Annotated in this window: 49 protein-coding genes and 2 tRNA genes (2 of these 51 only partly in view); 37 read left to right on the plus strand and 14 right to left on the minus strand. The window is 62.1% G+C overall.

Going from position 1 to position 57,671, the window contains the following annotated elements; genetic code table 11:
• Window positions 1-2,423: the 5' portion of a phosphoenolpyruvate carboxylase gene (ppc, locus tag LSO07_RS10285; RefSeq protein WP_151093726.1), read on the minus strand. Its footprint begins 418 nt before the window's first position; the window shows 2,423 of its 2,841 coding nt (coding positions 1-2,423); the start codon lies at window positions 2,421-2,423; the stop codon falls past the left edge of the window.
• Window positions 2,424-2,768: 345 nt separating this feature from the next.
• On the opposite strand from ppc, the gene hemC reads away from it, so the two are divergent.
• Genes hemC through LSO07_RS10305 form a run of 4 tightly spaced genes read left to right on the plus strand, consistent with a single transcriptional unit; the run spans window position 2,769 to window position 6,813 of the window.
• Window positions 2,769-3,692, plus strand: coding sequence for a hydroxymethylbilane synthase (gene hemC, locus LSO07_RS10290; protein WP_231773015.1), 924 nt, complete (start codon window positions 2,769-2,771; stop codon window positions 3,690-3,692).
• Window positions 3,685-4,467 (plus strand): uroporphyrinogen-III synthase, encoded by a 783-nt coding sequence (locus LSO07_RS10295; protein WP_151093728.1) that lies wholly within the window; start codon window positions 3,685-3,687, stop codon window positions 4,465-4,467. The genes hemC and LSO07_RS10295 overlap by 8 nt, the downstream gene beginning before the upstream one ends.
• A complete protein-coding gene (locus tag LSO07_RS10300) occupies window positions 4,464-5,612 on the plus strand; it encodes a uroporphyrinogen-III C-methyltransferase (protein WP_034786161.1) in 1,149 nt (382 codons plus the stop codon). The genes LSO07_RS10295 and LSO07_RS10300 overlap by 4 nt, the downstream gene beginning before the upstream one ends.
• A gap of 34 nt (window positions 5,613-5,646) precedes the next feature.
• The gene (locus LSO07_RS10305) at window positions 5,647-6,813 is read left to right on the plus strand and encodes a heme biosynthesis protein HemY (protein ID WP_034786160.1); all 1,167 of its coding nucleotides are present in this window, start codon (window positions 5,647-5,649) and stop codon (window positions 6,811-6,813) included.
• Window positions 6,814-6,918: 105 nt separating this feature from the next.
• Here LSO07_RS10305 and LSO07_RS10310 read toward each other — a convergent pair whose 3' ends face one another.
• A complete protein-coding gene (locus tag LSO07_RS10310; RefSeq protein WP_225317241.1) occupies window positions 6,919-9,345 on the minus strand; it encodes a membrane-bound PQQ-dependent dehydrogenase, glucose/quinate/shikimate family in 2,427 nt (808 codons plus the stop codon).
• A gap of 626 nt (window positions 9,346-9,971) precedes the next feature.
• On the opposite strand from LSO07_RS10310, the gene ppa reads away from it, so the two are divergent.
• On the plus strand, window positions 9,972-10,514 hold the full coding sequence (gene ppa / locus LSO07_RS10315; RefSeq protein WP_034786159.1) for an inorganic diphosphatase: 543 nt from the start codon (window positions 9,972-9,974) through the stop codon (window positions 10,512-10,514).
• Between the two features lie 50 nt (window positions 10,515-10,564).
• On the opposite strand, the gene LSO07_RS10320 is transcribed toward ppa, so the two are convergent.
• Window positions 10,565-11,698: a GNAT family N-acetyltransferase gene (locus tag LSO07_RS10320; RefSeq protein ID WP_070254947.1), complete on the minus strand. Its 1,134-nt coding sequence runs from the start codon at window positions 11,696-11,698 to the stop codon at window positions 10,565-10,567.
• A gap of 91 nt (window positions 11,699-11,789) precedes the next feature.
• On the opposite strand from LSO07_RS10320, the gene LSO07_RS10325 reads away from it, so the two are divergent.
• On the plus strand, window positions 11,790-13,406 hold the full coding sequence (locus LSO07_RS10325; RefSeq protein ID WP_151093731.1) for an NAD+ synthase: 1,617 nt from the start codon (window positions 11,790-11,792) through the stop codon (window positions 13,404-13,406).
• Window positions 13,407-13,447: 41 nt separating this feature from the next.
• Window positions 13,448-13,786, plus strand: a complete 339-nt coding sequence (locus tag LSO07_RS10330) for a P-II family nitrogen regulator (RefSeq protein WP_034758685.1) — start codon at window positions 13,448-13,450, stop codon at window positions 13,784-13,786.
• A gap of 79 nt (window positions 13,787-13,865) precedes the next feature.
• Here the strand turns inward: LSO07_RS10330 and LSO07_RS10335 are convergent, their stop codons facing one another.
• The 3 genes from LSO07_RS10335 to trxB form a co-directional block, all read right to left on the minus strand.
• Window positions 13,866-14,495, minus strand: a complete 630-nt coding sequence (locus LSO07_RS10335) for a trimeric intracellular cation channel family protein (protein ID WP_034786156.1) — start codon at window positions 14,493-14,495, stop codon at window positions 13,866-13,868.
• Window positions 14,496-14,615: 120 nt separating this feature from the next.
• Window positions 14,616-15,290, minus strand: a complete 675-nt coding sequence (locus tag LSO07_RS10340) for a Smr/MutS family protein (protein ID WP_034786154.1) — start codon at window positions 15,288-15,290, stop codon at window positions 14,616-14,618.
• 7 nt (window positions 15,291-15,297) lie between these two features.
• Entirely contained in the window at window positions 15,298-16,251 is a 954-nt protein-coding gene (trxB, locus tag LSO07_RS10345) for a thioredoxin-disulfide reductase (protein ID WP_034786153.1), read from the minus strand.
• A gap of 216 nt (window positions 16,252-16,467) precedes the next feature.
• On the opposite strand from trxB, the gene LSO07_RS10350 reads away from it, so the two are divergent.
• The 3 genes from LSO07_RS10350 to LSO07_RS10360 all read left to right on the plus strand — a co-directional run bounded on the left by LSO07_RS10350 (window position 16,468) and on the right by LSO07_RS10360 (window position 20,883).
• Window positions 16,468-18,828 carry a DNA translocase FtsK gene (locus LSO07_RS10350; RefSeq protein WP_034786152.1) on the plus strand — a complete coding sequence of 787 codons (2,361 nt, stop codon included), beginning with the start codon at window positions 16,468-16,470 and terminating at the stop codon, window positions 18,826-18,828.
• A gap of 5 nt (window positions 18,829-18,833) precedes the next feature.
• Window positions 18,834-19,490 carry an outer membrane lipoprotein chaperone LolA gene (lolA, locus tag LSO07_RS10355; protein ID WP_034786149.1) on the plus strand — a complete coding sequence of 219 codons (657 nt, stop codon included), beginning with the start codon at window positions 18,834-18,836 and terminating at the stop codon, window positions 19,488-19,490.
• Between the two features lie 73 nt (window positions 19,491-19,563).
• The gene (locus LSO07_RS10360) at window positions 19,564-20,883 is read left to right on the plus strand and encodes a replication-associated recombination protein A (protein WP_151093734.1); all 1,320 of its coding nucleotides are present in this window, start codon (window positions 19,564-19,566) and stop codon (window positions 20,881-20,883) included.
• A 2-nt stretch (window positions 20,884-20,885) separates the two neighbouring features.
• On the opposite strand, the gene LSO07_RS10365 is transcribed toward LSO07_RS10360, so the two are convergent.
• Entirely contained in the window at window positions 20,886-21,638 is a 753-nt protein-coding gene (locus LSO07_RS10365) for an NAD-dependent epimerase/dehydratase family protein (RefSeq protein ID WP_151093736.1), read from the minus strand.
• Window positions 21,635-21,925: a DUF2917 domain-containing protein gene (locus tag LSO07_RS10370; protein ID WP_191909615.1), complete on the minus strand. Its 291-nt coding sequence runs from the start codon at window positions 21,923-21,925 to the stop codon at window positions 21,635-21,637. Before LSO07_RS10370 ends, LSO07_RS10365 begins: the two co-directional genes overlap by 4 nt.
• A gap of 180 nt (window positions 21,926-22,105) precedes the next feature.
• Between LSO07_RS10370 and LSO07_RS10375 the strand changes: the two genes are divergently transcribed.
• The 5 genes from LSO07_RS10375 (at window position 22,106) to LSO07_RS10395 (ending at window position 25,843) form a co-directional block, all read left to right on the plus strand.
• The gene (locus LSO07_RS10375; protein ID WP_151093742.1) at window positions 22,106-23,527 is read left to right on the plus strand and encodes an aminotransferase-like domain-containing protein; all 1,422 of its coding nucleotides are present in this window, start codon (window positions 22,106-22,108) and stop codon (window positions 23,525-23,527) included.
• Between the two features lie 149 nt (window positions 23,528-23,676).
• Complete coding sequence (locus LSO07_RS10380) at window positions 23,677-23,880, plus strand: hypothetical protein (protein WP_151093744.1); 204 nt, start codon at window positions 23,677-23,679, stop codon at window positions 23,878-23,880.
• A 147-nt stretch (window positions 23,881-24,027) separates the two neighbouring features.
• The gene (gene serS / locus LSO07_RS10385; protein ID WP_070254932.1) at window positions 24,028-25,317 is read left to right on the plus strand and encodes a serine--tRNA ligase; all 1,290 of its coding nucleotides are present in this window, start codon (window positions 24,028-24,030) and stop codon (window positions 25,315-25,317) included.
• A 76-nt stretch (window positions 25,318-25,393) separates the two neighbouring features.
• Window positions 25,394-25,483, plus strand: a tRNA-Ser gene (locus tag LSO07_RS10390).
• 270 nt (window positions 25,484-25,753) lie between these two features.
• A tRNA-Ser gene (locus LSO07_RS10395) sits at window positions 25,754-25,843 on the plus strand.
• 168 nt (window positions 25,844-26,011) lie between these two features.
• Here the strand turns inward: LSO07_RS10395 and LSO07_RS10400 are convergent.
• The gene (locus tag LSO07_RS10400) at window positions 26,012-26,674 is read right to left on the minus strand and encodes a hypothetical protein (RefSeq protein WP_151093747.1); all 663 of its coding nucleotides are present in this window, start codon (window positions 26,672-26,674) and stop codon (window positions 26,012-26,014) included.
• 123 nt (window positions 26,675-26,797) lie between these two features.
• Between LSO07_RS10400 and hisC the strand changes: the two genes are divergently transcribed.
• Window positions 26,798-27,856, plus strand: coding sequence for a histidinol-phosphate transaminase (gene hisC, locus LSO07_RS10405; protein ID WP_151093750.1), 1,059 nt, complete (start codon window positions 26,798-26,800; stop codon window positions 27,854-27,856).
• Window positions 27,857-27,904: 48 nt separating this feature from the next.
• Here hisC and LSO07_RS10410 read toward each other — a convergent pair whose 3' ends face one another.
• A complete protein-coding gene (locus LSO07_RS10410; protein ID WP_225317242.1) occupies window positions 27,905-28,558 on the minus strand; it encodes a PEP-CTERM sorting domain-containing protein in 654 nt (217 codons plus the stop codon).
• Window positions 28,559-28,817: 259 nt separating this feature from the next.
• Between LSO07_RS10410 and LSO07_RS10415 the strand changes: the two genes are divergently transcribed.
• From LSO07_RS10415 to LSO07_RS10450, 8 genes are all read left to right on the plus strand, one after another.
• Window positions 28,818-29,687, plus strand: coding sequence for an NAD(P)-dependent oxidoreductase (locus LSO07_RS10415; protein WP_070278732.1), 870 nt, complete (start codon window positions 28,818-28,820; stop codon window positions 29,685-29,687).
• 204 nt (window positions 29,688-29,891) lie between these two features.
• The gene (locus tag LSO07_RS10420) at window positions 29,892-30,956 is read left to right on the plus strand and encodes a YeiH family protein (protein ID WP_151093753.1); all 1,065 of its coding nucleotides are present in this window, start codon (window positions 29,892-29,894) and stop codon (window positions 30,954-30,956) included.
• Between the two features lie 16 nt (window positions 30,957-30,972).
• Complete coding sequence (locus LSO07_RS10425; protein WP_151093756.1) at window positions 30,973-32,277, plus strand: D-amino acid dehydrogenase; 1,305 nt, start codon at window positions 30,973-30,975, stop codon at window positions 32,275-32,277.
• The gene (locus LSO07_RS10430; RefSeq protein WP_151093759.1) at window positions 32,274-33,098 is read left to right on the plus strand and encodes a thiazole synthase; all 825 of its coding nucleotides are present in this window, start codon (window positions 32,274-32,276) and stop codon (window positions 33,096-33,098) included. Before LSO07_RS10425 ends, LSO07_RS10430 begins: the two co-directional genes overlap by 4 nt.
• Before the next feature lie 70 nt (window positions 33,099-33,168).
• Complete coding sequence (locus LSO07_RS10435; RefSeq protein ID WP_151093762.1) at window positions 33,169-34,179, plus strand: porin; 1,011 nt, start codon at window positions 33,169-33,171, stop codon at window positions 34,177-34,179.
• A gap of 226 nt (window positions 34,180-34,405) precedes the next feature.
• On the plus strand, window positions 34,406-36,220 hold the full coding sequence (xsc, locus tag LSO07_RS10440; RefSeq protein ID WP_099393039.1) for a sulfoacetaldehyde acetyltransferase: 1,815 nt from the start codon (window positions 34,406-34,408) through the stop codon (window positions 36,218-36,220).
• A gap of 224 nt (window positions 36,221-36,444) precedes the next feature.
• On the plus strand, window positions 36,445-37,446 hold the full coding sequence (pta, locus tag LSO07_RS10445; protein ID WP_151093764.1) for a phosphate acetyltransferase: 1,002 nt from the start codon (window positions 36,445-36,447) through the stop codon (window positions 37,444-37,446).
• Window positions 37,436-38,215: a sulfite exporter TauE/SafE family protein gene (locus tag LSO07_RS10450; protein ID WP_151093767.1), complete on the plus strand. Its 780-nt coding sequence runs from the start codon at window positions 37,436-37,438 to the stop codon at window positions 38,213-38,215. Before pta ends, LSO07_RS10450 begins: the two co-directional genes overlap by 11 nt.
• Here the strand turns inward: LSO07_RS10450 and LSO07_RS10455 are convergent.
• Window positions 38,205-39,602, minus strand: a complete 1,398-nt coding sequence (locus tag LSO07_RS10455) for an RtcB family protein (protein WP_191909616.1) — start codon at window positions 39,600-39,602, stop codon at window positions 38,205-38,207. The genes LSO07_RS10450 and LSO07_RS10455 overlap by 11 nt on opposite strands.
• Before the next feature lie 437 nt (window positions 39,603-40,039).
• On the opposite strand from LSO07_RS10455, the gene LSO07_RS10460 reads away from it, so the two are divergent.
• The 3 genes from LSO07_RS10460 (at window position 40,040) to LSO07_RS10470 (ending at window position 42,999) form a co-directional block, all read left to right on the plus strand.
• The gene (locus LSO07_RS10460) at window positions 40,040-40,927 is read left to right on the plus strand and encodes an RNA ligase family protein (RefSeq protein ID WP_151093773.1); all 888 of its coding nucleotides are present in this window, start codon (window positions 40,040-40,042) and stop codon (window positions 40,925-40,927) included.
• Window positions 40,924-42,063 (plus strand): AAA family ATPase, encoded by a 1,140-nt coding sequence (locus tag LSO07_RS10465; protein ID WP_151093775.1) that lies wholly within the window; start codon window positions 40,924-40,926, stop codon window positions 42,061-42,063. The genes LSO07_RS10460 and LSO07_RS10465 overlap by 4 nt, the downstream gene beginning before the upstream one ends.
• A 243-nt stretch (window positions 42,064-42,306) precedes the next feature.
• The gene (locus tag LSO07_RS10470) at window positions 42,307-42,999 is read left to right on the plus strand and encodes a choice-of-anchor E domain-containing protein (RefSeq protein WP_151093777.1); all 693 of its coding nucleotides are present in this window, start codon (window positions 42,307-42,309) and stop codon (window positions 42,997-42,999) included.
• On the opposite strand, the gene LSO07_RS10475 is transcribed toward LSO07_RS10470, so the two are convergent.
• From LSO07_RS10475 to LSO07_RS10485, 3 genes are read right to left on the minus strand one after another with little or no spacing between them, the layout of a single operon-like run.
• Window positions 43,000-44,733, minus strand: coding sequence for a cobaltochelatase CobT-related protein (locus LSO07_RS10475; protein WP_151093779.1), 1,734 nt, complete (start codon window positions 44,731-44,733; stop codon window positions 43,000-43,002). It abuts the gene before it with no gap.
• Window positions 44,730-45,704, minus strand: a complete 975-nt coding sequence (locus tag LSO07_RS10480; RefSeq protein WP_225317243.1) for an AAA family ATPase — start codon at window positions 45,702-45,704, stop codon at window positions 44,730-44,732. The genes LSO07_RS10475 and LSO07_RS10480 overlap by 4 nt, the downstream gene beginning before the upstream one ends.
• Window positions 45,705-45,744: 40 nt before the next feature.
• Entirely contained in the window at window positions 45,745-46,581 is an 837-nt protein-coding gene (locus LSO07_RS10485; protein ID WP_370452797.1) for an IclR family transcriptional regulator, read from the minus strand.
• A 225-nt stretch (window positions 46,582-46,806) separates the two neighbouring features.
• Between LSO07_RS10485 and xsc (LSO07_RS10490) the strand changes: the two genes are divergently transcribed.
• The 10 genes from xsc (LSO07_RS10490) to LSO07_RS10535 all read left to right on the plus strand — a co-directional run.
• Window positions 46,807-48,615, plus strand: a complete 1,809-nt coding sequence (xsc, locus tag LSO07_RS10490) for a sulfoacetaldehyde acetyltransferase (protein WP_151094161.1) — start codon at window positions 46,807-46,809, stop codon at window positions 48,613-48,615.
• A 292-nt stretch (window positions 48,616-48,907) separates the two neighbouring features.
• Window positions 48,908-49,315 carry a nuclear transport factor 2 family protein gene (locus LSO07_RS10495; RefSeq protein ID WP_151093781.1) on the plus strand — a complete coding sequence of 136 codons (408 nt, stop codon included), beginning with the start codon at window positions 48,908-48,910 and terminating at the stop codon, window positions 49,313-49,315.
• Between the two features lie 58 nt (window positions 49,316-49,373).
• Entirely contained in the window at window positions 49,374-50,783 is a 1,410-nt protein-coding gene (locus LSO07_RS10500) for an NAD(P)/FAD-dependent oxidoreductase (protein WP_208672492.1), read from the plus strand.
• Between the two features lie 115 nt (window positions 50,784-50,898).
• Window positions 50,899-51,951: a taurine ABC transporter substrate-binding protein gene (tauA, locus tag LSO07_RS10505; RefSeq protein WP_404811483.1), complete on the plus strand. Its 1,053-nt coding sequence runs from the start codon at window positions 50,899-50,901 to the stop codon at window positions 51,949-51,951.
• Window positions 51,952-52,035: 84 nt separating this feature from the next.
• A complete protein-coding gene (locus LSO07_RS10510) occupies window positions 52,036-52,851 on the plus strand; it encodes a taurine ABC transporter ATP-binding protein (protein WP_034788398.1) in 816 nt (271 codons plus the stop codon).
• Between the two features lie 79 nt (window positions 52,852-52,930).
• Window positions 52,931-53,725 (plus strand): ABC transporter permease subunit, encoded by a 795-nt coding sequence (locus LSO07_RS10515; protein ID WP_051959683.1) that lies wholly within the window; start codon window positions 52,931-52,933, stop codon window positions 53,723-53,725.
• A 291-nt stretch (window positions 53,726-54,016) separates the two neighbouring features.
• A complete protein-coding gene (locus tag LSO07_RS10520; RefSeq protein ID WP_070254562.1) occupies window positions 54,017-55,444 on the plus strand; it encodes an amino acid permease in 1,428 nt (475 codons plus the stop codon).
• Entirely contained in the window at window positions 55,437-56,657 is a 1,221-nt protein-coding gene (sorA, locus tag LSO07_RS10525; protein WP_151093787.1) for a SorA family sulfite dehydrogenase catalytic subunit, read from the plus strand. The genes LSO07_RS10520 and sorA overlap by 8 nt, the downstream gene beginning before the upstream one ends.
• Window positions 56,658-56,667: 10 nt before the next feature.
• Window positions 56,668-57,288: a SorB family sulfite dehydrogenase c-type cytochrome subunit gene (gene sorB, locus LSO07_RS10530; RefSeq protein WP_034788391.1), complete on the plus strand. Its 621-nt coding sequence runs from the start codon at window positions 56,668-56,670 to the stop codon at window positions 57,286-57,288.
• A gap of 299 nt (window positions 57,289-57,587) precedes the next feature.
• Window positions 57,588-57,671 carry the 5' end (the start) of a glycoside hydrolase family 19 protein gene (locus tag LSO07_RS10535; protein ID WP_225317244.1) on the plus strand. The gene runs 1,374 nt beyond the window's last position, so only the first 84 of its 1,458 coding nucleotides appear in the window; it begins with the start codon at window positions 57,588-57,590; its stop codon lies off the right edge, out of view.

A 57,671-nucleotide genomic window follows, 5' to 3' on the forward strand; every position in this document is an offset into this window, starting at 1 on the left:
TCATCCTGCGCGGCGCCGTCGGCCTGCCTGATCCAGGCTTCGATGGCGCTGCCAAAGCCGAACCAGCCCGGCAGCAGCAGGCGGCACTGGCCCCAGGAAAAGCCCCAGGGAATGGCGCGCAAGTCTTCGATACGCTGGTTGGCCTTGCGCGAGGCGGGGCGCGAACCGAGGTTCAGTTCGGCAATTTCCGCAATCGGCGTAGCCGAGAAGAAATACTCCGTAAAACCCGGCGTTTCATACACGAGGTGGCGGTAGGCGTGGTAGGCGAGGTCCGACAGTTCCGCCATCACGGCTTCGAACTGCGCCAGCTGGCTGTTGCGGGCCGGATTGGCTTCCTGCGGCGCCAGGCTCGCTTCCAGGGTGGCGGCGACCAGCAATTCCAGGTTGCGCCGGCCGATTTCCGCGTTGGAGAATTTCGAGGCGATGATCTCGCCTTGCTCCGTCAGGCGGATCTGGCCGTTGACGGTGCCCGGCGGCTGAGCCAGGATGGCTTCGTAGCTGGGGCCGCCGCCCCGGCCCACCGTGCCGCCGCGGCCATGGAACAGGCGCAGCTTGACGCCGGCCTTCCGGAAATCGGCCACCAATGCCAGTTCCGCCTTGTACAGTTCCCAGTTGGAGGTGAGGAAACCGCCATCCTTGTTCGAATCGGAATAGCCGAGCATGACTTCCTGCAACTGGCCCTGCTTGGCGATCAATTGCTTGACCAAGGGCAAGGCCATGACCTGGCTCATGATGCCGGCCGCGCGCTGCAGGTCGGGTATCGTTTCGAACAGGGGGATGACCATCAGCTCGCAGCTGCTGTCGCCAGTTTGCCAGTCGGTACGCAGCAAGCCGGTTTCCTTTTGCAGCAGCAATACTTCCAGCAAGTCGGACACGGTTTCCGTGTGCGAGATGATGTAGTTGCGGATGGCCCGCGCGCCGTAGCGCTGGCGGATGTCGCGCGCCGCGCGCAGAATCGCCAGCTCGGAATCCGTTTCCGTGGCGTAGCTGATGTAGGGCGAGTACAGCAAACGCGGCTGGGCCAGTTCATTCAGCAGCAGCGCTTGCTTATCTTCTTCGGACAGGGCCGTGTAGTCGGCGGCTACGCCGCTTTTCGCGAACAGGTCGGCCAGTACGCGTTCGTGCACGTCCGAGGTCTGGCGCATGTCGAGCGAGGCCAGGTGGAAACCGAAGATGTCGGCCGCGCGCGCCAGGGTGGCCAGGCGCGGGCGCACGAGGGCGGCGCCGTGGTGCGATTCGAGCGAGGCGACGATGGTGCGCAAGTCGGCCACAAAGGCGGCCGCGTCAGGGTAGGCGGCTGCGGCGCCCACTTCCTTGCGCAGGATGTTGGTGGCGCCCAGGGCGCGGGCCGTGGCGGCCAGGCGCGCATAGATGCCGATCAGGGCGCGGCGGTACGGTTCGTCGCTGCGGTGCGGCGAGGCGTCCGGAGACTGGTCGGCCAGCGCCTGCAGCTCGCCGCTCACGCCCACCATCAGGGTCGAAACGGACAATTCCGCGCCCAGCGCGTGCACTTCGTCGAGGTAAAAGTCGAGGATGGTGGTGGCGTGGCGCGCCAGCGCGTGCTGCATGGTGCCCGCGTTGACGTTCGGATTTCCGTCGCGGTCGCCGCCGATCCAGCTGCCCATCTGCACGTAGGCGGCATTGATCGGTTCGATGGTGCCATTGCCGTTCGGGTACTCGGCGGCGATGTCGTCCTCGATATCGTCATACAGGCCCGGCAGTTCGCGCAGGAAGGTGATGCGGTAGTAGGACAGGGCGTTTTCGATTTCGTCGGCCACCGTCAGCTTCGAGTAGCGCAGCATGCGCGTCTGCCACAAGGTGGCCACGCGCGAGCGCAGCAGCTGCATGTTGGCGTGCCGCTCTTTCGGCGTCTGCGGCAAGTCGCGCTCGGCCAGCAGGCGGGCGATGTCGTGCTCGGCGTCGAGGATGCTCTTGCGCTGCACTTCCGTCGGGTGGGCCGTCAGCACGGGGGCGATCAGGGCGTCCTGGAAGAAGGTGTCGACGGTCTTGCGCGGCACGCCGGCGGCGCGCAGTTTTTTCAGCGCGAAGCTGACGCTGCCCTTTTGCGCCGGCGAGCCGGCCAGCAAATGGGCGCGGCGGCGGCGGATGTGGTGCTGATCTTCCGCAATGTTGGCCAGGTGCGAAAAGTAGGAAAAGGCACGCACGACGGAAATCGTCTGTTCGCGGCTCAGTTTCTTGAGCATGGCGTCGAGCTCCAGCGCGGCGCCCGCGTCCGCTTCGCGGCGAAAGCGCACGGACGTCTGGCGTATGGTTTCCACCACATTGAAGACGGCGTCGCCTTCCTGTTCGCGCAGCACGTCGCCCAGCAGGCGGCCCAGCAGGCGGATGTCTTCTTTCAGTGGCGCGTCCTTGTCGGAGCCGGCCGCTGGAACTATTTCTGGTGCTACTGCGTCATTGAGCATAATAAAGAACCAAAGTAAGTGTAAAAGCAAGGGAATGTGGATCGCACCGGGCGTTTGGCCGCAGAGGGGAGGGGGCGCATGATAAAATTTGTGGTCTTCAACATGGACGCTAGCCTGACTTGGCCTTCTAGGCCAAGGGATAACGATTATAGCGACGCCAAGCGCCTTTTCGATACAAATTGATATCGGACGGGCCAAATGGCAACGATAATGACAACGACAGCCACAGCGAAAGAACTTGTTTTGAAAGCATCCGAATTGACCCCGAATGAATTGCCCGTGAACGAATTGACGCCGAAAATTCCCGCCCGCCTGGTGATCGCCACGCGCGAGAGCCGTCTTGCCATGTGGCAAGCTGAACACGTGCGCGCGCGCCTGGCCGCCCTGTATCCGCAGTGTAGCGTTGAAATTCTCGGCATGACCACACGCGGCGACCAGATTCTGGACCGCGCCCTGTTCAAGGTAGGCGGCAAGGGCCTGTTCGTCAAGGAGCTGGAAGTGGCGATGGAAGAAGGCCGCGCCGACCTGGCCGTGCATTCGCTGAAAGACGTGCCGATGGAATTGCCGGAAGGCTTTGCCCTGGCTGCCATCCTCGAACGCGAAGACCCGCGCGATGCGTTCGTGTCGAACGACTACGCCAGCCTGGCCGAGCTGCCGCATGGCGCCGTCGTCGGCACCAGCAGCCTGCGCCGCCAGTCGCTGATCGCCGCACGCTATCCGCACCTGACGATTCTGCCCCTGCGCGGCAACCTCGATACGCGTTTGGGCAAGCTGGACCGTGGCGACTACGCCGCCATCATCCTGGCCGCCGCCGGCTTGAAACGCCTGGGCCTGGCGTCGCGCATCCGCGCCGTGCTGGCGCCGGAAGACAGCCTGCCGGCCGCCGGCCAGGGCGCCATGGCGATCGAAATCCGCAGCGGGCGCGCCGACGGCGCCGACCTGGTGCGCCTGCTGGCGCCGCTGAACCACACCGATACGGCGCAAGCCGTCACGGCCGAGCGCAAGGTGTCGAAGATCTTCGGCGGCAGCTGCCAGATTCCGCTGGCCGCGTTCGCGACAGTCGACGGTGGCAACATGCGCTTGCGCGCCATGGTCGCCACGCCGGACGGCGCGCGCATGGCCAGCGCCGACGTCAGTGGCCCGGCCGGTGCGCCGGAACAGCTGGGCGAGCAGGTGGCCGAACTGCTGCGCGGGCAAGATGCCGCCGGCATCCTCGCCTCGTGCGCCGTCACACCCGACAACCATGAAGGCCTGGCGCCGCATGCCTGACACCGTGGTGATCACGCGGCCCGCGGCGCAAGCGGGGCCGCTGGCCGCCAAAATCGCGGCGCTGGGTTTGCCCGTGCAACTGCTGCCGCTGCTGGAAATCCACGCGCTTGACGGCGCAGAGGAATGCGCGCAGCTGCAAGCCGTGCTGGCGCGCCTGGCCGAATATGACCTGGTGGCGTTCGTCTCGCCCAACGCCATCGACTGCGTCTTTGCGCACTTGCCCGCCTGGCCGCCCGGCCTGCCGCTGGCCGTGGTGGGCGAGGGCAGCAGGATGGCATTGGGGGCGCATGGCGTCACGGATGCGAATGCCAGCATCACGAGTCCGCTCGATACGGCGCGCAGCGATTCCGAACATCTGTTGCTGGCGCTGGACTTGCCGGCCCTGCGCGGCAAGCGCGTGCTGATCGTGCGCGGCGATGGCGGACGCGATTATCTGGCCGACGGCTTGCGCGCCGCGGGCGCCGCAGTCGAGTTCGTCACGGCCTACCGCCGCAAGGTGCCAAGGCTGACGCCGGCCTTGCGGGCGACCCTGGAAAATCTGTTGCAGCATAATAATGACTGGATCATCACCAGCTCGGAAGCGCTGCGCGGTCTGCTGGCGCTGCTGGGCGAAATGGATGCTGAAAAGACAGTTGTTGTGAAAATGCAACAGCAGCATCTGATCGTACCGCACGCCCGCATTGCACAAACGGCGGCGGCCCTGGGTTTTGCCCGTGTCACCTTGACAGGATCAGGCGACGCAGGAGTGCTCGCCGCGTTACAATCACGACCATGAACGAAATGCCTACACTCTCCGAACCGAATGCAACGCCTGGCAGCGCCGTGAAGACGGCGCCGCAGGCGGCCGACCAACCTGCCGGCCGCGCGCCGACCCTGCTCGAACAGCTGCAAAAGCCCATGAGCATCGCCGTCATCGTGCTGGCCGTGCTGCTGGCTGCGCAAAGCTGGTCGACCAGCAAGCAGATCCGCAACCTGCGCGAAGAAGTGGCCAAGCGCCTGCAAAAGGGCGATGTCAGCAACGCCGAGACGGGCGTGCTGGCGCGCAACGTGCAAGAAGGCACGAAAGAGCTGGAAATCAAGGTGGGCGCGCTGGAAAACCGCCAGAGCGAAACGCAAAGCCAGCAGCTGGCCCTGGAACAACTGTACAACGACTTGTCGAAGAACCGCGACGAGTGGGCGCTGACGGAAATCGAGCAAGTGCTGTCGACGGCCAGCCAGCAGCTGCAGCTGGCCGGCAACGTGCCTGGCGCGCTGATCGCCCTGCAAAACGCGGACCGCAGCCTGTCGCGTTCCGACAAGCCGCAATTCATCACCATCCGCCGCGCCATCGGGCGCGACATGGAAAAACTCAAGGCCCTACCCAGCGTCGATTCGACGGGCGTGGCCCTGCGCCTCGATGCCGTGATCGCCCAGGTCGACTCCTTGCCGATGCTGTCCGACGAAACGCCGGCCTTGCCGGCCGCGCCGGAAAAACCGGGCAAGGCCAAGCCCGTGCGCGATGCGAGCGGCAAGCTGATGGGACCGCCTGCGCCGGAACCGCTGCTGCAAAAAGTGCGCGACGGCTGGAATACCTGGAGCGGCGACATGTGGGCCGACGTGCGTCAATTGATCCGCATCCGCCGCGTCGATACGCCGGAAGCGCTGATGCTGTCGCCGACGCAATCGTATTTCTTGCGTGAAAACGTCAAGCTGCGCCTGCTCAATGCCCGCATGGCCTTGTTGTCGCGCAATGAAACGGCCTTCCGCAACGACTTGATCGCGGCGCAGGATGCGCTGGCCAAGTATTTCGACACCCGCGCCAAGAGCACGCAGACGGCGCAAGCCCTGCTGCGCCAGGTGCAGGGCAGCAACCTGGCCATCGAGATGCCAACCTTGTCCGACAGCCTGACGGCTGTGCGCAACTACAAAGCGAAGTCCTGAGCCCATGCGTCTATTTCTCTGGTTACTCGCCCTGATGGCCGCGGCGATCGGTATCGCCGTGACGGCCCGTTTCAATCCCGGCAACGTGGTGCTGTTCTATCCGCCGTACCGCATCGACTTGTCGCTGAACTTCTTCCTGCTGCTGCAGGTCGTGCTGTTCGTGCTGCTGTACCTGCTGGTGCGCGCCGTGCGCGCCACCGTGCGCATGCCGGCGCAAGTGGCGGCCTACCGCCAGCGCAAGCGTGAGCGCGACGGCAACAAGGGCTTGCGCGAAGCCTTGAAAGCCCTGTTCGAAGGCCGTTTCGGCCATGCCGAGAAGGCTGCCTTGCGCGCCGCCGAGCTGGAAGAAAACGCCGGCCTGGCCGCGCTGATCGGCGCGCGCGCCGCGCACCGCATGCGCCAGTCCGAACGCCGCGACAGCTGGCTGTCCCGCGTCGAAGGCGATGCCAGCCTGAAGACAGCGCGGCTGATGACGGTGACGGAATTGCTGGTCGACGACCACCAGCCGGAAGCGGCCTTGGCCGCCGTGCGCGAACTCAATGCCAGCGGCACGCGCCATATCCACGCGCTGCAATGGTCGCTCAAGGCCGAGCAGCAGGCGAAGAACTGGCCGGAAGTGCTGCGCCTCGTGCGTTCGCTCGACAAGCACCGCGCCCTGCATCCGGCCCTGTCGTCGCGCCTGCGCGAACTGGCCTACGACCATTTGCTGTCCGACCCGTCGCATGACGCCGAATCGTTGATGCGCGTGTGGTCCACCGTGCCGAGCGCGGACCGGGTCAAGCCGTATATCGCCTGCCGCGCCGCCACGGCCCTGAATGCGCGCGGCCTGCACGACGAAGCGCGCCTCGTGTGCGAAGAGTCGCTGGCTGCCGACTGGGACGAGCGCGTCGTGCGCGCCTACCGCGAAGCGGCGGCGCCAAGCGGCACGCCGGCCCTGCTGCTGCAGATCGAGCATTGCGAGCAATGGATGAAACAGCGTCCGCTGGATGCGGAACTGGCGCTGACCCTGGGCACCTTGTGCCTCAAGCAAAAACTGTGGGGCAAGGCCCAGCGCCACCTGGAGCAGGCTTTGTCCGACGCGAACGAGCCGCAGATGGTGCGCGACGCGCACCTGAAGCTGGCGCAGATGCACGACGCCTTGCAGCAGACGGAGCAGGCTGCAGCGCATTACCGGCAGTGCGCGCTGGCGACCATCCTGTAAGCCTTGCAGACCATTTCCTCGGACGTAAAAAAGCCGTTCAGTGCAGACTGAACGGCTTTTTCTTTGTGCGCACCCCATGGCGGAGTGCGCTGCTACCTGGCTAACTTACTTCTTCGGTACCGCAGTGCCTTCCGGCAAGGCATATGCGACCAGGGAGTCGCTCATCTTCGTGCCCAGCGAACCGTGGCCGCCGGCCATGACGACGACGAACTGGCGTCCCGACTTGTTCGACACGTAGCTCATCGGCGTAGCCTGGCCGCCGGCCGGCAGGCGGGCTTTCCAGATCACTTTGCCGTTGCTGACGTCGTAGCCGCGGATGTAGTAGTCGAGCGTGCTGCTGAGGAAGGTCACGCCGCCACCGGTGGTGACCATGCCGCCCAGGCTGGGCACGCCCAGTGGCAAGGGAATCGGCACGGGGCCGCTGTCGCGCGTGGTGCCGTTCTTGTGCATCCACACTTTTTTCATAGTGCGCAGGTCGACGGCGGCCACATAGCCCCACGGCGGTGCCTGGCATGGGAAGCCCAGCGGCGACAGGAATGCCTTGATTTCCACGGCGAACGGGACGCCCGTCTGCGGCTGCAAGCCCATTTCGCCGCCCGTGCCGCCCTTGGCCGTCGTTTCCGCGCGCGGCACGAGTTTTTCCAGGAAGCCCATGTAGTCAGGGTTGACGATCAACAACTGGCGCACGGGGTCGATGGCCGCGCCACCCCATTCGAAGATACCGAGCGGACCCGGCGAGATGACGGCGCCCTTGCCGGCCGTTTGCGGCGTGAACGGGCCCTCATAGCGGCGTTCCTTGAAGATGATGCGGCAAGCGAGCTGGTCGAACGGCGTCGTGCCCCACATGTCCGCTTCGCTGATATTGCGCTCAGGCAAGAAGGTCAGGGCCGAGAACGGCTGCGTGGGCGACAGGGTGTCGCCAGCGGCTGGATTGCTCGTTGGCACGGGTTTTTCCGGCGCTGGCACGACCAGGCTGCCGTCGCGGCGGTCGATCACATAGATGTCACCCCGTTTTGTCGTGGCAACAACAGATGGTACTTTGCCTTTGGGCGTGTCGATGTCGACCAGCGACGGTTGGCCGCCGATATCCATGTCCCAGATATCGTGGTGGACGGTCTGGTAGACCCAGCGCACTTTACCCGTCGCCAGGTCCAGCGCGACGATGGCGCTGTTGAATTTCTCGCCATTCTTGTTGCGGTTGCCGCCCCAGGTGTCGGGCGTTTCATTGCCCATCGGGATGTACACCATGCCCAGCTTTTCATCGATGCTGGCCACGCCCCACGAATTGGGCGAGTTGTTGGTGTAGTTCTTGCCTTCAGGGAAGGGCGCCGTATCTTCCGGCGTGGCCGGGTCCCAGTTCCACATCAGCTTGCCGGTAACGGGATCGTAGCCGCGGATCACGCCCGATGGCTCTTCCGTTGAATGGTTATCCGTCACGCTGGCGGCGATCACGGCCATTTTCTGCGAGACGGCCGGCGGCGACGTTGGCATCAGGAAACCGCGCTTGATCATGGCCATGTTTTTATACAGGTTGACGACGCCGTTGTTGCCAAAGCTCTTGCACGACTCGCCCGTATCGGCATTGACGGCGATCATGGTGCCGTCCATGGTCGGCGCCAGGATGCGGCGCGGGCATTCCATGCTGGCAGCTTCGGGTGCCGGATTGTTCTTCGCGCGGCCCGCGTTGACGTCCCAGTACGCCACGCCGCGGCAGATCATGTGCTGGTAGCTGGCCGCATCGCGGTTGATCTTCGGATCGTGGCGCCAGATTTCCTTGCCCGTGTCCGGGTTCAGGGCGATGACGATATTGTGCGGCGTGCACAGGTACAGCATGTCATTGACCTTCAGCGGCGTGACTTCGTTGGCGATCTCGCCCGGGTCGCTCAAGCCCTTGAAGTCGCCCGTGTGGTAGGTCCAGGCTTCTTTCAAGCCGGAAATATTGGCCGGCGTAATCTGCGCGGCCGGGGCATAGCGGTCGCCATAGCCGGAGCGGCCATACGCGGACCAGTCGTTGTGCTCGACGCCAGGGGCCAGGTCGCCGGTGGCGGTGGCGGCCATGTTTTCCGCCGGCACGTCGCCATGCAGGTCATGGTAGTCCTGGAACAGGGCGATGACGCCGGCGATGACGGTCAGGGCCACGGCGGCGCAGAGCGCCGTCTTGCCCGTCTGCCCCTGTTTTGCTGCGGCCGGTGGCGCCAGGCGGCGGCTGACGAAGGGCAGCAGCAGCCAGACGGCGGCGGCAAACCAGATATCGAGGCGCGGCAGCAATTGCCACCAGTCGAATTCCACTTCAATGACGGACCAGATGAGGGTGGCGGTCAGCAGCAGCGCCATGAACGGTTGCGCGCTGCGCTTGCCTTTGAAGACGAGCACGCCCGCGACCAGCATGCCTATGCCGGCCAGCAAGTAGTACCAGGAGCCGCCAAGCGTGGCCAGCCAGATGCCGCCGCCCAGCAGGGCGAGGCCAAACAGAATGAAAATAACGCCGGTGACCTTTAATAAAGGACCGGGCCGGAAAGAGGGAATCATCATATTCCTTTTTGCAAGGATTTATCGGTGGCGCGTTGCTGCGCCATATTGATTTCAGGGAAGGCGTCGATTGCAGAATATACAAAGTTTGGAATCACCAGAATGTGACAGTTTATCAGAATTGATGATTGTCTTCCGGTCGTGCCATTTTTTGGCGGGGCTCTTGTTTGAATCAAATAAACACTTCAAATAAGAACAAATATTATGCTGGATAACGGTTTTGCGGGGCTGGCAGGCCGCCTGGAGGGGAAAGGGCGGGGTGGTCGCGCAATAATGCAGGGGTGCCGCGGAATGAATGAAAATAAAACTGTTGTTATAAGTGGCTGCAAAAAATGCAATGCGGATTATAATAACTATGCCTGGTGTGTGGCGATATTCAAATGAAAATATGCGGATATTCCATCGGCATTAATTCAAGGCGTCGGTAGTATTGCTTAGGTGTTTGTACTTATTATTGCCGATGGCTTATTTATTCTCTCGATGGCCAGTTGCGCGCGCCGGCGGGCCATGCACGCCACTGTTGCTGGCGGGACGCGCAAAACGCCGGCGGGGCGCTGCTGCATCGCACAAGGTGCCTGTACTTCGCTATAATTACGCGGTTAAAACACCATCCGCTAATGAGGAACCCCATGAGTTTGAATAACGTCTCTTCCGGCCGCGACCTGCCGAACGATTTCAACGTCGTCATCGAAATCCCGATGAACGCCGATCCGATCAAGTACGAAGTCGACAAGGAAAGCGGCGCGATTTTCGTCGATCGCTTCATGGGTACCGCCATGCATTACCCGTGCAACTACGGCTATGTGCCGAACACCCTGTCGCCGGACGGCGACCCGGTTGACGTGCTGGTCATCACCCCATTCCCGCTGATTCCGGGCGTGGTCGTGCGCTGCCGTCCTATCGGCGTGCTGAAAATGACCGACGAGTCGGGCGAAGACGCGAAAGTGCTGGCCGTGCCAGTCGACAAGGTCCTGTCGATCTACAGCCACTGGCAAAAGCCGGAAGACTTGAACGAACTGCGTTTGCGCCAGATCCAGCATTTCTTTGAGCACTACAAAGATCTGGAAAAAGGCAAATGGGTCAAGATCGACGGCTGGTATGGTCCTGAAGTGGCCAAGGAAGAAATCCTGAACGGCGTTGCCGCTTTCAAGACTGACGCCGCCAAAGCCTAAGAATACCCAGTAAAAAACGCTCCCCGCCAGTCATGGCCGGGAGCGTTTTTTTATGCGCGAAACGGACTGTGCTCGTTCAATTCATCGAGGTAGGCGTCGATGCCGCCCCGTTCGCGCTCGAGGAAGCGCTGTACGGCGTCCGCAAAGGCCGGGTGCGCCAGCCAGTGGGCGGACCAGGTCTTTTGCGGCAGGAAGCCGCGCGCCATCTTGTGCTCGCCCTGGGCGCCCCCTTCGAAGGTGGCGATGCCGTTGGCGATGCAAAACTCCAGCGGCTGGTAATACGCCGTCTCGAAATGCAGGCAGGGCACGTGCTCGAGCGCGCCCCAGTAGCGGCCGTACAGGGTGTCGGCCGTGTGGATCACCAGCGAGGCGGCAATGGCCCGGCCTTCGCGCTCGGCAATGACCAATAGAATGTTTTGCGGCATGCTGGCGCCGATGCGCCGGAAGAAGTCCAGGCTCAGATAAGGCGACGAGCGGTGTTCCGCATAGGTATTGCTGTAGCAGCGGTGGAACAGCTTCCAGTCGGCCTCGACAGCATCCACGCCCCGCACCTGGCGCATGGTGACGCCCGCTTCCCGCACCTTGCGCCGCTCGGCGCGGATATTCTTGCGCTTCTTGTGTTCCAGCGTGGCGAGGAATTGCTCGAAATCCGTGTAGCCGGGATTGAGCCAGTGAAACTGCACGCCACTACGCATCAGATAGCCAGCTTGCGCCAGCTGGCGCGCTTCGCTTTCCGGCGGGAACAGGATGTGGCAGGACGACACCTCGCTAGCTTGCTGCTGCGCTTGCAGGAAGGCCAGCAGGGCCGCGCGCGCCTCGCCATCGCGGGCCAGCAAGCGCGTGCCGCTCACGGGCGTAAACGGTATCGCGGACAACAGTTTCGGGTAATATTCGAGACCATGTTGCTGATAGGCCTCGGCCCAGGCCCAGTCGAACACGTACTCGCCATACGAGTGCATTTTCAGGTACAGGGGCAGGGCGGCAGCCAGCACATCGCCTTGCCACAGCACCAGGTAATTCGGCTGCCAGCCCGTGTCCGCGCTGGCGCAGCCGGACTCGTGCAGCGCGTGCAAAAAGGCGTAGGAAAGGAAGGGAGTGGCGTCCGCCTGGCTTGCCAGTAGTTCAGACCAGGCTGCTTCGCCAATTTCAGCCAGGGTAGTGACGATAGCCGTGCGATAATTCATTGTTGTAGTGTGCATTCATCACTCTCGGGGCGCCGCCATCGGCCCGCGCGCCCCTGTCTTGTTTAATAGAACGAAAATATCCATCATCATCATGACAGTCAAAGTCGCAATTGCTCAAATGAATAGTACGGTCGGCGATCTGGCCGGCAACCGTGCCAAGATCTTCGATCTTTCCCGCCGCGCCTTTGAGGCGGGCGCCGATATCGTGCTCACGCCGGAACTGTCGCTGGTCGGCTATCCACCCGAGGACCTGTTGCTGCGCAATGCATTCTACGCAAAAACGCAGGAAGCGTTTGCCGGACTGGCCGCTGACCTGGTCCAGTTCAAGGATTTGCACGTGGTGGTGGGCTTGCCCCTGCAAGACGAGAAGGGCGTGCGCCACAATGCCGCCTCCGTGCTGCTGAACGGCGAAGTGCTGGGCACCTACCGCAAGCACGATTTGCCGAACACGACCGTGTTTGATGAAAAGCGTTACTTTACGTCGTCCGACCAGGCTTTCGTGTTTGGCGTGAAGGGCGTGCGTTTCGGCATCAATATTTGCGAAGACACGTGGTTCGAGCATGCGCCGATGCGCGCCCGCGCTGCCGGCGCGCAAGTGTTGCTGGTGCCGAACGGCTCGCCCTACCACATGAACAAGCAGCATCTGCGCTATGAAACGATGCGCAGGAATGTCAGCGCGCAAGGCATGGCCCTCGTGTACGCCAACCTGGTCGGCGGCCAGGATGAACTGATCTTCGACGGCGACTCGTTTGTCATGGATGCGGCCGGCACGATCTGCGCCCAGCTGCGCCATTTCGAGGAAGACTTGCAGGTCGTCGACTTCGACGGCGCCACGCCCGTGCCGCAGGCGCTGGCCGCGCCATTGACCACCGAGGCGCAGGTGTACCAGGCGCTGGTGCTGGGCGTGCGCGACTATATCGGCAAGAACGGCTTCCCGGGCGTGCTGATCGGCATGTCGGGCGGCGTCGATTCCGCCCTGACCCTGGCCATCGCCGTCGATGCGCTGGGCGCCGACAAGGTGCGCGCCGTCATGATGCCGTCGCAATTTACGGCCGATATCTCGTGGATCGATTCGCGCGACATGGTAAAACGCCTTAATGTGCGCTACGATGAAATTCCGATCAAGCAAACCTTCGACGCTTTCCGCGCCACCCTGGCTGACGAGTTCGCCGGACTGGCGGAAGACGCGACGGAAGAAAACATCCAGGCGCGCATCCGCGGCACCTTGCTGATGGCCCTGTCGAACAAGCATGGCAGCATCGTGCTAACGACCGGCAACAAGAGCGAGATGGCCGTCGGTTATTGCACTCTGTATGGCGACATGGCGGGCGGCTTTGCCGTCATCAAGGATATCGCCAAGACCCTGGTGTACCGCCTGTGCGCCTGGCGCAACAGCGTGTCGGACGTGATTCCCGAGCGCATCCTGACGCGCGGACCGTCGGCCGAGCTGCGCGCCGACCAGCTGGACCAAGATTCCTTGCCGCCATATGACGTGCTCGACGGCATCATGCAGCTGTACATGGAAGAAAACCGGCCGATCGCCGAGATTATCGAGGCTGGCTACCCGCCGGCCGATGTGGCCCGGGTCACGCGCCTGATCAAGATCAATGAATACAAGCGGCGCCAGTCGCCGGTGGGCATCCGCGTCACGCACCGTGGCTTCGGCCGCGACTGGCGTTACCCGATCACGTCGAAGTTTTACGAATAAGCAGCCATCTGTCCACAATCCAACAATTTTAAGGAGTAGCCATGAAACAGATTACCGCCATCATCAAACCATTCAAGCTCGACGAAGTGCGCGAGGCCCTGGCCGATGTGAACGTGACGGGCTTGACCGTGACGGAAGTGAAGGGCTTTGGCCGCCAGAAAGGCCATACTGAGCTGTACCGTGGCGCCGAGTACGTGGTCGACTTCTTGCCGAAAGTCAAAGTCGAAGTGGTGGTGGACGACAGCGTGTCGGAACTGGTGGTTGACGCCATCATCAAGGCGGCCCGCACGGGCAAGATCGGCGATGGCAAGATCTTCGTGCGCGACGTGGAGCAGGTTATCCGCATCCGTACGGGCGAAACCGGCCCGGACGCGGTATAAGTTCCTTGTGGGCGTAGGTCGGATTAGGCCCGCAGGGCCGTAATCCGACAACATTGTTGGCGAATGATGTTTGCGCGCATCAGCGCCCCAGCCGCATGTCGAATTTCCAGCATATCAGGCGCAGAATCGTGATGCCGCTGGCGCTGGTCCACAGCGCGAAGTCGTGTTCGGCACCGAAGTGCATCTGCAGCAGGTAGGCCCAGCAGCCGAAAAACGCGCAGATGGCGTACGGTTTGCCGTCGCGAAACACCATCGGCACTTCGTTGCAGACGATGTCGCGCATCACGCCGCCAAAAATCCCCGTAATCACCCCCATCATCGAGGCAATAAAAATCGGCATGCCGGCGCGCATGGCTTCGGCCACGCCCGCGATGGCGAACATGCCCAGGCCGATGGCGTCGGCGATGACGATCAGGCGTTCCGAGACGATCTGGCGCAAATGCTGGATCAGGGGCGCGGCCGTCAGGGCCAGCACGAAGATGAGAATCGCGTATTCCTGGTGCGACACCCAGAACAGGGGCCGCTTGTCGAGCAGGATGTCGCGCAAGGTCCCCCCGCCAAACGCCGTGATGAATGCCACGACGAACACGCCGACCAGGTCCATGCGCTTGCGGCGCGCTTCGATGAAGCCGGAAAACGCGCCCACCAGGATGGCGATGACCTCAATGATCTTGATCAGCGAGCCAGGCGGCAATTGGGGTGGCATCATGGGTGGAGCGCTTGAGCAGGAAATAATTGTCACAGGTTAACATGACACGGCCCCGAATGGTGACAAACGGGGCCGTGTGCAGTGCGGAACTTGTTATTGAATTGTGATCTTGCTGTAAGGCTAGCGGATAGGCTGCAGTGCGGAAGAAAGCAATACGACCAGTGCGCCATCGCCCCCTTCGGAGCGGCGCGCCTGGCAAAAGGCGATGACTTCATCCTTTTGCACGAGCCAGCTGTGCACCATCGATTTCAAGACCGGTTCCTGGCCTTTCGAGCCAAAACCCTTGCCGTGGATCACGCGCACGCAGCGCAGCTTGCGTCTTGTCGCCTGGTTCAGGAAGGCGCCGATGCCGTCGCGCGCCTCGTCGCGGCGCAAGCCGTGCAAGTCCAGCTCATCCTGGATGGGCCAGTGGCCCTTGCGCATCTTCTTGATCACGTCCGGTCCCACGCCGGGGCGGGCGTAGTTCAGGGCCGGATCGTTTTCCAGGTAGTGGTCGACTTCGAACAAGTCCGACAGCGACTCGCGCAGCACGGCCGCATCGTCCTCTTCCGGCGACAGCTTGCGCGCCGGCTGCTGGGCCGCCATGGCGCCTGCCTTGGGCAGGCTGGGCACGTAGCGGTCCGACTCGGGCAGGCGCTTGACGCCGCCGATGCTGGCCTTGAACAGATTGCTCTCCACGGCCTGCACCTTCACCTGCTGCGCGCGCTCAGCCGCAGCTTGCGCGCGCGCATCGGCCTGCTCCTTGAGCTGCTTGCTGACCGCTTTCAGGTCGGCAAAGTCTTTCATCGACGCCATGCGCCGCTTACTCCTGGCCTTCCAGGTAGCGCTGGGCGTCCAGTGCTGCCATGCAACCCGTGCCGGCGCTGGTGATGGCCTGGCGGTAGATGTGGTCTTGCACGTCGCCAGCGGCAAACACGCCCGGCGCGCTGGTGGCGGTGGCCATGCCTTCCAGACCCGTCTTGGTCTTGATGTAGCCGTTGTGCATTTCCAGTTGGCCTTCGAAGATGCCCGTGTTCGGCTTGTGGCCGATGGCGATGAACACGCCGTGCACGCTCAACGCTTCGACCTTGCCGTCGATGGTCGACTTGATGTTTAGGCCCGTCACACCGCCTTCGTTGCCCGTCACTTCGTCCAAGGTGTGGTTATATTTCAACACAATCTTGCCTTCGGCAACCTTGGCGTTCAAGCGGTCGATCAAAATCGCTTCGGCGCGGAACTTGTCGCGGCGGTGGATCAGCGTGACTTTATTGGCGATGTTCGACAGGTACAGCGCTTCCTCGACGGCCGTGTTGCCGCCGCCGACGACAGCCACTTCCTGGTTGCGGTAGAAGAAACCATCGCAGGTGGCGCAGGCGGACACGCCCTTGCCCATGAATTCCGCTTCCGATGGCAGGCCCAGGTATTGCGCGGACGCGCCTGTGGCGATGATCAGCGTGTCGCACGTGTATTCGTGGCTGTCGCCCTTCAGGCGGATCGGTTTTTCATTCAGGAAGGTGGTGTGGATGTGGTCAAACACGATTTCCGTATTGAAACGCTCGGCGTGCTGCAACAGGCGCTGCATCAGGTCCGGACCTTGCACGCCCATCGGATCGCCAGGCCAGTTTTCCACGTCGGTGGTGGTCATCAATTGACCGCCTTGTTCCACGCCGGTGACCAGCATCGGGTTCAGGTTGGCGCGGGCGGCGTAGACGGCGGCGCTGTAGCCGGCTGGGCCGGAGCCGAGGATCAAAACGCGGGCGTGTTTGGTAGTGGTCATAATGAGGCTTCTCTATGAGTGGGGTCTATCCGAATTGGGGGCATACGCGCGAAGAACAAGGGCGTATTGCGCTTGTGCAAGCAATCCACGATTATAGACCAAGCCGCCTGTAGCGACGAATCGTGGGGCCGTCCGGGGCATATATGGCTTAGAATACTTCCTTATTATGGGAAATTCCCTTTCAGAAACATTTATCACCTTGCAGCGCTTCCCAGAATGACTAAACCAGCCCAGGCCAATCAAAATAGCTACACCCGAAAACCGGTCGAACGCCGGCCCTTGCCCAACCGGCTGGTGCGGCTGCTGTCCGAGGCGCGCTGGTTCGCGCTGGCCGCGTTTGCCCTGTATTTCGTGCTGATACTGGCCAGCTTCAACAAGCTCGACCCCGGCTGGTCGCACGCCACCAACGTCGACAAGGTGGCCAACCTGGGCGGCAAGCTCGGTGCGACCTTTTCCGATCTGTTGCTGTATATCTTCGGTTTTTCCGCCTGGTGGTGGTGCGTGTGGCTGCTGCGCACGGTGTGGCATGGCTATCGCCGGTTGAGTAAGCGCTTCCTGCTGGAAGAGGAAGAGGTGGAGCGCGAACACCATGTCGAGATGCTGATCCGCATCGTCGGCTTCTCCATCATGCTGATCGGCAGCATGGGCCTCGAATACCTGCGCATGGCAAAGAGCCTGCACGTGCAGCTGCCGCGCGATCCGGGCGGCGTGCTGGGCCAGCTGGTGGGGCACTCGGCCCACGTGGCCTTCGGTTTTACGGGCGCGACCTTGCTGCTGTTGCTGCTGTTCGGCCTGGGTTTCAGTCTGTTCTTCCACGTGTCTTGGCTGCAAGTGGCCGAGCGCATCGGCGGCGCCATCGAAGACGCCTTCAACTGGTTCGTGCTGCGCTACCAGGACCGCGAAGACCGCCGCCAGGGCGAAGTGGCCGCCGTGCGCCGCGACGAAGTGGTGGTGATCGAGCGGGCCAAGCATGTGGAGAAACATGTGGCCGCGCCACCCGTGAAGATCGAGCCGCAGGTTGTGACGGTGGTGAAATCGGAGCGCGTGGAAAAGGAACGCCAGGCGCATCTGTTTGAAACCCCTGGCGACGGCAAGCTGCCGCCGCTGTCCTTGCTCGATGAAGCGCCGCCCGTGGTGGAAACAGTCTCCGTGGAAACCCTGGAGTTTACTAGCCGCCTGATCGAAAAGAAATTGTCCGACTTTGGCGTGGATGCCAAGGTAGTGGCCGCTTACCCCGGCCCGGTGGTGACGCGCTATGAAATCGAGCCGGCCACGGGCGTCAAGGGCAGTCAGATCGTCGGCCTGGCGCGCGACCTGGCCCGTTCGCTGTCCTTGACGTCAATCAGGGTGGTGGAAACCATTCCCGGTAAGAACTATATGGCGCTGGAACTGCCGAATAGTAAACGCCAGATCGTGCGCCTGACGGAAATCCTCGGCTCCAAGGTCTACAACGATGGCGTGTCCAGCCTGACGATTGCGCTGGGCAAGGATATCGCCGGCAAGCCCGTCGTGGCGGATCTGGCCAAGATGCCCCACTTGCTGGTGGCCGGCACCACCGGTTCCGGTAAGTCGGTCGGCATCAATGCGACGATTTTGTCGCTGCTGTACAAGTCCGACCCGCTCGACGTGCGTCTGATCCTGATCGATCCGAAGATGCTGGAAATGTCCGTGTATGAAGGCATTCCGCACTTGCTGGCGCCCGTCGTGACGGACATGCGCCAGGCTGGCCATGCGCTGAACTGGGCCGTGAACGAGATGGAACGCCGCTACAAGCTGATGAGCAAGATGGGCGTGCGTAACCTGGCCGGCTATAACGCCAAGATTGCCGACGCGAAAAAGCGCGAGGAACATATCCCGAATCCGTTCAGCCTGACGCCGGATTCGCCGGAGCCGCTGGAAAAACTGCCGACCATCGTCATCATCATCGATGAGCTGGCCGATCTGATGATGGTGGTTGGTAAAAAAGTCGAGGAATTGATCGCGCGTATCGCGCAAAAGGCGCGCGCCGCCGGCTTGCACTTGATTCTGGCCACGCAGCGCCCATCTGTAGACGTGATCACGGGCCTGATTAAGGCAAATATCCCGACGCGTATCGCCTTCCAGGTATCGTCGAAGATCGACTCGCGCACCATTCTCGACCAGATGGGCGCGGAAACCCTGTTGGGCATGGGTGACATGCTGTACATGCCGCCCGGCACCGGCTTGCCGATGCGCGTGCACGGCGCGTTTGTTTCCGATGAAGAAGTCCACCGCGTTGTCAGCCATCTCAAGCTGCAGGGCGAACCGAATTACATCGAGGGCATCCTCGAAGGCGGCACCCTGGAAGGCGACGGCGCCGAAGGCGGCGCGCCGGGCGAGGGCGGCGGCGAGGCCGATGCCCTGTACGACCAGGCGGTGGCGGTGGTGCTGAAAAACCGCCGCGCCTCGATTTCGCTGGTGCAGCGTCATTTGCGCATCGGCTACAACCGCGCCGCCCGTCTGCTTGAGCAGATGGAGCAGAGCGGGGTGGTCTCAACCATGCAATCCAATGGCAACCGGGAAATCCTGGTGCCGGCGGCCAGTAGTGAACAAGGGTAAACAGAATGAAGAACACGACTTTCGCAGCAAAAATGATGATCGGCGCAGCCAGCGTTGCCTGCAGCCTGCTGTTCGCGGCCAGCGCCTCGGCCAGCGCCCTCGAGCAATTCAAGAGCTTTGCGGCCGGCACCAAGTCGGCCAAGGGCGAGTTCGTGCAGCGGCAAGTCAAGAAGGCGGATGCCAGCGGCAAGGCGAAAGTGTCGACGCCTGCCAGCGGCACGTTCGAGTTTGCCCGTCCGGGCAAGTTTATCTGGACGTATCTGAAGCCGTACGAGCAGCTGCTGCAAGCGGACGGCGACAAGCTGTATATCTACGACAAGGACTTGAGCCAGGTGACGGTCAAGAAACTGGGCGATGCGCTCGGCTCCTCGCCAGCCGCAATTTTGTTCGGCAGCAACGACCTGGAAAAGAATTTCACCCTGGCCGAAGCGGGCACGCGCGATGGCCTGGAATGGCTGAAGGCCACGCCGAAAGCCAAGGACACGACGTTTGATGAAATCACCATCGGCCTGCGCAACGGCGTGCCGGAAGCGATGGAGTTGCGCGATTCGTTCGGCCAGACGTCGGTGCTGGCGTTCAAGAACTTCCAGAAAAATCCGGCGCTTTCGGCCAATCACTTTAAATTTGTCATGCCCAAGGGCGCCGACGTCATTAATAATTAAGACTGTCGCGCCTTGCGTATGAGCCGGCCTCGCAGCAATGCGGGGCTTTTGCATTCTTATTAGGTAACTCATTATGGCGGATCTCTTTTCCACCGCACCGCGCCAGCCGCTGGCTGAAGCCTTGCGGCCGGCCACCCTGAACGAAGTCATCGGCCAGACGCACCTGCTGGGCGTGGGCAAGCCGCTGCGCCTGGCGTTCGAGGCGGGCAAGGCCCACTCGATGATCTTGTGGGGACCGCCCGGCGTGGGCAAGACGACCCTGGCGCGCCTGATGGCGAACGCCTTCGACAGCGAATTCATCGCTTTGTCAGCCGTGTTTGCTGGCGTAAAAGATATCCGTGCAGCCATGGACCAGGCCCGCCACAGCCTGGACCAGTTCGGCAAGCACACCCTGCTGTTCGTCGACGAAATCCACAGATTCAACAAGTCGCAGCAGGACGCCTTGCTGCCTTTCGTGGAATCGGGCCTGGTGACGTTCATTGGCGCGACGACGGAAAACCCCAGCTTTGAAGTGAACTCGGCGCTGCTGTCGCGCGCGCAAGTGTATGTGTTGAAATCGCTCAACGAAGACGAGATGAAGCAGTTGCTGGCCAAGGCGCAAAGCACGGCCCTGACGCACCTGACCTTCGACGAGGCGGCCGCCGATACCCTGATCGGCTATGCGGATGGTGATGCGCGCCGTTTCCTGAATTTGCTGGAACAGGCCGAGACAGCCGCCAGCTCGACGGGCACGACGAAGATCGACGCGGCCTTTGTCGACAATGCGCTGACCCTCAATTCACGCCGCTTCGACAAGGGTGGCGACAATTTCTATGATCAGATTTCCGCACTGCATAAGTCCGTGCGCGGCTCGAACCCCGATGCGGCCCTGTACTGGTTTTGCCGCATGATCGACGGCGGTGCCGACCCGCGCTACCTGTCGCGGCGCATCGTGCGCATGGCCTGGGAAGACATCGGCCTGGCCGATCCCCGTGCCTTGACCATGGTCAATGACGCGGCGGAAACGTATGAACGCCTCGGTTCGCCGGAAGGCGAGCTGGCGCTGGGCCAAGCAGTGATTTACCTGGCGATTGCCGCGAAAAGCAATGCCGGCTATAACGCGTTCAATACGGCCATGGCTTTCGTCAAGAAAGATAAATCCAAGGAAGTGCCCGTGCACTTGCGCAATGCGCCGACGAAGCTGATGAAGGAACTGGGCTACGGCCACGCCTACCGCTATGCGCACGACGAGCCCGATGCATATGCGGCCGGCGAAACCTATTTTCCGGACGGCATGGCGGAACCGGGCTGGTACCAGCCCGTGCCGCGCGGCCTGGAAAGCAAGATCGCCGATAAATTGGCCTGGCTGCGCGAGCTGGACCGCAAAGCGGGAAAACCAGCCAGCAAGGGCTGAGGCTACAGGCCCAGCAAGGTAAAACCGTCATCCTGCGGCGCGTAGCCCACCAGCTGGCGCGTCGCCGCGATGGACAGCCGCTTGTAGCGGTTGTCCGACACGCCATGCACGACGTGGTAGCCGGGGGGCACGTCGGCGGCGATGCAGCGCGCCAGCAATTGCACCACGTCCCGTTCGCTGATGAAGGCGGCCACGTCGCGCGCGCTGTGCTGCTGGCCTGGCGCAAAGTTGGCCACATTGGCGATGCGCACGGCAATCGCCGTCATGCCATGCTGGTGCGCGAACGCCGAGGCCACGCCTTCGCCGAAGGCCTTGCTGGCGCCATACATGTTTGCTGGCCGCGCCGGCATGTGCTCATGCACTTGCGCGTCCAGCGGATAGCCTTCGATGGCTTGCGCGCTGCTGGCAAACACGACTCTTTTCACACCTTGCGCCCGTGCCGCGCGGAAGATATTGTGCGTGCCGAGGATATTCGGCTGCAGCAATTGCGTATCGAAATCGGCGCTGGCGTGCGGCACGCCGGCCAGGTGCAGCACCACATCGATATCGGCGCAGGCGGCCAGGCAGGCGGCATAGTCGGCCACGTCGAGTTGAATGGATGGGCAGGGCGCTTCGGCCAGCTTGCCTGTGTGCAGGTCGGCCAGGCGCAGGGGGAATTCCCCGTGCCGGCTCTTCCAGAAAACGGTGCCGATAACGCCGGCGGCGCCCGTGACGAGGACGCGCAAAGGCGCTTGACGCAGTGATTCTTTAGTCATGTATTCCTTGTGTTCAGTGTGTGAGGCAGTGCCAGGTTCAGCCAGCGCAGCAGGGTAGGGCGGGGTGCGGCAGTCCCATGCACGCGGATGTGTCCGCTGCCCACGGCTTCGACCAGCACCAGGCCGTCATTCGGTATCGTATAGCGTTCGCCGCTGCGCAGCACGCAATCCTCGAACTGGGCGTAGGCCGTGATCCACGCCGTGCCGGACAGGCATTCGATGACCTTGGCATGCGCTTTTTCCAGGCGTAAAGGCCGTTCGCTGCGTAATTCGTGGTCGGTATGCATGGCATCGCTCCTGTTGTGCTGACAGGAACAGCTTAGGCCCTTGCAGTGAACCATGACAGATGCAGGAAAACGAAATTGTCATGAATACAGTGTCCCTTGTCGTAGACTGTGCTTATCAAAAAACTCGGCAACTGTATCTGTGCCGGCGACGCGCGGCAGCCGCATACTGAAAGGATGAACATGAGCGCGCATTTGAATCTGTACGAGCACCTGGCCAACGAGCTGGGCGCCTTGATCGACTCGCGCGTGTTCGCGCCCGGCGACCGCCTGCCGTCGATCCGCCACCTGGCGCAGCAAAAGCGCATCTCCATCAGTACCGTGATGCAAGCCTTGCGCTTGATGGAAGACCGGGGGCAGGTCGATGCGCGGCCCCAGTCCGGCTATTTCGTGCGCCACCGCGCGCCACGCCGCCCGTGCAGTGCCGACGCCCAGCACCTGAAGGAACCGGCCTTTGTCGGCATCAACAATCTGTTGATGCGCGTGCTGAAGGACAACGAAACGTCCGATATCGTGCAGCTGGGCACGGCCTGGCCGCCCGACGAGATACTGCCCATCAAGCGCATGCAGCGCACCATCAGCGCCGTGGCGCGGCGCGAACCCGCTTTATTGAGCAAGGTCAGCTGCTACGACGTCAGCGAAGGCAATTTCCTGCGCCAGGTTGCGCGCCGGGCGCTGGACTGGGGCAAGCTGGACCCGCAAGAGATCGTCGTGACGAATTCCTGCACGGAAGCGATCAGCCTGTGCCTGCGCGCCGTCGCCAAGCCGGGCGACACCATCGCCATCGAGTCGGCCACGTATTTCGTGCTGCTGCAGATGATCGAAAGCCTGGGTATGAAGGCGCTGGAAATTCCCACCGACCCGAAGACGGGGCCGTCGCTCGACGCGCTCGAGCTGGCCCTGCGTGCCGGCCTCGTGCAAGCGTGCCTGTTCGTGCCGAACGCGAACAACCCGCTCGGTTGCGTCATGCCGGAAGCAAACAAGAAGCGCCTGGCGGGCCTGCTGTCGGAATTCAATATTCCGTTGGTGGAAGACGATGTGTATGGCGACCTGTGCTTTGCACCGCAGCGGCCGTGGCCCGTGAAAGCCTACGATACGAGCGGCAACGTTTTATTGTGTTCCTCGTTTTCCAAGGCCATCACGCCCGCGTCGCGCGTCGGCTACGTGCTGGCCGGGCGTTTCGCGCAGGAAGTGGCTTTGCTCAAAACCGTGTCGAGCGGTGCCACCAGCCATTTCTTCCAGGCCGTGCTGGCCGACTTTTTGGAAGGCAGCAGTTACGACCAGCAGCTGCGCAAGATGCGGCGCACCCTGGTGCAGCGCATCGCCCGCATGTCCGACGCCGTGGTGGCCAGCTTCCCGGCGGACTGCATGCTGTCCGAGCCGCAGGGCGGTTTCGTGCTGTGGGTGCAGATGCCGCCGCATATCGATGCGCTGGCCCTGCACGGCCAGGCCATCGCGGAAGGCGTGGCGTATATGCCGGGCCAGCTGTTCTCGGCCTCGGGCAAGTTCGGCAATTATCTGCGTCTCAATTGCGGCAATGCGTGGACGCCGCGCATCGAGCAGGCCATCGGCCGCCTGGGCCGTCTGGTCAAGGATGCCTTGTAACTATTCTCTGCGCTTCAGTCCCCGTTTTTCACCGTTCGCTCCCTGTTTTTCGCCGCTGGTCGCAAGCCGGTGGCGTTGTTCGCGGCCGTTGGCTAAAGTACCACCATACCAGCAGCAGTCAACGAAAAAAACTAACCAGGAGTAACATCATGAACGCACTGAAAAACATGGAAATCACCTTTGTCGCCGCCGCCATCATCGCCATCGGCGCCAGCTTCGCCACCGCCGGCGCGAATACGGTGGAAGTGAGCGCCACCTCCACCGTGATCGCCCAGGCTGCCGACAGCACGATGCCCGTCGTTACCGTCAGCGCCCGCCGCCTGACCGCTGCCGAAAAAGCCGCGTTCATTTAAGCAATAAGCTAAGCAGACAATGTAAAGCGGGTGCGAGTGCCCGGCCATGCCGCCATGACGATGGTTGGCCATGTGCAAAACTCATAAAGAACTGAACGGGTCTTGGTACAATGAGTGCTTTCGATACATCGGCACCGCCATCCACCCATGATAGATATCCAACTTCTCCGTAAAGACATCGCCACCGTCGCAGAACGCCTGGCGACGCGCAAATTCCAGCTCGACGTGGCAGGTTTCAATGCCCTCGAAGCCGAACGCAAGGCGATCCAGACGCGCACCGAAGAGCTGCAAGGCAAGCGCAATGCGCTGTCCAAGCAAATCGGCATGTTGAAAGGCAAGGGGGAAGACACCTCGGCCGTGATGGCGCAAGTGGCCGGCCTGGGCGATGAATTGAAAGCCGATGAGGCGGCCCTGAGCGTAGTGCAAGCCAAGCTGAGCGACTTCATCATGGCCGTGCCGAATTTGCCGCACGAATCGTCGCCTCTGGGTACGGACGAGTCGGGCAACGTGGAAGTGCGCAAGGTCGGCACGCCACGCACTTTTGACTTTGAAGTCAAGGATCACGTCGATGTGGGCGGCCCGCTGGGCCTCGATTTCGAAGTGGCCACCAAGCTGACCGGCTCGCGCTTCTCCGTCATGAAGGGCGGCATCGCCCGCCTGCACCGCGCGCTGGCGCAATTCATGCTCAACACGCACGTGGACGAGCACGGCTACACGGAATGCTATACCCCGTACATGGTCAATGCCGACTCGCTGCGCGGCACGGGTCAGCTGCCGAAATTCGAAGCCGACCTGTTCTCGGTGAAAAAAGGCGGCGCGGAAGGCGAGGGCGAGACCTTCTACCTGATCCCGACGTCGGAAGTGTCGCTGACCAATATCGCACGCGATGAAATCCTCGCGCTGGATCAACTGCCCCTGAAAATGACGGCCCATACGCCATGCTTCCGTTCGGAAGCGGGCAGCTACGGTCGCGACACGCGCGGCATGATCCGCCAGCACCAGTTCGACAAGGTGGAAATGGTGCAAGTGGTGCATCCGGACACGTCGTACCAGGTGCTCGATGAAATGGTCGGCCATGCGGAAACGATTTTGCAACGCCTGGGCCTGCCATACCGCGTGATGTCGCTGTGCACGGGCGACATGGGTTTCGGCGCCACCAAGACCTTCGACCTGGAAGTATGGCTGCCGGCGCAAAACACCTACCGTGAAATCTCGTCCCTGTCGAACTGCGAAGCCTTCCAGGCCCGCCGCATGCAGGCGCGTTTCCGTAACGCCGCCGGCAAGCCGGAACTGGCCCACACTCTGAACGGCTCCGGCCTGGCAGTGGGCCGCACCCTGGTGGCCGTGCTGGAAAACTACCAGCAGGCAGACGGCAGCGTCGAGATCCCGGCCGTGCTGCGCCCATACATGGGTGGCCTGACGCATCTGAAGGCCTAAAATAGTCCTTTTCTTTTCGCCGCGGGCTGCTATAATCTTGCCTTCTCGCAGCAATGCGGGAAAGACCGCAGCAAATGGAGAGGTGGCAGAGTGGTCGAATGTACTTGACTCGAAATCAAGCGTACGTTAAATCGTACCGTGGGTTCGAATCCCACCCTCTCCGCCAGAACAAATAGAGAAAGCTCCCGCAAGGGAGCTTTTTTTATTTGTGGCGGCGAAGAGGAGCAAGGCGCCTGCGCGCCTTGCGCGTGGGATTCGAAGACGAGCGCGTATTCGCGCGAGGCTCCCCGAATCGACCAATTGGTTTTTTGGTTTGGCTACCAGCCCTCAGTTGCAAATCGCCAATAAAACCCCTACCCAACCCAACAATCCCCATGCTAAAATAGCGCCTCGTTCAAACAGGCACGTCAGTTTGAACGAATAGACCGCAGTAAACGGAGAGGTGGCAGAGTGGTCGAATGTACTTGACTCGAAATCAAGCGTACGTTAAATCGTACCGTGGGTTCGAATCCCACCCTCTCCGCCAGAATACATAAGAGAAGCTCCCGCAAGGGAGCTTTTTTTATACCCGCCACATGTGCAAGGCGAGCCGCCAGCGCAATAAGGCAGGTAGAAAAAACCGCCCAAAGCGCGCAGCGCAAGGCGTTTTTTCCTCCATTCAGGCTTTGAAAGCCAGCGCTCCCACAAACGCAATCTAATGCACTAGCCTCGCCACCGCAAACGCGACGCCCGACATGGCAATGATCGTCCCCACACACGACAGGATGACAGCCGACTTCGCCTCAGCCACATCGGACTTGGTCGCATAATTGGAGCGCACCACAGCGAGGTCCAGTTTCAAGCCACTGACATCCGTCTTGAGAACGCCGACATCGGTCGTGAGAGCAGCGACATCCGTTTTCAGACCAGCAACATCCACCTTGAGACTAGTGACATCCGTTTTCAGGCCGGCAACATCGACTCTGATGTCAGTCACATTGGCCTTTACATCCTTTACGTCCAGTTTCACACTGGCCATGTCCTTTCCCAGCGTGTTGACTTGCTCGTCCATGGCGCAATCCTCCGTGCTTGTCACTGCATGCTCCTCGCTTTTTTCACCGCTGTCAAACAGTGTCCCGAGGGTATCGCGCATGGCTTTGCTATTGCTTGCCAGGCGTTGCGCCAGCGCCGTCACGCGCTGCAAGTCGGCCATTCCTTCGCCCTGTAGCTGCTCCGTGGCAGTCTGCAATTCGACGGTGATCTGCTCGCTGAGACTGGCTGCGACCTGTAGCCACGCATCGATCTTGCGCTGGCGTGACTGTTGCGTCAGCGCGCCATGCCGCGCCTGCGTATCGCTCAGCTTGTGCATGCTGTTCATGCTGCGTCCTCTTCACGTTGGGGCCGATGCCGCCCACGCTACTCCTCGCCGATAGTGTCCGCCTTGACCCCGCTCACCCTATGGTAATCTACCGTATCCCCATCCTGTCCCCATACCCAAGCAATGAGCCGATTCTGGAGCAATATCGTCAGCGAGCTGACCCCCTACATCCCGGGCGAGCAACCCAAACTGCCCAACCTAGTCAAACTCAACACCAACGAAAATCCCTACGGTCCGTCGCCGCAGGTGCTCGCCGCACTGCGCGAAGCAGCCAACGACAGCCTGCGCCTCTACCCTGATCCGTCCGCCAGCGAACTGAAGCAAACCCTGGCCGGCTACCACGGCTTGAACAGCAATCAAGTGTTCGTCGGCAATGGCTCCGACGAAGTGCTGGCGCTGGCCTTCATGGCCTTGCTCAAGCACGATGCGCCGCTGCTGTTCCCGGACATCAGCTACAGCTTCTACCCCGTGTATTGCAAGCTGTACGGCATCGATTACCGCACGGTAGCGCTCGACGATGCCATGCGCATCCGTCCGGAAGATTACCAGGGGCCGTGCGGCGCCATCATCTTCCCCAATCCTAACGCCCCCACGGGCGTGGACTTGCCGCTGGCCGGCGTGGAAACCTTGCTGTGCGCTCATCCCGATGCCGTGGTGGTGGTCGATGAAGCGTATGTGGATTTCGGCGGCGAGAGCGCCGTGGCCCTGGTGGCGCGGTATCCGAACTTGCTGGTGGTGCAGACGTTCTCGAAATCGCGCTCGCTGGCCGGCTTGCGCGTGGGCTGTGCATTCGGGCATCCGGACTTGATCGAGGCGCTGGAAAGAGTCAAGAACAGTTTCAACTCGTATCCGCTGGACCGGCTGGCGCTGGCCGGGGCCGTCGCATCGCTGCACGACGAAGCGTATTTCCAGCAGACGCGCCAGGCCGTTATTGCCACCCGCGAACAGCTGACGGCGGACTTGGCGGCGCTGGGCTTCGAGGTACTGCCCTCGGTGGCCAACTTTGTCTTTGCGTGTCATCCGCAGCATGACGCGGCGCAACTTGCCGCCGGCTTGCGTGCCCGCTCCGTGATCGTGCGCCACTTCAATGCGCCGCGCATCAGCCAGTATTTGCGCATCAGCATTGGTAATGTGGGCGAGTGCGCAGCCTTGATGGCGGCGTTGCGCGAGATATTGTCGTGATGGCAGGCCTGGTACGGCTGCCGGCAGCCGTACCAGGCGCCAGTTTGCTTACTGCTGGCTGACTCGGCGGCGGCGCGCCATGAAGCCGAGCAAGCCCAGGCCGCCCAGCAGCATGCCGTAAGTGGCTGGCTCCGGTACGGCCGACACGGACAGGTTATTGATGGTTGGCCAGATGCCGATCTGTCCGGCTGTGCTGACGGACAGGTCGGAGAACGCGCCCGACGACACGAAGCCGATAAACGAAGCTTGCGTCGGCAGGGCCAGATCATAGCTGAGCAGCTCGCCCAGTGCATTGCGCGCTGTCAGCGTGATGCTCTGGCCATTGGCATATTCGCCGGCAAAGTTCGATCCGAAGAAGAATCCCCCCACACCGCGTACGGCACTGGAAAAGTTGGAGAACACCACGCTGTCGTTGCGGTCGTTCGTACTCAGCCAGTTGTCGCTGCCCGTGCCTGCGCCATACAGGATGGGCGAGGCGCCAACGCTGCTGACCGTGTAGGCATAGCTGCCCGCGTTGCGGTTCAGCGGGCCGTCGAGCGCATCGATGGGTAAATCATCAAAGGTGTCGACGCCGGTATTGCCGACCGCTGCCAGATAGGCGGACTGGCTGGTAAACACCGTGATGTCTGCGTGTGCGGCGCTGGCGGCGAGCAGCAGGGCGGCGGCGCTCATGATTTTCAGGCGGGAGAATGCAGTTTGCAAGATCGACTCCTTCACAAGGGTTGGGAAAAGGATGCGGCAAAAGTTTACTTATTTATAATGCCAATTCAATATAATATTAACTAGAAAAAAATGCAATACAAAGTTCTTTATGATAATTTTCGTCTTGTATAGCTGAAAAGCGGATGTTTCCCAATCACCACTGCGTGTACGCCAAACGTCGCGCAGGGCCGCGCCATGCTGCCGCCACGGGCCATTTGTGCAACAATAATCGGATTCATTCATCGACAGGACGGACAATATGGCAAAAGTGGCATTCATCGGTTTGGGCGTCATGGGTTTCCCCATGGCAGGTCACCTGGCGGCGGGCGGGCACGACGTCACCGTGTACAACCGCAACCCGGCTCGCGCGGCCGCCTGGCTGGAACAGCACAAGGGCAGCAGCGCCGCCACGCCGGCTGCCGCGGCGGCCGGCGCCGAGTTCGTCTTCACCTGCATCGGCAACGATAACGACCTGTACCAGGTCATTCTGGAAGAGGGCGGCTTGCTGTCCGCCATGGCGCCGGGCAGCATCCTGATCGATCACACGACGGCTTCGGCCGAAGCGGCGCGCACCATCCACGCGGCGGCGAAAGAGCAGGGCGTGTTCTTCCTCGACGCGCCTGTGTCCGGCGGCCAGGCGGGCGCGGAAAACGGCAAGCTGACGGTGATGGCGGGCGGAGATGCCGAGGCGTATGCACGGGCCGAGCCTGTCATCGCCCTGTTCTCGCGCGCCGTCACCTACATGGGCGCTTCCGGTTCCGGCCAGCTGACGAAGATGGTCAATCAGATCTGCATCGCCGGCCTGGTGCAAGCTTTGAGCGAAGGCATCGCCTTTGCGGAAAACGCGGGCCTCGATGCGGCCCTGGTCGTCGACGTGATTTCCAAGGGCGCGGCGCAGTCGTGGCAGCTGGAAAACCGGGGCAAGACCATGATAGAGCGCAAGTTCGACTTCGGTTTTGCCGTCGACCTGATGCGCAAGGACCTCGGCATCTGCCTCGCCGAAGCCAAGCGCAACGGCAGCGACTTGCCCGTGACGACCTTGACGGACCAGTTCTATGGCGAAGTGCAACAGGCGGGCGGCAACCGCTTTGATACATCCAGTCTGATTACCCGCCTGAACAAAAAGTAATCGTTCAACGGCCAGCCACGGCGGCGCGTCCCTGCAAAGGGCCGCGCCGTTTGTCGTTTACGCCAGCATTAACCTTAAAACGTCAGTTTCCGGAACATCTGGTTTCGATTTTCATGGAAAAGCATGGACTTCGCTAGCTCATCGTGTATTATTAAAAAACGAGATGAAATGTCCCAATTTTTAAAACATTATGAGTGGACCCGCATGAAAACCAACTCCTCAGCGATAACACGCGTTGTCGACAAGAACATTCCCTACCTGTCTTCCGCCGTTGCCATCTGGCGTCCCCGCGCCGTGCTGCGCAGCTGGCCCGGCGTGGCCATCGCGCTGGTGATCGCCCTGTCGGCCACCTTTATTTCCAGCAATTACGGCGGCCCCCAGTTGCTGTATGCGCTGTTCTTCGGCCTGGCTTTCCACTTCCTCGCCTCCGACCCCACCTGCAAGCCCGGCATCGAGTTTTGCAGCAAGGTGCTGCTGCGCACGGGCGTGGCCCTGCTGGGCGCGCGCATCACCTTCAACCAGATCGCTTCCGTGGGCGTGATGCCGTTATTGATCGTCGTCGGCGGCCTGGTGGCAACTTTGGGCTTCGGCTACCTGCTGGCCAGGTGGCTGAAACGCCCCATCACGGAAGGCATCCTGTCGGGCGGTTCCGTGGCCATCTGTGGTGCCTCGGCCGCGCTGGCCATCTCGGCCGTGCTGCCGCAAACCAAGGAAAACGAAAAATTCACGCTGCTGACGGTGGTGGGCGTGACGACCCTGTCGACCCTGGCCATGATCGTCTACCCGCTGCTGGTCAAGCTGCTGGGCTTTGATCCGACGGAAGCGGGCGTGTTCATCGGCGGCACGATTCATGACGTGGCGCAAGTGGTGGGCGCCGGCTACCTGGTCAGTAATCACACGGGCGACGTGGCCACCTTCGTCAAGCTGACGCGCGTCGCTTGCCTCGTGCCTGTCGTGCTGGGCCTGTCGATCATGTTCAAGCGCAAGGATGGCAAGAGCGAAGTCGATGCGCCGCCGCTCGTGCCATTCTTCCTGATCGGCTTTGTGTGGCTCGTCATCACGAATAGCCTGGGCCTGATTCCGCAGGAAGTGAATGGCTGGATCAACAATGCCTCGCGCGCCTGCCTCGTCATCGCCATCGCCGCGCTGGGCGTGAAAACGTCGTTCCAGTCGCTGGCCTCGCTGGGCTGGCGTCCCGTGATCATGCTGGTGATGGAAACCGTGTGGATCGCCGCCTTTGTCGCCATCGCCGTGCTGCTGACGCGCTAAGCGACCCGGGCCCGCCATGAAGATCCTAGTCCTCGGCGCCGGCGTGGTCGGCACGGCATCGGCCTGGTACTTGCGTCAGGCGGGCCACGACGTGCGCGTGCTCGAGCGTCAGGCGGGCGCGGCGCAGGAAACCAGCTTCGGCAATGGCGGGCAGATATCCGTCTCGCATGCGGAACCGTGGGCCAATCCCGCCACCCTGCGCAAGGTCGTGCGCTGGCTGGGCAAGGACGATGCGCCGCTGCTGTTCCGGCCCCGCCTCGATACGCTGCAATGGCAGTGGGCGCTGCATTACCTGCGCGAGTGTTTGCCGTCGCGCGTGTCGCGCAATATGCGGCAGATCGTTGCCCTGGCCGAGTACAGCCGGCAGAGCCTGCAAGCCTTGCGGCGCGAGACGGGCATCGCCTACGACCACCTGGAGCGGGGCATCCTGCATTTCTATACGGAGCAGCAGGAGTTTGATAAATCGCAAGCGGGTGCCGCCCTCTTGCGCGAGCTGGGCTGCCCGCGCAATACCGTCAGCGCCGATGAAGTGATACGGCTGGAACCGGCCCTGGCCCATGCGCGCCCGCACATCGTCGGCGGCGACTTTACGGCCAGCGACGAGTCGGGCGACGTGCACCTGTTTACCACGGCGCTGGCCGCGCGCGCCGCCGCGGCCGGCGTGGATTTCCAGTACGGCACCACCGTGACGCGCTTGCTGGCGGACTGTGAACGCATCACGGGCGTGGAATGCATCGATGCGCAAGGGCGCCATCGCCTGGAACACGCGGATGCCGTGGTGGTGGCCATGGGCAGCTTTTCCGCGCCCTTGCTGCAGCCGCTGGGCATGCGCTTGATGCTGTATCCGGGCAAAGGTTATTCCGCCACCTATCCGATTCTTGACCCATCCGCCGCACCGACCGTCTCGCTGACGGACGATGGCCACAAGCTCGTGTTTTCGCGCCTGGGCGAGCGCCTGCGCGTGGCGGGCACGTGCGAGCTGAACGGCTACACGCGCGAACTCAATCCCGTGCGCTGCGCCGCCATCACGCGCCGCGTGCAGGCGCTGTTCCCGCACGCCTGCGATTACGGCGACCCTGTCTACTGGGCCGGCCTGCGCCCCCTGACGCCCTCGAACGTGCCGTATATCGGCGCCACGCGCTACCGCCAGCTGTTCCTCAACACGGGCCACGGCACCCTGGGCTGGACCATGGGCTGCGGCGCGGGCAGGGCGATCGCCGACCTCGTGTCGGGGCGGCGGCCTGAAGTCAATTTTGCGTTTTGCGGGGAGCCACCCCGGCCAGAGACCGCTTTGGTTCAACTTAGGAGAGCACCACGATGAGAGACGACGCCACCCCCAGCCAAGCACCCGGCGGCCTGACCCTGGCCGGCACCACCTACCAGTCGCGCCTGCTGGTGGGCACGGGCAAATACAAGGATTTCGAGGAAACGCGCCTGGCCATCGAAGAGAGCGGCGCCGAGATCGTCACCGTGACGATACGCCGCGTGAACATCGGCCAGGAGAAGGGCGAGCCGAACCTGCTCGACTTCATTCCGCCATCGAAATACACGATCCTGCCCAACACGGGCGGCTGCTACAACGCGCGCGACGCCGTCTATACCTTGCAACTGGCGCGCGAGCTGCTGGGCGGCCACCCGCTGTGCAAGCTGGAAGTGCTCGGCGATGAAAAGACCCTGTTCCCGAACATGCCGGAAACCTTGAAGGCGGCCGAGCAGCTGGTGCGCGACGGCTTCCAGGTGATGGTGTATTGCAGCGACGACCCGATCCAGGCGCGCATGCTGGAAGACCTCGGCTGCATCGCCGTCATGCCGCTGGCGTCCCTGATCGGCTCGGGCATGGGCATTCTGAATCCGTGGAATCTGTCGCTGATCATCGAGCAAGCCCGCGTACCCGTGCTGGTCGATGCAGGCGTGGGCACGGCGTCGGACGCGGCCATCGCCATGGAACTCGGTTGCGACGGCATTTTGATGAATACCGCCATCGCGGCGGCGCGCGAACCGATACGCATGGCGCGCGCCATGAAACTGGCAGTGCAGGGCGGACGCGAGGCCTACCTGGCCGGACGCATGCCGAAAAGTATGACGCAGCCTGGCGCCATGCACGCCTCGCCGTCGTCGCCAATGGCCGGGCTGATCGCCTGAGCCAAGTTTGCAGCACCGTAGTTGATTATCGTTTCAAGCGTTTATAAAAACCACAATACCTGGAGATGACATGAAACACACACTCGTAGCGGCAGCCATCCTGGCCTCCTTCCTTGCCGGAAATGCCAGCGCCCAATCGTCCGTCACCGTGTACGGCTTGCTCGACGCGGGCCTGACCTCCGAACATGGCGGCGCGGACGGTTCCGTCACCAAGCTGGCCACCGGCGTGCAGTCGGGCAGCCGCATCGGCTTCAAGGGTACGGAAGACCTGGGCAACAATCTGAAAGCCAATTTCTTGCTGGAAAACGGCCTCGACGTGGATACGGGCGCCAACCGCCAGGGCGCCTTGTTCGGCCGCAAGGCTTACGTGGGCCTGTCGGGCGGCTTTGGTACCGTAAACCTGGGCTTGCAGCACAACCCGCTGTTTACCGCGCTGGACAATATCGACCCCTTCGAGACGGGCATGACGGGCGCCTCGATCAACCTGATGAGCGTGGCCAGCCTGCGCACGAAAAACTCCATCATGTATGAAACGCCAAAGGTGAACGGCTTGTCGGCCGCCATCATGTATGGCTTGGGCGAAAAGCCGGACAGCAACACCCTGGGCCGCACCATCGACTTTTCCATCGACTACGCCAATGGCCCGCTGGTACTGACGCTGGCGCATGACAACCGCAAGGATACGCCGCTGAACACGGCGAAAGTCACCTTGCTGGGCGGCACCTATGACTTCGGCCCCGCCAAGCTGCACGCCGCGTATGAGACGGACAAGGATGATGCGGGCACGGATTTCCGCAACGTCATGCTGGGTGCGTCGGCCCCTGTAGGCGCGGCGGGCAGCGTGATGGCGTCCTACATCAAGAAGGATGACCGCACGAATGCGCGCCGCGGCGGGCGCCAGCTGGCCATCGGCTATACCTATGCCTTGTCCAAACGCACGAATCTGTACACCTCGTACGGCCGCATCAACAACGACGGCGCGGGCACCAATTTCGTTGGCGATGCCTCCAGCGGCGGCAGCGTGCCCTTGCCTGGGCATAACTCGAGCGCCTTCACGGCCGGCATGCGCCTGAAGTTCTAAGCGCGGCGCAGAAGGAGAACGATGGCGGCTTGTCTGTTGCGGATAAGCCGCCATTGTTGTTTCAGGAGTGGACCTAAGTCACGGATTCCGGATTCAGGAATGAAACAGTCCGATTTTTCATGAATTTTCATTGACAGCGCATTTCGCAACCGTTAAATTGAACACGTATTTCAAATATCGGAACAAAATATACCGATTTTTCATAAAACCGTAAGGAGACTGAGCCATGACCGATTTGTCCGACCAAAAAGCCGCCGCCGCAGCGATACCTGTGGGCCCGCAAAAGATGACGCCTTCCGAAGCGTTCGTGGAAACCCTGGCCGCCAATGGCGTGACCGATATGTTCGGCATCATGGGCTCGGCCTTCATGGACCCGATGGATATCTTTGCCCCGGCCGGCATCCGTTTGATTCCCGTCGTGCACGAGCAGGGCGCCGGCCACATGGCCGACGGCTATGCCCGCGTCTCGGGCCGCCATGGCGTGGTCATCGGCCAGAACGGCCCCGGCATCAGCAATTGCGTGACCGCCATCGCTGCCGCCTACTGGGCGCACACGCCGGTGGTCATCATCACGCCGGAGACGGGCACGATGAGCATGGGCCTGGGCGGTTTCCAGGAAGCGAACCAGCTGCCGATGTTCGAGGAATTCACGAAATATCAAGGTCATGTGACGAATCCGGCCCGCATGGCGGAATTCACGGGCCGTTGTTTTGACCGCGCCATGTCGGAAATGGGGCCGACGCAATTGAACATCCCGCGCGACTATTTTTATGGAGAAATCAAGGCGGAAATCCCGAAACCGAACCGCCTGGATCGCGGCGCCGGCGGCGAACAAAGCCTCAACGATGCGGCGGAGCTCCTGGCCAAGGCCAAGTTCCCCGTGATCATCTCGGGCGGCGGCGTCGTCATGGGCGAAGCCATCGAAGAGTGCAAGGCCCTGGCCGAACGCCTGGGCGCACCCGTCGTCAACAGCTATCTGCACAACGACTCGTTTCCCGCCAGCCATCCGCTGTGGTGCGGCCCGCTCGGCTACCAGGGTTCCAAGGCGGCGATGAAACTGATCGCCAAGGCCGACGTCGTCGTGGCCCTCGGTTCGCGCCTGGGACCGTTCGGCACCTTGCCGCAGCACGGCATGGATTACTGGCCGAAGAATGCCAAGATCATCCAGATCGACGCGGACAACAAGATGCTCGGTTTGGTCAAGAAAATTTCGGTGGGCATCTGCGGCGACGCCAAGGCGGCCGCCAAAGCGATTATTGCGCGCCTGGACGGCAAGACGCTCGACTGCGACGCCACCCGCGACGAACGCTATGCCACCGTGCAAGCCGAGAAGGCCGCGTGGGAAGAGGAGCTGACCAACTGGACGCACGAGAAGGATGCGTACAGCCTGGACATGATCGAAGAGCAGAAGAAAGAGCCGGGCAACTATCTGCACCCGCGCCAGGTCTTGCGCGAGCTGGAAAAAGCCATGCCGGAAGACGTGATGGTGTCGACCGACATCGGCAACATCAACTCGGTGGCGAACAGCTATCTGCGCTTTGAAAAGCCGCGCAGCTTCTTTGCGGCGATGAGCTTTGGCAACTGCGGCTATGCCTTCCCGACCATCATCGGCGCGAAAGTGGCCGCACCGCACCGTCCAGCCGTGTCGTATGCTGGCGACGGCGCCTGGGGCATGAGCCTGATGGAAACGATGACCTGCGTGCGCCACAACATTCCCGTCACGGCCGTGGTGTTCCACAACCGCCAGTGGGGCGCGGAAAAGAAAAACCAGGTGGATTTCTACAACCGCCGCTTCGTGGCAGGTGAACTCGACAACCAGAGCTTCGCGGAAATCGCGCGCGCCATGGGTGCCGAAGGCATCACGGTCGACAAGCTGGAAGACGTGGGCCCGGCCTTGAAGAAGGCGATCGACATGCAGATGAATGAAGGCAAGACCACCATCATCGAAATCATGTGCACGCGCGAGCTGGGCGACCCGTTCCGCCGCGATGCGCTGAGCAAACCTGTGCGTCACCTGGATAAGTACAAAGATTACGTTTGATTTGCTGCTGGAGTGTTGGATTACGCCTTTCAGGCTAATCCAACCTACCCAACCTACCCAACCTACGCGACTGTGTAGGTCGGATTAGCCGGGCCTCGGCCCGGCGTAATCCGAGACCACCCTGACCGATCCTTGTATGACCCCGGCTCGCCGGGTTTTATGTGCCGGAACCATGTTTCATGCTTCCATGGTTCCGGCATTTTTTTTACCGAATTGGAGTCGCCATGAAAGCCCTGCACCGCATCATCGCCCAAGCCCGCGCCGTGCCGAAAAATATCGTGTTGTGCGAGGGCGACGATGCGCGCGTGCTGCAGGCGGCCGCACGGGCGGCAAGCGAAGGCTTGGCGCACATCACCATCGTCGGCAAGCCGGCCGCCATCCTGGCCCTGGCGCGCGAACATGCGCTGGACCTGGATAGCGTGCGCCTGATCGACCCGGCCGAGTCCAGCGAGTCGGAACATTATGCCCAGCAATTGTTTGTGCTGCGCCAGGCCAAGGGCATGACGGTGGAGCAGGCGAGGATCGCCGTGCAGGATCCCCTGTGCTATGCCAACCTGATGGTGCGCCTGGGCGACGCGGATGGCTGCGTGGCGGGAGCCGTGCACACGACGGCCGACGTAGTGCGCAGCGCCATCCAGATCATCGGCGTCGATCCGGCCTTCAAGCTGGTGTCGAGCTTTTTCCTGATGATGCTGTGCGAACCTTTCCATAGCCTCAAGGGCGGTTTCATCTTTTCCGATTGCGCTTTAGTGGTCGATCCGAAAGCCGAGGAACTGGCCGACATCGCCATGGCCGCCGCCGACAGCGCGCAAGCCTTGCTGATGGAAGAACCGCGCGTGGCCATGCTGTCGTTTTCCACCAGCGGCAGCGCCCACCACGCGGCCGTCGACAAGGTGCATGCGGCAACAGACCGGGTCAAGGCCCAGCGTCCGCTGCTGGCCATCGATGGCGACGTGCAGCTCGATGCGGCCATCGTGGCCGAGATTTCGCAGAGAAAAGTCAAGGATTCCGTCGTGAATGGCCGCGCGAACGTGCTGGTGTTCCCGAACCTCGACGCGGGCAATATCGGCTACAAGCTGGCCGAACGCATGGGCGGCGCCGTCGCCATCGGCCCCCTGCTGCAAGGCTTGAAGAAGCCCGCCAACGACCTGTCGCGCGGTTGCAGCGCCGACGACGTGTATAACGTGATTGCCGTCACGTCCGTGCAGGCCCAGGGTGGACGCTGACTTCCTGTTCAGCTTGCCGGTGCTGGCGCTGCTGGGCGTAGTGGCGGCGGGCACGTATTTTCAGACCGTAACGGGTTTTGGCTTGGGCATGATCGTCATGGGCGTGGCCAGCGGCCTGGGCCTGGCGCCCGTGCCCGCGCTGGCGGCCCTCGTCAGTTTGTTGTCCTTGGCGAATTGCCTGGTGGCCTTGCCGGGCGCCTTGCACCACCTGGACTGGCGCGCCATCCGCGCGGCCAGCATCGGCTTGCTGCCGGCCATGGCGGCCGGCGTCTTGTTGTTGGGATACCTGGACCAGGCGTATGCGCCCCTGCTAAAACTGTTGCTGGGCGCGGCCATCGTGTATGGCGGCGTCAGCATCCTGCTGCAGGCGCCGCCGGGACCGGGCGCGGCGGACAAGCGCAGCTTCTTCATCAGCGGCGTGTGCGGCGGCCTGTTCTCGGGCCTGTTTTCGCTGGCCGGGCCACCGCTCGTGTACCAGTTTTATCGCCAGGAAATGAGTTTGACCACCATCCGCTACAGCCTGATCTTCCTGTTCGCCATCAGCGCGGGCGGGCGCTCGCTGATGGCGGGTAGCCAGGGCCAGCTCGACGCGAAAGTCTTGCTGCTGTGTGCGCTGGCCTTGCCCGTGGGCGTGCTGGCCACGATGGCCGGCAAGCGCTATCCGCCACCGATCGCCCAACGCGGCATGCGCCGCATCGCGTTTGCCGTGCTGACCGCCATCGGTATCTCATTGATGGCGGCCGCCGTGCCGCAATTGTTCAGGCCTTGAACGTCAGCAGGGGCTTCAAGCGCGCCACCGATTGCAGCAAGCCCGCTTCCTCCTGCGCGGCGATGACGGGACCGATCTTCTTGTACGCCATCGGCGCTTCCTCGACGCGCCGTTCTTCGCGCAAAGTCACGCACTGGAACGCCATCTCGTCGCCGCCCAACGTGGGCCGCATGGCGCGCATGGCCTGGCGGCGGATGCTGCGCCCCGCGCCATGCGAGCACGACCACAGCCAGTCCGGATTGCCCATGCCCGTTGCCACATAGGAGTAATCGCCCATGGAACCGGGGATCAGCGCCAGGTCGCCCTCGCGCGCCGGCGTGGCACCCTTGCGGTGGATGTTCATGCCGTGCTCGCGCAGGATGACGTTGTGGGGCACGTCCACCACCAGGCGAGAGGTATCGTGCGCATACACCTGCGACAGGCTGTCGCGCACCAGCTCGGCCAGGACCATGCGGTTGACCCAGGCATAGCGCGATGCGACACCCATGGCGTCCATGTAGTCGCCGGCCAGTTCGCCCGTCAAGCCGTACAGGCCGGATTGCGGGTGGCGCACGCCTTTCGGCCAGGCTTCCCTGGCGCGGTCCATCCAGCGGCTGCCGACAAAAAAGCCCACGTCGCGGCTGCCGCTGTGGATCATGACGACCACTTCGCCAGGCACCAGTCCGTGCCGGTACGCGGCATGGCGGTCCATGACGGCATCGACCAGCTGGATTTCCACGAAATGGTTGCCCGATCCCGTGGTGCCCAGGCTGGGGTCGCGTATCACTTCGCGCGTGCCGACCAGCGCTTCGGGCGCATGGCGCAAGCCGCCGCCCAGTTCGCGCAGGGCGATGCAATCGTCGAGCTCGCGCAGCAGGCGTTGCTTGTCGACGCGGGGCCACAAGCCCTCATTGTGCAGGCTGTCGATGAACGCTTCCGGCCCCACGTCGAACAGGGCGGCAAACGCTTTCGAGCGCAGCGGCACGTTGCGGCCGTCTTCCAGCAGCACGTGCTTGAGCTTGCCGAGCAGCTGCGGCTTGCGCGCCTCGAACTGCGCCAGGCTCAGGCCCGTCGTGATCAGGCGCATGCCGCAGGCGATGTCCGTGCCGGGAATGGCGGGGATCACCATGTCGGGGCTGGTGGCAACGATGCTGCCCACGGGGGCGATGCTGCCCGGGTGGAAGTCGGGCGTGGCGCATGCCTTGCACACATGGCCATCCTGGCCGGGCACGCTGACGGCGGCAAACTCCATCAGCTGGCGCACGGCTTTTTCCTCGAGCGGAAAGTTGTGGGGCAGCAGCACGGACGCCTGCGCGTGCGGATTGCTGAGTGTATAAATGCCGTCGGCATAGGCGACAGCGATGCCCTGGCGGCGCAGGGCTTTTTGTAATCTGGATAGGGGAAACACGATTCTGCTCCGGAAATAACGAATGCACGGCCCTTTTGCAAGGGCCATGTTTGTTTTCCACGCAGCAGCGACAGGAAGTGCCGCCAGCTTAGCAAACTTTGTGCCGCTTGCAAAGCGAGGGGTGGGCACAAGCGTGCGCACGATACGCGGCGCCACTTGCAAAATAATCAAACAGCCTTTATATTCCCCGTTCTTTCTCGAACCTCTTCCTTATTGGAGCCAAAAGTGCCTCGCTTCTTCGCCATCACCTGCTAACGCTGACGAAATGCTCTCTGCAGCATCGTTCGGCGCGTTGACGCCCCCGATTGCTGCGGCACTGTTTTTGCTCCCTCCGCACACGTATCCGAGACGCTAGTCTCGATCGTCCACGCCCGAACACGTCGTCAGCACCCCTGACCCTGTATGGACACGCCCCGGTGAACGCGGCGTGGGACGCTATGTTTTTACAATCTTTACCCTTATTCAAATACCCGCGCACGCCGCACCTGGAAGGCTCGCGCCTGCAGGACGGCGACGACGGTTCCGACCAGATGCCCCTGAAAAAGCTGGCCGGCCAGTACGTCGTCATCGAGGAAAAAATCGATGGCGCCAACTCCGCCGTGTCGTTCAGCGATGCGGGCGAGGTGCTGCTGCAGTCGCGCGGCCACTACCTGGCGGGCGGCGGCAGCGAACGCCAGTTCAACCTGTTGAAACCGTGGGCGCACGCGCATGAACACGCCTTGCTGCATCTGCTGGAAGACCAATTTGTGCTGTTTGGCGAATGGTCGTACAGCAAGCATTCCGTGTTTTACGACCGCTTGCCCCATTACTTCAATGAGTTCGACGTGTATTGCCGCCGCACCCAGATGTTTTTGTCGACGGCGCGCCGCCACGCCATGCTGGCCGGCTCGCCCGTGCTCTCCGTCCCCGTGCTGTATGCGGGCAAGATGCCATCGTCGCCCAAACAGTTGTGGCAGTTGCTGCGCCATTCGCTGGCCAAGTCCCAGCTGTGGCGCGACGCTTTTGACACCGCGGTGGCGCGCGAACGCCTGCCGCTGGACCTGTGCTGGAAGCAGACGGACAAGTCCGACCACGCGGAAGGCCTGTACCTGAAAGTGGAAGACGACGAGCAAGTGCTGGCCCGCTACAAGCTGGTACGCCATGACTTTACGCAAACCATCCTCGACAGCGGTTCGCACCACAGCACGCGGCCCTTGATCCCGAACCAGCTGGCCGAAGGCGTGGACCTGTACGCGCCGCAGCCGCTGGTGACGTGGGAAAGCCTGGGCTTGCACACCTGCCAGTCGCTGGATGAACTGGCAACCTTTTCAAGGAGTACAAGATGAACTGGAAACAGTTACAACAACTGGTGCCGCCAGCGGGCCAGTCGCCCGATTTCAATGCCTGCCTGGCCGCCTTCCCGCAGCTGGAACTGGCGAAAACGACGCCGCAAAACCCCGTGTATCACGCGGAAGGCGACGTGTGGACGCATACGATGATGGTGGTGGAATCCCTGCTGGCTATGCCCGATTACCAGCAAGCCACGCGGGCGGAACAGGAAATCGTGTTCCTCGCCGCCTTGCTGCACGACGTGGCCAAGTGCAGCACCACCGTGATCGACCCGGTGACGGGCGCCATCGGCCAGCCCGGCCACTCGCGCAAGGGCGCCCTCGATGCGCGCATCGCCCTGTGGGATTGCGACGTGCCGTTTGCCGCGCGCGAGGAAATCTGCCGCTTGATTAACGTACATCAAGTGCCCTTCTTTGCGCTGGAAACGTCGCGGCGCGGCGTCACGCCGGAATTTACCGTGCGCGAACTGTCGTGGCAGGTCGATATCCGCTTGCTGGCCATGCTGGCCGAAGCCGATATCCGTGGACGGATCTGTCCCGATCCGCCGCGCATACTCGACGCCATCGAGCTGTTCCGCGAACTGGCGCGCGAGGAGGGTTGCTACGGTCAGCGCAAGGTCTTTGTCGATGATCACACGCGCGTCAAATATTTTCGCGGCGCCGAGGCGCATCCCGATTATTCCCTGTTCCAGGAGCCGGGTTCGCACGTGATCGTGATGTCGGGCTTGCCTGCTTCGGGCAAGAATACGTGGGTGGCCAAGCACCATCCGCGCCTGCCTGTCGTCTCCTTCGACGATGCGCGGACGGCCTTGGGCTTGAGGCACGGCAAGAACGAAGGGCAGGTGGGCGACTATGCGGAAGAGCGGGCGCGCGAACTGTTGCGGAAGGGCGAACCGTTCGTGTGGAATGCCACGCATCTGTCCAAGCTGATGCGCGAAAAGACGCTCAACCTGCTGTATAAATACCACGCGCAGGTGGAACTCGTGTACCTGGAGCAGCCACGCAAGGAGTTATTGCGGCGCAATGGCCAGCGCGACACATCGCTCAGTAACAAGAAGCTGCAGTCGATGCTGTGGAACTGGGAAATCCCCTTGCCGATGGAAGCGCATGCCGTGCGTTACTGTGTCGATTGAGGCGTCAGCAAAGGTGCGGCGCTTCATTCGGCCGGCTGTTTGATCGTTTCCGGGGAAATCAAAATAACAACACTTATTTTTAAAATTGCAACAAAGTGAGTATATTGCGACTTTTTCTCTTATTACAATGAATTGCCTGGATAGACGCATTGCCGGGCTGCGGCGCGAGGGGCTACCCTCGCGTTTCCCGTGTGAATCACTGCATGATCCACGTCCCCCTCATTGAATGAACAGGAGTCATCGATGCACAAATCTCTCATCGCATTGGCCGCCGCCGGCGTGTTAGGCCTTGGCGCCGCATCTTCCGCCCAGGCGGCCACCCAGACCATCACCTTCAGCGCCGACCGCGCCCTGGGCGCCACCAACTGGGCCGACACCCTGGGATTGGGCAAGTTCGACAGCAACCTGGGTACCTTGACCTCGATCAAGTTCCACCTGGAAGGCGCCGTACAGGGCAGTGGCAAGGCGGAAAGCCTTGACGCCAGCGCCTCCGACGTGACCCTGAGCCTGGCGTCGCTGCTGACCTTGTACCGTCCCGACAATTCCACCTTGCTGGTGGCCAACCCACTGTTCACGCAGACGTTCGCTCTGAGCGCCTTCGATGGCAGCATCGATTTCGCCGGCACCTCGGGCGCCAATACAGGACCCCGGTCCAGCACGGGCGCCAACTCCTACACGAGCGGCAGTGCCAGCGACTTTGCCCTGTTTTCCTCGGCCGGCGGTGGCTTGATCCAGCTGGGCCTGAACGCCATCGGTTCCTCGACGGGCAGCGGTTCCGGTAATTTGCTGACCCAATTCCAGACGGCCGCTTCCGGCCGCGTGGCAGTGACGTATGAATACATCAGCGCCGTGCCGGAACCGGAAACGTATGTGATGCTGCTGACGGGCCTGGCGCTGGCCGGCGTGATGACGCGCCGCCGCAAGTCCGTGGTGTGATCAGCGTTTCCCGCGTCCGGCGAGCAACTGGGCGATTTCGCTGAACAGTTCATTGTTCAGCGAGGCGGGCAGGGTGGTGGCCAGGCTGCGGCTGTAGTAGGCGCCCAGGTCCAGGCCCAGGCCCAGGCCGCAGATTTCCACGGCGCCCTGCGCTTCGCGGCGCGCCACCACTTGCCTCAAGTGTTGCGCCAGGTAAAACTCGTCGTTGGCCAGATTCGTGGCCGTATCCATCGGACAACCGTCGGACACGACGAGCAGGATGCGCCGCCGTTCCGGGCGCGCCAGCATGCGGGTGCACGCCCAGTCCACGGCTTCGCCATCGACGCCTTCGCGGTACAGGTCCGCTTTCAGCAGGGCCGCGATGTCGGGCCGCGCGCGGCGCCAGCTCGTATCGCCATCCTTGAAGACCATGTGCACGAGTTCATTCAGACGGCCCGGGTTGGCGGGCGAGCGGGCGCGCATCCAGTCGCGCCTGACTCGTCCCCCGTTCCACGCGCCCGTCGTAAAGCCCAGCAACTCCGTGCTGATCCCGGCCTGGTCCAGCGCGCGCAGCAGAATGTCGAGCAGCACGGCCACGGATTCCGCATGCGTCTTCATGGAGCCGGAACAATCGACGAGAAAGGTGACGAGGCAATCGGCCTGGGGCAGGAATTGTTCCTTGCGGAACAGCCTGCGTTCGGACGGCGAGCTGATCAGCTGCGCCAGGCGCCGGCCATCGATAGTGCCCTCTTCCTCGCCGAACGACCAGCCGTCGCGCTCGGGTATGGCCAGCAGTTGCGTGAAACGCCGCGCCAGGCGGGCCGTGTTGATGCCCAGGCTGGCGATGCGCGCATCCATGCGTTCGCGGTACTCGAGCAGCAGGGCGCGGCGCACCAGCTCGCCCGCTTTTTCTTCGCGGTCGTACGCCGTGCTGTAAATCCGGTAGGTGCCATCGCCGTCGCTGAAGGCGCGGCTCTCGCCCAGCGGTGCGCTATCGGGAACGTTGTCATTCTCGCTGTCAAAATCGAGCAGCAGCTTGAAGGCCGCCTGCGCCTTGGCGTCGCCGGCCTCGTCCTGGCTGCCGTCGCGCGCCGTTTGCGCATCTTGCAGCATGGCATCGACGGCGTGGGCGATGGCCAGAGAGTGGCGCGCAAAGGCCGCCTGGTCCGTTCGGTGGCGGCGCAAGCCCGCCAGGTCGCCGCTCAATTGTGAAGAGATGGACCAGCGCGTCGCCTCGATGAAATCTTCCGTCTTTTCCAGCACGGGCCGCGCCGTCAGGCGCGACCAGCACATCTGGAACACTGTATACAAGAGCAAGCCCGATGCGCCTTCGGCCAGGCCGGAATCGTAGAACGCGTGCGACCATGCCGTAAAACGGTGGTGCAGGTTGCCGATGACGCCAGCGTGGTGCTCTGGCGCAAGCGTTTCCACCCTTAACTGTTCCAGCAATTCGAACACGAGGCGCGCCACGGGCTCGGCCGGGCAGAGGGACTCGTGCAAGGCGGCGTCCGTGTGCAGCAGGCGCAGGGCCACGCTGTCTGCCGCACCGCGCAGCGAGGGCAAATCCTGCAGCGCCGCATCGGGCTGCAGATGGGCTGCGTGGATGGGCAGGGGGCGGTGGCCGTCGTGCAGGCGCCGGCCACGGTAGCGGATGGAAGACACGCCGCTCAGCGCGCGGATGGCGCCCGCGCACAACTCGTCCGTTTCCTGCTGCTCGCGCGTGTAGGCGGCAGGCGCGGTCGCTTCCGTACTCATGTCTGGCTCGCCAGCAATTCCTCATTGAAACAGCGCTGGTAATACTCGGCCACCATGGGCCGCTCGGCCTCGTCGCATTTGTTGAGGAAGGACAGGCGGAAGGCCAGGGCCGGGTCGCGGAAGATCTGGCAATTCTCGGCCCAGGTAATCACCGTGCGCGGCGACATCAGGCAGGCCAGGTCGCCCGCCGCATAACCGTGGCGCGTGAGGCTGGCCACGGCCACCATGCTGCTGGCCAGCTGGCGGCCCGCCTCGTCGTTCATGGCGGGAACACGGGCCAGTACGATCTCCGTTTCTTCCGCCTGCGGCAGATAGTTCAGGGTAGCAACAATGTTCCAGCGGTCGATCTGCGCGTGATTGAGCACCTGCGTGCCGTGGTACATGCCGTTCAAGTTGCCGAGTCCCACCGTATTCGACGTGGCGAACAGGCGGAAGTGGGGATGCGGCGTGATGACCCGGTTCTGGTCGAGCAGGGTGAACTTGCCGTCGCGCTCGAGGATGCGCTGGATGACGAACATCACGTCGGGGCGGCCCGCGTCGTACTCGTCAAAGATCAGGGCCACGGGGCGTTGCAATGACCAGGGCACGATGCCTTCCTGGAATTCGGTCACCTGCTGCTGCTCGCGCAGCACGATGGCGTCCTTGCCGACCAGGTCCAAGCGGCTGATGTGGCCGTCCAGGTTGACCCGCACGCAAGGCCAGTTCAGGCGCGCCGCCACTTGCTCGATATGCGTGGACTTGCCCGTGCCGTGCAAGCCCTGCACCATCACGCGGCGGTTGTGGCTGAAGCCGGCCAGAATCGCCAGGGTCACGTCCTGGTTGAAGCGGTAGGCGGGGTCGATGTCGGGCACGTGCGGATCGCGTTCCGTGAAGACGGGCACGCGCAGGTCGCTGTCGATATTGAACAGGCTGCGCACGGACTGCAAGGTTTGCGCCGCTGCGGCGGGGGGATGTTGGCGTGAATCTGGCACCTTGTTCTCCTGTGAAACCGCAGCATGGGCGCTACGGCGGTTATGAGTGACCGGCTTGCAATGCGTCGTCGTCCCCGCCCGTCGTCGGCATGGTTTCCGATTCGATGGCGGCCAGGGCTTGCGCGGCGCGTTGCAATGCTGGCAAGAAATGTAAAGCCTTGTCGTGCGTCAAACGGATGATGGGCGCCTGGATGGCCACGGCCAGGTTCGAGCGGCCGTTCGGGTTCGGCACCAGCACGGCCACGCACAGCAGGCCGGGCAGGAATTCCTCGTCGTCCAGCGCATAGCCGTTGCGGCGCACCAATTCCAGTTCGCGTTCCAGCTTGACGGGGTCTGTTTCCGTCTTGTCCGTAAAGCGCGTCAATTCCATGTGGCCCAGCAGGCGGCGCCGCTGCACGGGCGTCATTTGCGCCAGGAACAGCTTGCCGCTGGACGAGCAGTGGGCCGGCACCCGCGAACCGGGATGCAGGTAGAAGCGCAGCGGGGCCGCCGTTTCCACGCGGTCCAGGTACACCACTTCGCTGCCGCTGAAGGCCGTCAGGTTGCAGCTTTCGCCCACTTCCTCGACCAGCTGGCGCAAGACCATGCGGCGGGCGCCATGGAAAGTGTTGTTAATCAGCAGGTTCGATGCGAGGCGGCGCAGGCGTACGCCCGTGCTGTAGTGGCGGCCATCGCTTTCGCGCTGCAGCACGCCCACGCTTTCCAGCTGTTGCAGCATGCGGTGCAGGGTCGGCTTGGGCAGCCCCGTTTCTTCCACCAGCGCTTGCAGCGACAGCAACTGGTCTTTTTCGGCAATCACTTCCAGCAAGGCAAACAAACGCATCGTGGGCGTGTCGCCTTCCAGTTTTTCCGGCTCAAGTTTTGGGGATGAAATCATGTCCATGGTGGCCTCGGTTGGGTAGCTATGAGTGTTACTTCAGCTTATTTCATTTTCGAACTCAAATTGTACCGTTTCCTTGAAAATCTGTTTGACTTTTGATTGGTGAACGCTTAAATTGAATTGTATATCAAATTTCGGAACAAAATATACCGATTTTTAATAAATGAGTTGATAATTTCAACAGCTTCAATCACCACAGACCAGGAGACACCCATGAATGACATGACCGAGCAAAAAGCCGCCGCCGCAGCGGCCATCCCCACCGGACCGCAAAAGATGACGCCTTCCGAAGCGTTCGTGGAAACCCTGGCCGCCAATGGCGTGACCGATATGTTCGGCATCATGGGCTCGGCCTTCATGGACCCGATGGATATCTTTGCCCCGGCCGGCATCCGTTTGATTCCCGTCGTGCACGAGCAGGGCGCCGGCCACATGGCCGACGGTTACGCCCGCGTCTCGGGCCGCCATGGCGTGGTCATCGGGCAGAACGGCCCCGGCATCAGCAATTGCGTGACCGCCATCGCCGCCGCCTACTGGGCGCATACGCCCGTCGTCATCATCACGCCGGAGACAGGCACGATGAGCATGGGCCTGGGCGGCTTCCAGGAAGCGAACCAGCTGCCGATGTTCGAGGAATTCACCAAATACCAGGGCCACGTCACCAATCCGGCCCGCATGGCGGAATTCACGGGCCGCTGCTTTGACCGCGCCATGTCGGAAATGGGGCCGACGCAATTGAACATCCCGCGCGACTATTTTTATGGCGAAATCAAGGCGGAAATCCCGAAACCGAACCGCCTGGACCGCGGCGCCGGCGGCGAACAAAGCCTGAACGATGCGGCGGAATTGCTGGCGAAAGCCAAGTTCCCTGTGATCATCTCGGGCGGCGGCGTCGTCATGGGCGAAGCGATCGAGGAATGCAAGGCCCTGGCCGAACGCCTGGGCGCACCCGTCGTCAACAGCTACCTGCATAACGACTCCTTCCCTGCCAGCCATCCGCTGTGGTGCGGCCCGCTCGGCTACCAGGGTTCCAAGGCAGCCATGAAACTGATCGCCAAGGCCGACGTCGTCGTGGCCCTCGGTTCGCGCCTGGGACCGTTCGGCACCTTGCCGCAGCACGGCATGGATTACTGGCCGAAAAACGCGAAAATAATCCAGATCGACGCCGACAACAAGATGCTGGGGCTGGTGAAAAAGATTTCGGTCGGCATCTGCGGCGACGCCAAGGCGGCCGCCAAAGCCATCCTGGCGCGCCTGGACGGCAAGACGCTCGATTGCGACGCGACGCGCGACGAGCGCTATGCCACCGTGCAGGCGGAAAAGGCCGCGTGGGAAGAGGAGCTGACCAACTGGACGCACGAGAAGGATGCGTACAGCCTGGACATGATCGAAGAGCAGAAGAAAGAGCCGGGCAATTACCTGCACCCGCGCCAGGTCTTGCGCGAGCTGGAAAAAGCCATGCCGGAAGACGTGATGGTGTCGACCGACATCGGCAACATCAACTCGGTGGCCAATAGTTACTTGCGCTTTGAAAAGCCGCGCAGCTTCTTTGCGGCGATGAGCTTTGGCAACTGCGGCTATGCCTTCCCGACCATCATCGGCGCGAAAGTGGCCGCGCCGCACCGTCCGGCCGTGTCGTATGCGGGCGACGGTGCCTGGGGCATGAGCCTGATGGAAACGATGACCTGCGTGCGCCACAACATTCCCGTCACGGCCGTGGTGTTCCACAACCGCCAGTGGGGCGCGGAAAAGAAAAACCAGGTGGATTTCTACAACCGCCGCTTCGTCGCAGGTGAACTCGACAACCAGAGCTTCGCGGAAATCGCGCGCGCCATGGGCGCCGAAGGCATCACGGTCGACAAGCTGGAAGACGTGGGTCCGGCCCTGAAAAAGGCGATCGACATGCAGATGAATGAGGGCAAGACCACCATCATCGAAATCATGTGCACGCGCGAGCTGGGTGACCCGTTCCGCCGCGATGCGTTGAGCAAACCGATCCGCCACCTGGACAAGTACAAAGATTACGTTTGATTTGCTGCTGGAGTGTTGGATTACGCCTTTCAGGCTAATCCAACCTACCCAACCTACCCAACCTACGTGACTGTGTAGGTCGGATTAGCCGGGCGCAAGCCCGGCGTAATCCGACACAGCGCTGTGACCAAATTCTCACAGATTGTCACGAAAGCATCATAATTTCATTAAAGAATACAAGGCGTCCCGTTTTTTGAATTATTTGATTTGACAAGGCCATGCTTAAGGCTTAAATTCAATAAAAGACAAAAAACGGAACGTAGCGTATCAAAAACGATTTACGGAGACAGCCATGAACCACCCTGTACCGCATACTGACGCCGTCACCACGGACTTCCTGCAAGCATTCGGCGATGCCTGGAACCGCCACGATATCGATGCCCTGATGGCCGCCATGGCCGACGATTGCGAATTCCACGCCGTCGCCGGTCCCGAGCTTCTGGGCAAGAGCTTCATCGGCCGCGACGCCGTGCGCGCCGGCTTCGAGCTGGCCTGGCAAACCTTCCCCGACGCCGCCTGGCTCAACCCCGTGCATTTCGTCAGCGGCGAACGGGGCGTGACGGAGTCGACCTTTGCCGGCACCAAGGCGGACGGCACGCGTATCGAAGCGCGCATGGTCGATATTTTCACCTTCCGCGATGGCAAGATCGTCGTCAAGAATGCTTTCCGCAAGGATCGCCCACCCGTCGTCACAGTCTGAGCCAGCACGTTCACCAGGAATGACCATGAACAAACCTGTCGACACCCCGCCTGGCGTAATGGGCAACAACAGCACCGCCGCCCGCACGCCCTACGATCCCGCCTTCGATCCGCTGGTGGCCCAGCGCCCCGGCCACGGCAATGCCTACGCGCCCACCTACTGGATCGGCACGGCCGGCGAGCCGCCCGCCGACGACGGTCCCATCACGCATGACATCGACGTTGACGTGGCCATCATCGGTTCCGGCTTCACGGGCTTATCCTGCGCCATCTTTTTGGCCCAGGAACACGGCATCAAGGCCACCGTGCTGGAAGCGAACCGGGTCAGCTGGGGCTGCAGCACGCGCAACGGCGGCCAGGCGCAATGCACGACGGGCCGCCTGAAACGCTCGCAGTGGATAGACCGCTATGGGCTGGACACGGCCCTGAAACTGCACGCGGAAGTGTGCGATGCGATGGAAACGTTCAAGAAGATCACGGCCGACATCGATTGCGACCCGCAGCCGGGCGGCCACCTGTACATCGCCCACAAGGCGAAAGCCATGCCCGCGCTGGAAAAAGAAGCCAAGGTCATGCGCGAGATCTTCAAGTACGACGCCCGCATCCTCGACGCCGACACCGTCAAGCGCGAATTCGTCGACGACAAGGAAGCGGCCGGTGCGTTGCACGAGCCGGAAGGCATCGGCATCCATGCCGGCAAGCTGGCGTTCGGCTACCTGCGCAAGGCGCGCGCGCTGGGCGCCAAGGTGCACCCGTCCAGCCCGGTAATGGGCTGGGAAACGCGCAACGGCGTGCATTATCTGCAAACGCCAGGCGGCGTGGTGCGTGCCCGATCCGTCGCCGTGGCCACGGGCGGCTACACCTCGCCGCACCTGCATCCGCAAGTCAAGAACCGCTTGCTACCCATCCTGTCGAATTCGCTTGTCACGCGTCCGCTGACCCCGGCGGAAATCGAGGCGTGCAACTTCCGCACCCACCAGGTGATCACGGATACGCGCATCCTGCGCCACTACTACCGCCTGATGCCGGACAACCGCGTGCAGATCGGCAGCCGCAGCGCCATCACGGGCGCCGACGCGCCGGACGACAAATACAAACAGTTTTTGATCAACGATCTGCACCGCAAGTTCCCCGCGCTGACCGGGATCGGCATCGATTATTCGTGGTGGGGCTGGGTCGACGTCAGCCACGACATGATGCCGCGCATCGTGCAACCGGACCCGAAGCAATCGATCTTCTATTCGCTCGGTTATGGCGGCAACGGCGTCATGTACTCGGCGCAGGCGGGCCGGCGCATGGCCGAGCGTATCGCCGGCAAGCCCAGCGATACGGGCTTGCCGATCTTCAATTCGAAACTGCCGTATCCCAACATGATGGAACTGGTCGAGTCGCAAGCGTTCGCCCCGTTCCGCCGCCTGGGCCAGCGCTTCCTGTACCGCTGGTATCACTTGAAGGATGAAGTGTTTTAAATAGCAGTAGCCGTACTAAGCCGCCGCATGCGTTGACATAGATCGACCAGCGGCGCCTCCCGCGAGGGATGAGATTGCCCGCACGTTCACACATAACAATAACTTGGAGTGAGACATGAACACAAATACGAGCAAAAACACGGTTTTTTCAACGATGCGCCGCGCCGTCCTCGGCACCCTGGTACTGGGCGTTACCCTTGCCTCCAGCGGTACCGCCTTCGCGCAAAGCAAGGAAGTGACGATTGCCTACCAGGAAATCAACGGTCCCTTCCTGGTGGCCATCGCCAGCGGCGAAGTGGAAAAAACCACCGGCTATAAAATCAACTGGCGCAAGTTCGATTCGGGCGCCAAGGTGGCTACCGGCATGGCTTCCGGCGACGTGCAGATCGGCGTCATCGGTTCCAGCCCCCTGACGGCGGCCGTCAGCCGCGGCGTCGATCTGCAGCTGTTCTGGATCATCGACGACATCAATGAAGCCGAAGCGATGGTGGCCCGCAATGGCGCCGGCATCACCAAGCCGACGGATTTGCGCGGCAAGAAGATCGCCGTGCCTTTCGTGTCCACCACGCATTTCCACACCATGTTCGCGCTGGAAACGTGGGGCATCAAGCCCACTGAAGTGAAATTGCTCAACATGCAGCCTAACCAGATCGCCGCCGCCTGGGAGCGGGGCGACATCGACGCCGCCTTCGTGTGGGACCCGGCCTTGAGCAAACTCAAGCAAAACGGCAAGGTCCTCGTCACATCCGGCGAACTGAGCAAGAAGGGCAAGGCCACGTTTGACGGCATGGCCGTCGAGCGCGCCTGGGGCGAAGCGAACGCGGACTTCATGGCCAAGTTCGTCAAGGTGATGGCCGCCGCCGACGCCGACTACCGCGCCAATCCCAAGGCGTGGACCATCGATTCCCCGCAAGTGAAAGCCAACGTCAAGCATTCGGGCGCCGCCGCCAAGGACGTGGCCGCTTCCGTGGCCCTGTATGCCTATCCCTCGCTGCAGGAACAGGCCTCGCCGGCCTGGCTCGGCGGCGGCGCGAAGGGCGGCGTGGCGCAAGCCTTGCTGGCCACGGCGCAATTTTTGAAGGGCGAAGGCAAGATCGACACCCTGGCTACCGATTACGCCAAGTATGTGACACCCAAGTATGCACAGGCCGCCGGCCTGCTGAAGTAAACGTTGTGCAATGGCGCGCCTGCGGGCGCGCTGACTGAACAGAATACGTTGAACTGAAGTGACTACACCTATGCGGGGCACACGATGGAAAATCTCTACGTCAAGGATGTCAGCGTGATTTATCCGGGCAAGACGGCCGGTGAACGCGTACATGCCTTAAATAATATCAACCTGACCATCAATAGCGGCGACTTTGTCGTCGCCCTGGGCGCCTCGGGCTGCGGCAAGACCACCTTGCTGAGCCTGATGGCAGGCTTCATCGCCCCCTCCAAGGGCGAGATCATGCTCGGCGACAATAAAGTGGAAGGGCCGGGTGCCGACCGTGGCGTCGTGTTCCAGAAACATGCCTTGCTGCCATGGCTGAACGTGATGGAAAACGTGGAATTCGGCCTCAAGCTGCAAGGCGTGGCTAAGGCCGTGCGGCGCGAACAGGCGGCCAAGAACCTGGCGCTGGTCGGCTTGAAGGACTTTCATGACAATATGATCTATCAATTGTCGGGCGGCATGCAGCAAAGGGTGGGCATCGCCCGCGCCCTGACCAGCAATCCCGCCATGCTGCTGATGGATGAACCGATGGCGGCGCTCGATGCGCTGACGCGTGAAACCATCCAGGAATTGCTGCTCGATATCTGGGCCAAGTCCAGCACCATGTTCTTCTTCATTACCCACAGCGTCGACGAGGCGCTGTTCCTGGCGAACCGGCTGATCGTCATGTCGCCCCGTCCGGGCCGCATCACGCACACGTATGAACTCGATTTCAACAAGCGCTTCCTCGAATGCCGCGATGCGCGCGCCGTGAAATCGAGCCCGGACTTCATCAAGATGCGCGAAACGGTGCTCAACATCATTTATGGCGACGAACGCGCCGTCAATAAAGAGCTGGAGGTGTCCCATGCATAGCCCATCCGTCGTGGGATTTCCTCCCACCACCGCCAAGCGCGCCGGCTTTTTCTCGCGCCTGTTCGCTCCCCGCTCCGCCATGCCCGGCGAAGCGTTCGGCGCGCCGGGGCAGGGCAATTCCAGCCGCATCGCCACCGTCACCGTCATCGCCGTACTGCTGCTGTGGTTTGGCGTGACGGCCAGCGGCATGGTCAAGCCGCTGTTCCTGCCGTCGCCGCAAGCCGTGTATGAAAAATTCATCATGGCGGCCACCACGGGTTTCGGCGGCGCCACCCTGTGGGAACACACGGTCGCCAGTCTGGTGCGCGTGTTTGGCGCCTTTGGCCTGGCTTGCCTGTTCGCCATTCCCATCGGCGTGATGATGGGCGTGAACCGCGTGGCGCGCGGCATCTTCGATCCCTTGATCGAGTTCTACCGTCCGTTGCCGCCGCTCGCTTACTTGCCACTGGTCATCATCTGGTTTGGCATCGGCGAGTTTTCGAAGGTCTACCTGATCTTCCTGGCCATCTTCGCGCCGATGGCGATCGCGGCCCGCGCCGGCGTCAGCTCCGTGTCGCTGGAGCAAATCCACGCGGCGTACTCGATGGGCGCTACCCGTTTCCAGGTCATCGTGCACGTGATCCTGCGGGCCGCGATACCGGAAATCCTCACCGGCATGCGCATCGGCATCGGCGTGGGCTGGACCACCCTGGTGGCTGGCGAGATGGTGGCGGCCACGCGCGGTCTCGGCTACATGGTGCTGAGCGCCTCCGAGTTCCTGGCCAGCGATGTGGTGATCATGGGCATTATCGTGATCGGCTTCTTCGCTTTCCTGTTTGATTTGATGATGCGTTACCTCGAACGTACCCTCGTGCCATGGAAGGGCAAGGTGTAAGACGTTCCCAGGAGTGGCGCGCACGCCACAAGTGTTGCCGCCGCTCCCATTTTTTAAGCAGCAATAACTCAGCAATACCCCGTACTTACTCTCCAGCGCGCTTACCCCTTGGGCGCCGCGCCGGGCCGCTGCATTTCCAGATTGACTTATGGAATGCGGCCAACCAGACTGATTCACACGATGTATCGATGCTGCTTGACGGTGTTGCCTAAATAAAACAAAGCCGCGCGGCATGAACAAGCCGCAGCAGGCAGGGCGCACCGAGCTTCAGAGATTTTCAGGAGACAAAACATGATTAGCGAATCGCATAACAGTACCGGCTTGCAGCACTCGCTCAAGCAACGCCACATGAGCATGATCGCCATCGGCGGCGTGATCGGCGCCGGCCTCTTTGTCGGCAGCGGCGTCATCGCCAAGGCCGCCGGCCCGGCCGCCATCCTTTCCTTCCTGCTCACGGGCGGCCTCGTCGTCCTGATCATGCGCATGCTGGGCGAGCTGGCTTCATCCCTGCCCGTGGTCGGCTCCTTCTACGAATATGCGCGTCTGGCCTTCGACGACAAGCCGAAGGTCTCGAAATTCCTCGGTTTCATGAGCGGCTGGATGTACTGGTATTTCTGGGTCGTCGTCGTGGCCCTGGAAGCCATCGCTGGCGCCAAGCTGGTCAACTTCTGGCTGCCGGACGTACCGTCGTGGGCTATCAGCCTGGTGCTGCTCGTGTCGATGACCATCCTTAACCTGTTCTCGGTCAAGGCCTTCGGCGAATTCGAATTCTGGTTCGCCTCGATCAAGGTCGTCGCCATCATCGTCTTCCTGTTTGTCGGCGCCCTGTTCATCACGGGTAGCTTGCCTAACAGCATCCCGACCCTGGGTTTCTTGACCAGCAACGGCGGCTTCATGCCGCACGGCTGGGGGCCGGTGCTCAGTGGCGCCGTCGCCGCCACGGCCTTCTATTCGGGCGCCGAAATCGTCACCATCGCCGCCGCCGAAACGTCGGACCCGGCCAAGGCCATCGCCCGCGCCACCAATTCCGTCATCACGCGCGTGCTGATGTTCTATGTGGGGTCCATGTTTGTCGTCGTCTGCATCGTGCCCTGGGATTCGCCGGCCATCGCCACGCCATTTGTCAGCGCCCTGACCGTCATGAACATCCCGTACGCGGCCCACATCATGAACGCCATCATTTTGACGGCCGTGCTGTCGGCCTTGAATTCCAGCCTGTACGCTTCGTCGCGCATGATCTTTGCGCTGACGCGCCGCGGCGATGCGCCCACGGGCCTGGTCAAGCTGAGCAAGAACGGCGTGCCCATCCGCGCCATCCTGTTCAGCACCCTGTTCGCCTATTTCGCCATTGCCGTATCGTATGTATCGGCCGACCTGGTGTTCCCCTTTATCGTCAATTCCTACGGCATCCTGATCCTGTTCGTGTACCTGCTCATTGCGATATCTCAATTGCGTTTGCGCCGCCGCCTGGAGCGCGAATGCCCGGAACGCATCAAGGTGCGCATGTGGCTGTTCCCTTACCTGACGTATTTCACCATCATCGCCATGCTGGTGATCCTCGGTGCCATGAGCGTGTCGTCCGATACGGAGCAGCGCGTGTCGTTCTGGTTCGGTCTGTTGAGCGTGGTCATCATGAGCGTCATGTACTACATCAAGAAGCTCGTCAACGACGACCGCAACGGCGACAACGAAGCCAAAGTGGAGCTCAAACATGTTTGACACGACCTTGTTGCCCGCAGGCCGGCGCCGCTTCCTGCGTACGACGGCCACCCTGGGCGCCGCCGCAGTGGCGGGGCCAGCCCTGGCCGCCTCCGTTACCCTGCCATTTGAAAATGGCGAGCGCGAACTGGTGGCCTTTCCGCAAAAGCGCCCGCTGATCCTGCTGACCAGCCGTCCTCCCCAGCTGGAAACGCCGTTCAGCGTGTTCAATGAAGGCGCGATCACGCCCAACGATGCGTTTTTCGTGCGCTACCACTGGAGTGGCTTGCCTACCAGCATCGATGGCGGCAGCTACCGCCTGCGCATCGCCGGCCTGGTGAAGACGCCCTTGGAACTGTCGCTGGCGGAACTGAAACAGCTGGCCGAGCCGGTCGACGTGGTGGCCGTGACGCAATGCTCGGGTAACAGCCGCGGCTTCTTTGCCCCGCGCGCGAATGGCGGGCAGCTGGGCAATGGCGCCATGGGCAATGCCCGCTGGACGGGCATCCCCCTGAAGACCGTGCTGGAAAAGGCCGGTATCGCGGCCAGCGCCGTGCAAGTAGCCTTCAATGGCCTGGAAGCGCCGCCAGTGGGCGATGGTCCCGACTTCCAAAAAGCCTTGTCCGTCGAGCACATCATGGCCGGCGACGTCATGCTGGCCTGGGCCATGAATGGCGAAGACATTCCTTTCCTCAACGGCTATCCGCTGCGCCTGATTGTGCCAGGCTATTACGGCACTTACTGGGTCAAGCACTTGAGCGACATCACCGTGCTCGACAAGCCATTCGACGGTTTCTGGATGAGCACGGGCTACCGTATCCCCGACAACGGCTCCGGCTTCATCGAGCCGGGCGCACCCGTGGGCAAGACGACGCCGATCAGCCGCCTCAACGTGCGCTCTTTCATCACCAGCGTGCAGGATGGCGCGCAAGTGAAGGCGGGGCGCGACCTGGCCCTGCGCGGCATCGCTTTTGATGGCGGCCAGGGCATCAGCGAGGTGACCGTGTCGCTTGACGGCGGCCAGACGTGGCAGGAAGCGAAGCTGGGTAAGGACCTGGGACGCTACTCGTTCCGTGTATGGACCATGCTCATGAAGGCGCCGCGCAAGGGCAGCCACGTGCTGATGGTGCGCGCCGTCAACCGCATCGGCCAGGGCCAGCCCATGAAAGCCCTGTGGAATCCCATGGGTTATATGCGCAACGTGGTGGAAACCACGCGCATCCAGGCAGTCTGAGGAGATTCACATGCGAATGAAAATATTGATTGCCGCGCTGGCACTGGCGGCGGCGGGTGGTGCGTGCGCGCTGGAAATCCACTTGCCGCCGGAAACGGCGACGTACAAACCCAGCGAATTGCCCGGCTACCAGCTGGTGCAGCGCAACTGCATGACGTGCCACGCGGCCCAGTATGCATCGAGCCAGCCCCCGGCCTCTCCGCGCGCCTACTGGGAAGCCACCGTCAAGAAGATGAAGAAGCCGTTTGGCGCGCAGTTCGACGACGCGGACATGCCGGCCATGGTCGATTACCTGGTGAAAACCTATGGCGTGGAGCGGGGCGCGGCAGCAACGGGCGCGGCCGTCGCCAAACCCGTGGCAGCCGCTGTCCCGGCCGCCAGCGGCAAGGATGTCAAAACCCTGCTGGCGGCAAACGGCTGCATGGCTTGCCATGCGCTCGACCAGAAGGTGGTCGGCCCGGGTTTTACCGAGGTGGCAGCCAGATACAAGGGCAAGGACGGTGTCGCTGCCGTGGCGGCCAACATCCGCAGTGGCGGCGCGGGCAAATGGGGCCCCGTACCCATGCCGCCATTCAGCCAGCTGAGCGAAGCGGATGCGGCGAGCCTGGCGAAGTACGTGCTGAACAGATAAGTTCGTCCCGGATGCGCCGCAACCCTTAATACCACTTGCCGCCACCCATCCAGCGCGGTATTGCCCGCTGCCATCATGCAGCGGGCCTTTTTTTACTTGTCCCATTCGCCACCGCATCGCATGCAACCGCAGCGATCGTCAGCACTGGTATTGTAAAAAACACCGTTATATAAAACCACTTGACTACCAATTTAGAGCGTCGCATTCTCTCTGCAGAAAGCCGACGCTTCGCTGTGCTTTCTTTACGTACAACATAAAAAGCTACTTCGATAGTTTTCGTATAACGTTCAGGAGACATTGTGAAGACACGGCAAATTAGCCGGCTGGCCTCGCCTTTGATGGCTGGCCTGCTGGGCAGCGCGCTGCTCGCTTGCGGCGGCAAT

Origin of the sequence: Janthinobacterium sp. PLB04, assembly GCF_021165895.1 — a bacterium.
GTDB classification, from domain to species: Bacteria; Pseudomonadota; Gammaproteobacteria; order Burkholderiales; family Burkholderiaceae_D; genus Janthinobacterium; species Janthinobacterium lividum.

Bases quoted from the DNA above. Each gene is read 5' to 3' on its own strand.
- LSO07_RS10325 (WP_151093731.1), top strand. From the start codon at position 11,790: ATGACAGTCAAAGTCGCAATTGCTCAAATGAATAGTACGGTCGGCGAT.
- xsc (WP_151094161.1), top strand. From the start codon at position 46,807: ATGACCGAGCAAAAAGCCGCCGCCGCAGCGGCCATCCCCACCGGACCG.
- LSO07_RS10470 (WP_151093777.1), top strand. From the start codon at position 42,307: ATGCACAAATCTCTCATCGCATTGGCCGCCGCCGGCGTGTTAGGCCTT.
- LSO07_RS10485 (WP_370452797.1), bottom strand. From the start codon at position 46,581: ATGATTTCATCCCCAAAACTTGAGCCGGAAAAACTGGAAGGCGACACG.
- LSO07_RS10320 (WP_070254947.1), bottom strand. From the start codon at position 11,698: ATGAATTATCGCACGGCTATCGTCACTACCCTGGCTGAAATTGGCGAA.
- LSO07_RS10415 (WP_070278732.1), top strand. From the start codon at position 28,818: ATGGCAAAAGTGGCATTCATCGGTTTGGGCGTCATGGGTTTCCCCATG.
- LSO07_RS10340 (WP_034786154.1), bottom strand. From the start codon at position 15,290: ATGGCGTCGATGAAAGACTTTGCCGACCTGAAAGCGGTCAGCAAGCAG.
- LSO07_RS10380 (WP_151093744.1), top strand. From the start codon at position 23,677: ATGAACGCACTGAAAAACATGGAAATCACCTTTGTCGCCGCCGCCATC.
- trxB (WP_034786153.1), bottom strand. From the start codon at position 16,251: ATGACCACTACCAAACACGCCCGCGTTTTGATCCTCGGCTCCGGCCCA.
- LSO07_RS10350 (WP_034786152.1), top strand. From the start codon at position 16,468: ATGACTAAACCAGCCCAGGCCAATCAAAATAGCTACACCCGAAAACCG.
- LSO07_RS10430 (WP_151093759.1), top strand. From the start codon at position 32,274: ATGAGAGACGACGCCACCCCCAGCCAAGCACCCGGCGGCCTGACCCTG.
- LSO07_RS10365 (WP_151093736.1), bottom strand. From the start codon at position 21,638: ATGACTAAAGAATCACTGCGTCAAGCGCCTTTGCGCGTCCTCGTCACG.
- LSO07_RS10510 (WP_034788398.1), top strand. From the start codon at position 52,036: ATGGAAAATCTCTACGTCAAGGATGTCAGCGTGATTTATCCGGGCAAG.
- LSO07_RS10360 (WP_151093734.1), top strand. From the start codon at position 19,564: ATGGCGGATCTCTTTTCCACCGCACCGCGCCAGCCGCTGGCTGAAGCC.
- hemC (WP_231773015.1), top strand. From the start codon at position 2,769: ATGTGGCAAGCTGAACACGTGCGCGCGCGCCTGGCCGCCCTGTATCCG.
- LSO07_RS10435 (WP_151093762.1), top strand. From the start codon at position 33,169: ATGAAACACACACTCGTAGCGGCAGCCATCCTGGCCTCCTTCCTTGCC.
- LSO07_RS10335 (WP_034786156.1), bottom strand. From the start codon at position 14,495: ATGATGCCACCCCAATTGCCGCCTGGCTCGCTGATCAAGATCATTGAG.
- sorA (WP_151093787.1), top strand. From the start codon at position 55,437: ATGTTTGACACGACCTTGTTGCCCGCAGGCCGGCGCCGCTTCCTGCGT.
- tauA (WP_404811483.1), top strand. From the start codon at position 50,899: ATGAACACAAATACGAGCAAAAACACGGTTTTTTCAACGATGCGCCGC.
- LSO07_RS10305 (WP_034786160.1), top strand. From the start codon at position 5,647: ATGGCCGCGGCGATCGGTATCGCCGTGACGGCCCGTTTCAATCCCGGC.
- serS (WP_070254932.1), top strand. From the start codon at position 24,028: ATGATAGATATCCAACTTCTCCGTAAAGACATCGCCACCGTCGCAGAA.
- LSO07_RS10495 (WP_151093781.1), top strand. From the start codon at position 48,908: ATGAACCACCCTGTACCGCATACTGACGCCGTCACCACGGACTTCCTG.
- LSO07_RS10520 (WP_070254562.1), top strand. From the start codon at position 54,017: ATGATTAGCGAATCGCATAACAGTACCGGCTTGCAGCACTCGCTCAAG.
- xsc (WP_099393039.1), top strand. From the start codon at position 34,406: ATGACCGATTTGTCCGACCAAAAAGCCGCCGCCGCAGCGATACCTGTG.
- LSO07_RS10295 (WP_151093728.1), top strand. From the start codon at position 3,685: ATGCCTGACACCGTGGTGATCACGCGGCCCGCGGCGCAAGCGGGGCCG.
- LSO07_RS10500 (WP_208672492.1), top strand. From the start codon at position 49,374: ATGGGCAACAACAGCACCGCCGCCCGCACGCCCTACGATCCCGCCTTC.
- LSO07_RS10420 (WP_151093753.1), top strand. From the start codon at position 29,892: ATGAAAACCAACTCCTCAGCGATAACACGCGTTGTCGACAAGAACATT.
- LSO07_RS10425 (WP_151093756.1), top strand. From the start codon at position 30,973: ATGAAGATCCTAGTCCTCGGCGCCGGCGTGGTCGGCACGGCATCGGCC.
- sorB (WP_034788391.1), top strand. From the start codon at position 56,668: ATGCGAATGAAAATATTGATTGCCGCGCTGGCACTGGCGGCGGCGGGT.
- lolA (WP_034786149.1), top strand. From the start codon at position 18,834: ATGAAGAACACGACTTTCGCAGCAAAAATGATGATCGGCGCAGCCAGC.
- LSO07_RS10300 (WP_034786161.1), top strand. From the start codon at position 4,464: ATGAACGAAATGCCTACACTCTCCGAACCGAATGCAACGCCTGGCAGC.
- LSO07_RS10310 (WP_225317241.1), bottom strand. From the start codon at position 9,345: ATGATGATTCCCTCTTTCCGGCCCGGTCCTTTATTAAAGGTCACCGGC.
- ppa (WP_034786159.1), top strand. From the start codon at position 9,972: ATGAGTTTGAATAACGTCTCTTCCGGCCGCGACCTGCCGAACGATTTC.
- LSO07_RS10460 (WP_151093773.1), top strand. From the start codon at position 40,040: ATGTTTTTACAATCTTTACCCTTATTCAAATACCCGCGCACGCCGCAC.
- LSO07_RS10465 (WP_151093775.1), top strand. From the start codon at position 40,924: ATGAACTGGAAACAGTTACAACAACTGGTGCCGCCAGCGGGCCAGTCG.
- LSO07_RS10330 (WP_034758685.1), top strand. From the start codon at position 13,448: ATGAAACAGATTACCGCCATCATCAAACCATTCAAGCTCGACGAAGTG.
- LSO07_RS10370 (WP_191909615.1), bottom strand. From the start codon at position 21,925: ATGCATACCGACCACGAATTACGCAGCGAACGGCCTTTACGCCTGGAA.
- pta (WP_151093764.1), top strand. From the start codon at position 36,445: ATGAAAGCCCTGCACCGCATCATCGCCCAAGCCCGCGCCGTGCCGAAA.
- LSO07_RS10375 (WP_151093742.1), top strand. From the start codon at position 22,106: ATGAGCGCGCATTTGAATCTGTACGAGCACCTGGCCAACGAGCTGGGC.
- hisC (WP_151093750.1), top strand. From the start codon at position 26,798: ATGAGCCGATTCTGGAGCAATATCGTCAGCGAGCTGACCCCCTACATC.
- LSO07_RS10400 (WP_151093747.1), bottom strand. From the start codon at position 26,674: ATGAACAGCATGCACAAGCTGAGCGATACGCAGGCGCGGCATGGCGCG.
- LSO07_RS10515 (WP_051959683.1), top strand. From the start codon at position 52,931: ATGCCCGGCGAAGCGTTCGGCGCGCCGGGGCAGGGCAATTCCAGCCGC.
- LSO07_RS10475 (WP_151093779.1), bottom strand. From the start codon at position 44,733: ATGAGTACGGAAGCGACCGCGCCTGCCGCCTACACGCGCGAGCAGCAG.